51 protein-coding genes, 1 tRNA gene and 1 pseudogene (1 of these 53 only partly in view) are annotated in these 57,671 nt (G+C 56.0%); 31 read left to right on the plus strand and 22 right to left on the minus strand.

All coding sequences use genetic code 11. From position 1 onward, the window contains the following. Positions 1–360: 360 nt before the first annotated feature. On the minus strand, positions 361–1,167 hold the full coding sequence (locus LA5095_RS21835; protein WP_055118728.1) for an ATP-grasp domain-containing protein: 807 nt from the start codon (positions 1,165–1,167) through the stop codon (positions 361–363). A 265-nt stretch (positions 1,168–1,432) separates the two neighbouring features. Here LA5095_RS21835 and LA5095_RS21840 point away from each other — a divergent pair, with 265 nt between their 5' ends. After that, positions 1,433–3,283 carry a tetratricopeptide repeat protein gene (locus tag LA5095_RS21840; protein WP_055118730.1) on the plus strand — a complete coding sequence of 617 codons (1,851 nt, stop codon included), beginning with the start codon at positions 1,433–1,435 and terminating at the stop codon, positions 3,281–3,283. Positions 3,284–3,305: 22 nt separating this feature from the next. On the opposite strand, the gene LA5095_RS21845 is transcribed toward LA5095_RS21840, so the two are convergent. The 6 genes from LA5095_RS21845 to LA5095_RS21875 form a co-directional block, all read right to left on the minus strand. Then, on the minus strand, positions 3,306–4,190 hold the full coding sequence (locus LA5095_RS21845) for a class I SAM-dependent methyltransferase (RefSeq protein ID WP_055118731.1): 885 nt from the start codon (positions 4,188–4,190) through the stop codon (positions 3,306–3,308). A 36-nt stretch (positions 4,191–4,226) separates the two neighbouring features. Then, positions 4,227–5,411: an acylneuraminate cytidylyltransferase gene (locus LA5095_RS21850; protein ID WP_158510428.1), complete on the minus strand. Its 1,185-nt coding sequence runs from the start codon at positions 5,409–5,411 to the stop codon at positions 4,227–4,229. Between the two features lie 32 nt (positions 5,412–5,443). Further along, the gene (locus LA5095_RS21860) at positions 5,444–6,193 is read right to left on the minus strand and encodes a class I SAM-dependent methyltransferase (protein ID WP_055118737.1); all 750 of its coding nucleotides are present in this window, start codon (positions 6,191–6,193) and stop codon (positions 5,444–5,446) included. A gap of 75 nt (positions 6,194–6,268) precedes the next feature. Beyond that, positions 6,269–7,132, minus strand: a complete 864-nt coding sequence (locus LA5095_RS21865; protein WP_055119059.1) for an N-acetylneuraminate synthase family protein — start codon at positions 7,130–7,132, stop codon at positions 6,269–6,271. Positions 7,133–7,376: 244 nt separating this feature from the next. Continuing rightward, positions 7,377–8,189, minus strand: a complete 813-nt coding sequence (locus LA5095_RS21870) for a ferredoxin--NADP reductase (protein ID WP_029062334.1) — start codon at positions 8,187–8,189, stop codon at positions 7,377–7,379. 179 nt (positions 8,190–8,368) lie between these two features. After that, positions 8,369–9,109: a TylF/MycF/NovP-related O-methyltransferase gene (locus LA5095_RS21875; RefSeq protein ID WP_055118739.1), complete on the minus strand. Its 741-nt coding sequence runs from the start codon at positions 9,107–9,109 to the stop codon at positions 8,369–8,371. A 338-nt stretch (positions 9,110–9,447) separates the two neighbouring features. Here LA5095_RS21875 and LA5095_RS21880 point away from each other — a divergent pair, with 338 nt between their 5' ends. After that, on the plus strand, positions 9,448–10,482 hold the full coding sequence (locus LA5095_RS21880) for a GlxA family transcriptional regulator (RefSeq protein ID WP_055118741.1): 1,035 nt from the start codon (positions 9,448–9,450) through the stop codon (positions 10,480–10,482). Between the two features lie 181 nt (positions 10,483–10,663). On the opposite strand, the gene LA5095_RS21885 is transcribed toward LA5095_RS21880, so the two are convergent. Further along, a complete protein-coding gene (locus LA5095_RS21885; RefSeq protein ID WP_055118743.1) occupies positions 10,664–11,323 on the minus strand; it encodes a transglycosylase domain-containing protein in 660 nt (219 codons plus the stop codon). Between the two features lie 235 nt (positions 11,324–11,558). Here LA5095_RS21885 and LA5095_RS21890 point away from each other — a divergent pair. After that, positions 11,559–11,927: pseudogene (locus tag LA5095_RS21890) on the plus strand (IS5 family transposase); the annotation flags it as partial. Between the two features lie 23 nt (positions 11,928–11,950). On the opposite strand, the gene LA5095_RS21895 reads toward LA5095_RS21890, so the two are convergent. Next, positions 11,951–12,718, minus strand: a complete 768-nt coding sequence (locus LA5095_RS21895; protein WP_055118746.1) for a sulfite exporter TauE/SafE family protein — start codon at positions 12,716–12,718, stop codon at positions 11,951–11,953. Positions 12,719–13,146: 428 nt separating this feature from the next. Continuing rightward, the gene (locus LA5095_RS21905; protein ID WP_055118750.1) at positions 13,147–13,713 is read right to left on the minus strand and encodes a cysteine hydrolase family protein; all 567 of its coding nucleotides are present in this window, start codon (positions 13,711–13,713) and stop codon (positions 13,147–13,149) included. Between the two features lie 76 nt (positions 13,714–13,789). Between LA5095_RS21905 and LA5095_RS21910 the strand changes: the two genes are divergently transcribed. The 5 genes from LA5095_RS21910 to LA5095_RS21930 all read left to right on the plus strand — a co-directional run bounded on the left by LA5095_RS21910 (position 13,790) and on the right by LA5095_RS21930 (position 18,855). After that, complete coding sequence (locus LA5095_RS21910; protein ID WP_055118752.1) at positions 13,790–14,761, plus strand: GlxA family transcriptional regulator; 972 nt, start codon at positions 13,790–13,792, stop codon at positions 14,759–14,761. Positions 14,762–14,936: 175 nt separating this feature from the next. Further along, complete coding sequence (locus LA5095_RS21915; RefSeq protein WP_055118753.1) at positions 14,937–16,166, plus strand: winged helix-turn-helix domain-containing protein; 1,230 nt, start codon at positions 14,937–14,939, stop codon at positions 16,164–16,166. A gap of 201 nt (positions 16,167–16,367) precedes the next feature. Then, positions 16,368–17,081, plus strand: coding sequence for an SMI1/KNR4 family protein (locus LA5095_RS21920; RefSeq protein ID WP_144436149.1), 714 nt, complete (start codon positions 16,368–16,370; stop codon positions 17,079–17,081). Positions 17,082–17,247: 166 nt separating this feature from the next. After that, positions 17,248–18,014 (plus strand): IS5 family transposase gene (locus LA5095_RS32140; protein ID WP_235808854.1). Its coding sequence is split into 2 segments (ribosomal slippage): positions 17,248–17,851 and positions 17,851–18,014, totalling 768 coding nucleotides; the frame shifts between segments, so codons are not numbered across the junction. Between the two features lie 115 nt (positions 18,015–18,129). After that, the gene (locus tag LA5095_RS21930; RefSeq protein WP_055118758.1) at positions 18,130–18,855 is read left to right on the plus strand and encodes a hypothetical protein; all 726 of its coding nucleotides are present in this window, start codon (positions 18,130–18,132) and stop codon (positions 18,853–18,855) included. Between the two features lie 166 nt (positions 18,856–19,021). On the opposite strand, the gene tdh is transcribed toward LA5095_RS21930, so the two are convergent. From tdh to LA5095_RS21950, 4 genes are all read right to left on the minus strand, one after another. Beyond that, on the minus strand, positions 19,022–20,059 hold the full coding sequence (tdh, locus tag LA5095_RS21935) for an L-threonine 3-dehydrogenase (protein ID WP_055119061.1): 1,038 nt from the start codon (positions 20,057–20,059) through the stop codon (positions 19,022–19,024). Further along, the gene (locus LA5095_RS21940; RefSeq protein WP_082442813.1) at positions 20,059–21,015 is read right to left on the minus strand and encodes a PLP-dependent cysteine synthase family protein; all 957 of its coding nucleotides are present in this window, start codon (positions 21,013–21,015) and stop codon (positions 20,059–20,061) included. Before LA5095_RS21940 ends, tdh begins: the two co-directional genes overlap by 1 nt. Next, positions 21,012–22,199 (minus strand): glycine C-acetyltransferase, encoded by a 1,188-nt coding sequence (locus tag LA5095_RS21945; RefSeq protein WP_055119065.1) that lies wholly within the window; start codon positions 22,197–22,199, stop codon positions 21,012–21,014. The genes LA5095_RS21940 and LA5095_RS21945 overlap by 4 nt, the downstream gene beginning before the upstream one ends. A gap of 125 nt (positions 22,200–22,324) precedes the next feature. Further along, the gene (locus tag LA5095_RS21950; protein ID WP_029062348.1) at positions 22,325–22,885 is read right to left on the minus strand and encodes a helix-turn-helix domain-containing protein; all 561 of its coding nucleotides are present in this window, start codon (positions 22,883–22,885) and stop codon (positions 22,325–22,327) included. 516 nt (positions 22,886–23,401) lie between these two features. Between LA5095_RS21950 and LA5095_RS21955 the strand changes: the two genes are divergently transcribed. Then, positions 23,402–25,072, plus strand: coding sequence for a formate--tetrahydrofolate ligase (locus LA5095_RS21955; RefSeq protein ID WP_055118760.1), 1,671 nt, complete (start codon positions 23,402–23,404; stop codon positions 25,070–25,072). Between the two features lie 74 nt (positions 25,073–25,146). Here LA5095_RS21955 and LA5095_RS21960 read toward each other — a convergent pair whose 3' ends face one another. Beyond that, complete coding sequence (locus LA5095_RS21960) at positions 25,147–27,561, minus strand: hypothetical protein (protein ID WP_055118762.1); 2,415 nt, start codon at positions 27,559–27,561, stop codon at positions 25,147–25,149. Between the two features lie 209 nt (positions 27,562–27,770). Between LA5095_RS21960 and LA5095_RS21965 the strand changes: the two genes are divergently transcribed. The 6 genes from LA5095_RS21965 (at position 27,771) to LA5095_RS21990 (ending at position 33,605) form a co-directional block, all read left to right on the plus strand. Next, positions 27,771–28,475, plus strand: coding sequence for a corrinoid protein (locus tag LA5095_RS21965; protein ID WP_055118764.1), 705 nt, complete (start codon positions 27,771–27,773; stop codon positions 28,473–28,475). 25 nt (positions 28,476–28,500) lie between these two features. Next, entirely contained in the window at positions 28,501–29,148 is a 648-nt protein-coding gene (locus tag LA5095_RS21970; protein ID WP_055118766.1) for a DUF1638 domain-containing protein, read from the plus strand. Between the two features lie 103 nt (positions 29,149–29,251). Beyond that, a complete protein-coding gene (locus LA5095_RS21975) occupies positions 29,252–29,554 on the plus strand; it encodes a virulence factor (protein WP_055118768.1) in 303 nt (100 codons plus the stop codon). Beyond that, a complete protein-coding gene (locus tag LA5095_RS21980; RefSeq protein WP_055118770.1) occupies positions 29,547–30,437 on the plus strand; it encodes a methylenetetrahydrofolate reductase in 891 nt (296 codons plus the stop codon). Before LA5095_RS21975 ends, LA5095_RS21980 begins: the two co-directional genes overlap by 8 nt. Then, positions 30,438–31,394: a methyltetrahydrofolate cobalamin methyltransferase gene (locus tag LA5095_RS21985; protein ID WP_055118771.1), complete on the plus strand. Its 957-nt coding sequence runs from the start codon at positions 30,438–30,440 to the stop codon at positions 31,392–31,394. Positions 31,395–31,571: 177 nt separating this feature from the next. Next, positions 31,572–33,605: an ASKHA domain-containing protein gene (locus LA5095_RS21990; protein WP_055118774.1), complete on the plus strand. Its 2,034-nt coding sequence runs from the start codon at positions 31,572–31,574 to the stop codon at positions 33,603–33,605. Positions 33,606–33,672: 67 nt separating this feature from the next. Here LA5095_RS21990 and LA5095_RS21995 read toward each other — a convergent pair whose 3' ends face one another. Together LA5095_RS21995 and LA5095_RS22000 are read right to left on the minus strand one after the other, a co-directional pair. Next, positions 33,673–34,908, minus strand: coding sequence for an APC family permease (locus tag LA5095_RS21995; RefSeq protein ID WP_055118775.1), 1,236 nt, complete (start codon positions 34,906–34,908; stop codon positions 33,673–33,675). Between the two features lie 236 nt (positions 34,909–35,144). Continuing rightward, positions 35,145–35,918, minus strand: coding sequence for a DUF1194 domain-containing protein (locus LA5095_RS22000; RefSeq protein WP_235814787.1), 774 nt, complete (start codon positions 35,916–35,918; stop codon positions 35,145–35,147). Between the two features lie 213 nt (positions 35,919–36,131). Between LA5095_RS22000 and LA5095_RS22005 the strand changes: the two genes are divergently transcribed. Both LA5095_RS22005 and LA5095_RS22010 read left to right on the plus strand, forming a co-directional pair. Then, on the plus strand, positions 36,132–36,953 hold the full coding sequence (locus LA5095_RS22005; protein WP_055119066.1) for an enoyl-CoA hydratase: 822 nt from the start codon (positions 36,132–36,134) through the stop codon (positions 36,951–36,953). Positions 36,954–36,993: 40 nt separating this feature from the next. Continuing rightward, the gene (locus tag LA5095_RS22010; protein ID WP_055118779.1) at positions 36,994–37,479 is read left to right on the plus strand and encodes a DUF3052 family protein; all 486 of its coding nucleotides are present in this window, start codon (positions 36,994–36,996) and stop codon (positions 37,477–37,479) included. On the opposite strand, the gene LA5095_RS22015 is transcribed toward LA5095_RS22010, so the two are convergent. Continuing rightward, positions 37,461–38,324 (minus strand): AraC family transcriptional regulator, encoded by an 864-nt coding sequence (locus LA5095_RS22015; protein ID WP_055118781.1) that lies wholly within the window; start codon positions 38,322–38,324, stop codon positions 37,461–37,463. The genes LA5095_RS22010 and LA5095_RS22015 overlap by 19 nt on opposite strands. A 185-nt stretch (positions 38,325–38,509) precedes the next feature. Between LA5095_RS22015 and LA5095_RS22020 the strand changes: the two genes are divergently transcribed. Both LA5095_RS22020 and LA5095_RS22025 read left to right on the plus strand, forming a co-directional pair. Next, complete coding sequence (locus LA5095_RS22020; RefSeq protein WP_055118783.1) at positions 38,510–39,040, plus strand: CoA-binding protein; 531 nt, start codon at positions 38,510–38,512, stop codon at positions 39,038–39,040. A 148-nt stretch (positions 39,041–39,188) separates the two neighbouring features. Continuing rightward, positions 39,189–40,469, plus strand: coding sequence for an O-acetylhomoserine aminocarboxypropyltransferase (locus LA5095_RS22025; protein ID WP_055118785.1), 1,281 nt, complete (start codon positions 39,189–39,191; stop codon positions 40,467–40,469). Positions 40,470–40,521: 52 nt separating this feature from the next. Here the strand turns inward: LA5095_RS22025 and LA5095_RS22030 are convergent, their stop codons facing one another. After that, the gene (locus LA5095_RS22030; protein ID WP_055118788.1) at positions 40,522–41,622 is read right to left on the minus strand and encodes a COX15/CtaA family protein; all 1,101 of its coding nucleotides are present in this window, start codon (positions 41,620–41,622) and stop codon (positions 40,522–40,524) included. A gap of 148 nt (positions 41,623–41,770) precedes the next feature. Between LA5095_RS22030 and LA5095_RS22035 the strand changes: the two genes are divergently transcribed. Further along, positions 41,771–41,986 carry a DUF2842 domain-containing protein gene (locus LA5095_RS22035; RefSeq protein ID WP_055118790.1) on the plus strand — a complete coding sequence of 72 codons (216 nt, stop codon included), beginning with the start codon at positions 41,771–41,773 and terminating at the stop codon, positions 41,984–41,986. Here the strand turns inward: LA5095_RS22035 and LA5095_RS22040 are convergent. After that, positions 41,946–42,980, minus strand: coding sequence for a polysaccharide deacetylase family protein (locus tag LA5095_RS22040; RefSeq protein WP_208992812.1), 1,035 nt, complete (start codon positions 42,978–42,980; stop codon positions 41,946–41,948). The two genes, LA5095_RS22035 and LA5095_RS22040, sit on opposite strands and share 41 nt — an antisense overlap. 209 nt (positions 42,981–43,189) lie before the next feature. Between LA5095_RS22040 and LA5095_RS22045 the strand changes: the two genes are divergently transcribed. Further along, positions 43,190–44,398 (plus strand): GNAT family N-acetyltransferase, encoded by a 1,209-nt coding sequence (locus LA5095_RS22045; protein ID WP_055118793.1) that lies wholly within the window; start codon positions 43,190–43,192, stop codon positions 44,396–44,398. 66 nt (positions 44,399–44,464) lie between these two features. Here LA5095_RS22045 and LA5095_RS22050 read toward each other — a convergent pair whose 3' ends face one another. After that, positions 44,465–46,945, minus strand: coding sequence for an exopolysaccharide transport family protein (locus tag LA5095_RS22050; RefSeq protein WP_055118795.1), 2,481 nt, complete (start codon positions 46,943–46,945; stop codon positions 44,465–44,467). A gap of 196 nt (positions 46,946–47,141) precedes the next feature. Here LA5095_RS22050 and LA5095_RS22055 point away from each other — a divergent pair, with 196 nt between their 5' ends. The 8 genes from LA5095_RS22055 (at position 47,142) to LA5095_RS22090 (ending at position 55,568) form a co-directional block, all read left to right on the plus strand. Further along, positions 47,142–47,699, plus strand: coding sequence for a polysaccharide biosynthesis/export family protein (locus LA5095_RS22055; RefSeq protein WP_055118797.1), 558 nt, complete (start codon positions 47,142–47,144; stop codon positions 47,697–47,699). Positions 47,700–47,804: 105 nt separating this feature from the next. Continuing rightward, a complete protein-coding gene (locus LA5095_RS22060; protein ID WP_055118800.1) occupies positions 47,805–49,034 on the plus strand; it encodes a glycosyltransferase in 1,230 nt (409 codons plus the stop codon). Then, positions 49,034–50,641, plus strand: coding sequence for an undecaprenyl-phosphate glucose phosphotransferase (locus LA5095_RS22065; protein ID WP_055118802.1), 1,608 nt, complete (start codon positions 49,034–49,036; stop codon positions 50,639–50,641). Before LA5095_RS22060 ends, LA5095_RS22065 begins: the two co-directional genes overlap by 1 nt. Further along, complete coding sequence (locus LA5095_RS22070) at positions 50,638–51,918, plus strand: O-antigen ligase family protein (RefSeq protein ID WP_055118803.1); 1,281 nt, start codon at positions 50,638–50,640, stop codon at positions 51,916–51,918. Before LA5095_RS22065 ends, LA5095_RS22070 begins: the two co-directional genes overlap by 4 nt. 54 nt (positions 51,919–51,972) lie before the next feature. Further along, a tRNA-Pro gene (locus LA5095_RS22075) sits at positions 51,973–52,049 on the plus strand. A gap of 93 nt (positions 52,050–52,142) precedes the next feature. Continuing rightward, positions 52,143–52,820, plus strand: a complete 678-nt coding sequence (locus tag LA5095_RS22080; protein WP_144436150.1) for a VPLPA-CTERM sorting domain-containing protein — start codon at positions 52,143–52,145, stop codon at positions 52,818–52,820. 355 nt (positions 52,821–53,175) lie between these two features. Further along, positions 53,176–53,616 (plus strand): hypothetical protein, encoded by a 441-nt coding sequence (locus tag LA5095_RS22085; RefSeq protein ID WP_055118807.1) that lies wholly within the window; start codon positions 53,176–53,178, stop codon positions 53,614–53,616. A 98-nt stretch (positions 53,617–53,714) separates the two neighbouring features. After that, complete coding sequence (locus tag LA5095_RS22090) at positions 53,715–55,568, plus strand: adenylate/guanylate cyclase domain-containing protein (protein ID WP_055118809.1); 1,854 nt, start codon at positions 53,715–53,717, stop codon at positions 55,566–55,568. A gap of 799 nt (positions 55,569–56,367) precedes the next feature. On the opposite strand, the gene LA5095_RS22100 is transcribed toward LA5095_RS22090, so the two are convergent. After that, positions 56,368–56,979 carry a PEP-CTERM sorting domain-containing protein gene (locus LA5095_RS22100; RefSeq protein ID WP_055118813.1) on the minus strand — a complete coding sequence of 204 codons (612 nt, stop codon included), beginning with the start codon at positions 56,977–56,979 and terminating at the stop codon, positions 56,368–56,370. A gap of 477 nt (positions 56,980–57,456) precedes the next feature. On the opposite strand from LA5095_RS22100, the gene LA5095_RS22105 reads away from it, so the two are divergent. Next, positions 57,457–57,666 (plus strand): hypothetical protein, encoded by a 210-nt coding sequence (locus tag LA5095_RS22105; protein ID WP_055118815.1) that lies wholly within the window; start codon positions 57,457–57,459, stop codon positions 57,664–57,666. Positions 57,667–57,670: 4 nt separating this feature from the next. After that, position 57,671: a 1-nt sliver of a hypothetical protein gene (locus LA5095_RS32475; protein ID WP_144436152.1), read on the plus strand. Its footprint extends 212 nt past the window's final position; just 1 of its 213 coding nucleotides falls inside the window; its start codon straddles the right edge of the window (only 1 of its three bases is visible, at position 57,671); the stop codon falls past the right edge of the window.

Here is a 57,671-nt window from a genome sequence, read left to right on the forward strand (position 1 = left end):
CGGTCAGCCCCGACACGCCGATCCAGCATTATCCCTTTGCATTCAAGCGTCCGATCCGGTTTTCATGTGAACACACCTCACATCGGCTACGCATGATCTGCGTAATTTCAGAAGTAACTCGTTCGCTACTTTACTATTTTCGTTTTTAATTTCTAATTCGATTCAAATTTCTTCCGAATTTATCGCAAATACCAACTCTCTTCAACGATGGAAGCCTGCACAGTGCTGGAGAGCGCCAAAACCAACACTTGGAGATGCAGAAGGGTTTCCATTCACACACGAAGTTCGTTGGCTCAAATCCGGTCTTGACCTGCAACCGTCCAGCCTGGCAAGTGCGATACGCATCGGCGAAAGCCGCATTCAGTCGTCTTCCGGTGTTGCCTCGGTTTTGCCAAGCCCATCAACCGCCGAGGCAAGCTTGACCAGATTGGCTGCATAAAACCCCGCCGCGTTGATGCAGTTTGTTTCCAGCAACTTCAGTCCCTGCCCGGTTCTGCAGATGTCGAGCACATAGGCAGGTGAGTAGCCGGCATTGCGGTCGACCATTTCCTGCGCGAATTGCAACGCATCTTCATCAATCTCGTGCCGGTAGACGACCCTTGATCCTTCCTTGTAGAGCGACCAGGTGACTATCGTCCCGTTGATGGCCCATAACCGCCATTCCTTGAGAATACGGACGGGCTCGGTTAACATCAGCAACGTGTCATGGCGCAGCGAGCCGTTCGGGATTTCGTCTTCCTTCAAAGCGATTACATTTTCAGCCATGCGGAGTATTTCGTCCGTTGCCTTCACATTGCCGGGCTCTTCCTTGCTGTCATCAACCGGACGTATGAACCATGACCTTCCATCGTCAGCCAATTGCTCTGGAAAATCGCGAATTGTCAGAAAGAGCGCGTCGGCACCGTTCAGAAGAAAGGGTTGCCAGCTTTTTTCGTGAACGAACGGCCGCAACCGGAAGATGCCCGGCCTGTATCCTCTGGCCTTGGCGTATCGCCAAAGCGTATAAGACCCGAACATGACCACCGCATCCGTAATCGGGATGTCGGGCTCCGGAATGAGATCGCCGACAAAGGGCACGACCTTGTGCCATGAGTACGGAATGCCGAGCCTGTCAAGCGCTTCAGCCAGCTTGTGCGTATCTTCGAATTCCTGCAGCAGCCAATGCATTCCGTTACTCGCCTCTCAGGTAAGCGCGCAAGACGCTCAAGCCAACATCACCGGCCAATGTATTGCCCGCGGCTATTTTGGTGATCTTCCGAGCAATCATCAGAGATAACCAAACCGAGGAAGATAAAACCGATACCAATTCCGGAAATACACAAGTTTCAAAACCACTATCCCCAGACGAATTGAGGATATCAACTCCTCGGACTGCGCGCTGAATGACGGACTGATATGCTAAAAGCCGTGATTCCAACGGGACTAAGACGAGATGGCAACGCAAACGGCGCCTAATCTGCTCCGCGATAAAATGCTGAAAGGACTTTCCTATCAAAAGTCCGGCGAGATCGAAAAGGCGCAACGCTGCTACAAGCAGGTTTTGAAAAAGGTTCCCAACAACGCCGACGCATTGCATCTGCTCGGAGTAACCTACCGGCAGATGGGTTATCCGAAACGGGCGGTGGAATACATTCAAAAGGCCATCGGTGCCAATGCAAACCAGGCCCCGTTTTATGCCAATCTTGCCCGGGCGATGATGGACATCGGCACGGATCCCGAAAGTCTTCTCGCGGTGTCGAACAAGGCCCTCTCACTCAATCCGAGAGAGAAGGAAGCGCTCAACATCAAGGGAATTGCCCTGACGAAGCTGGCTCAGCCCGAGGAAGCGGAAGAGATCTTTCAGCGTCTGCTCGTCGACCATCCCGATTTCGGCGATGTCTACCGGAACTACGGTATTCTGCTGCGCCAGAACAAGGACTATTCAAAGGCACTGGTGTTCTTCCAGAAGGCCATTCAGCTTGTGCCGGACAATCCGCAAAATTACATCGAACGGTCCCGCTGCCGGCAGGAACTGAAAGACTATGATGTTTCGCAAGAGGAATTGTCCGAGGCGCTGAAACGCTTCCCGAGTAACGCAGACATCAAACACGAGGCAGCCCGGCTTCTTTTCTCGCTCTCCCAGACCCACGTGGGCGTGACCTATGCCGAAGAGGCCGTCGCAGACAATCCCAAGGACTACCACCGCCTGGTAACGCTTGCGGTTCACTATCTCATGCTCGGTCGCGGCCAGCAGGCAATCGACACGTTCCTGAAAGCCAAGAAGCTCGCTCCGGAAGGGGCAGCAGGGATCGACTGGAACCTATCTCTTTCCTATCTGTCCGTCAGCGATCTCGACAACGGCTGGGCACTTCACCGGGCACGGTTCAGCGACAAGATGTCGAGTTCGACTGCCCGCGAATTCAGCGTTCCGGAATGGGATGGCGAAGACCTTTCCGACAAGACCGTGCTGGTCTGGGGCGATCAGGGCCTGGGCGATGCGCTAAAGTGCGGCACCATGCTACCTGACCTTGTCGGGCTTGCAAAAAAAGTGATTGTCGAGCTGTCGCCCAAGGCAGTGCCATTCTACGAGCGATCTTTTCCGGAGATTGTGTTTCGGGTCAAGCTGCCGGACGATGCCGTGTTGCCCGTCGACTACGATGTTACCGCAAATATCACCGATATCGCCCGCATATTCAGACGGGACATTGAGCAGTTTCACCTCGCAAAATCACCCGTCTATGCGTTCGATCCGGTCCGTGCCCGCGACTATCTCAGCCGTCTTCCCGATGCCGATGAAAAGCCTGTCATCGGGGTTGCCTGGCGGTCCAAGAACCTTCAGAAATACCGGGCACGATACTATCTTTCTGCGCCTGACTTCGCGCCGGTCATCGAAGCGGAGGACGCGATCTACGTCAACCTTCAGTATCTGGCGGTCCAGAAGGAACTGGAATTCCTGACGGCACGCGCCAAGGGAAGTTTCGTCTCTTTCGAGGATGTGGATCTTTTCGATGACCTGTGCGCGGCGGCCGACCTGACGGCGATCTGTGATCTCGTCGTTTCAGCCAATACCAGCGTTGCCGACATGGCCGGCATTCTCGGTGTCCCCTGTGTCCGGTTCGGCCCCGTGGAGCCGCCGTTATTGCTCGGACAGGCTTCGCCACCCTGGTATCCGAGCATGAAGTATGTCCATGTCGACGAAAGCAAGCCGACGTCGGAGATCCTCCCGGAGATTGTGGGTGTCATGAAGTCCGAAATGCAAGAAGTCTATCCCCAGTCGCGCCGCGAGAGACTGAAGCTCTCCTAGCGGCGCCGCCCGAAGCCATTGATCAGGGTTTTCTTGCGACAGCAACAAGAGTATCCGTTGCGTCAATCTTCCTGAGCGCAGCTTCATAGGCAGAAGAAAGCTCCGGCGTGTCGAGCGCAGACAACACTCCCTTGTGACCACCCGGCTGGCCTTCAGCCAGCCACTTCAAATGGTTGGAAAGAGGATACCGCTGAACGCCGTCGATAACGATGTCGGTGAAGCCTGCGAATTTCAGCATACGATGGAGGCTGTCGCGCGTGTGCAGGATCAGGTGTTGGCTCCAGAGTGTGAATTTCCTGAAGGGATCCGATTTGAGCTGGGAGAGGAGGAAATCGTCGGCATGCGGCACCTCGACCACGATAATGCCACCCGATTTCAGGATTGCCGAAAGATCGGCAAGGACCTGAAGAGGATCTGGAATATGTTCCAGTACGTGAAACGCGAAGACAGCGTCCTGCGACGAGGATGCGATCGCCGCTGGATTGTCGAAACAACTGAACCCATCGGACATCAGGGTTTTGATAAAATCCGCCTGTAGTTCCACACCGCTTACCGCCAGTGTGTTTTCGGCAATATTCCTCAAAAACGCTCCTTCACCGCAACCGAATTCCGTAACCGTCTTCCCGGTGTAGAACTGGCTGTAGGCTTCGACCCGGCGGCGCGTATCCTTTTGGAGTTCGAAGTCCCGACTGCCCGCACGCCGGACGGTTTCCTGCCGATAGGCTCCGTCTTCATACGTACTGTCGCCGACATAAAATCCGTCGATATATACAACTCCGGACAAACTGTCCCGGTAGACCGGCAGTCTCTCCCGATCCCTGGTCGACGTTGCAAACGTCTCACGCGTTTCAAGGCTGGCAAGCCCCAGTCTTTCTAGCGTGTCAAAGATACCGGTTTCAGTTTCCATACGGGTATTCCTCAGAGAAACATTCCGAGCTATCGGTCAGGCTTTGGCGAGCATGCCGCGGGAGATCAGCAATTCGCTGAATTCGTGCACAACGGCAGCCCCTCCAGCACTTTCAAGCACGATCGAGGCGCAGGCCTTCACCTCCGCCGGTGCGTTGCGCGGTGCGGCGCTCAGGCTACACGCTTTCATGCAGTCGATATCTGCAATGTCTGCACCAATGAACGCCATTTCCGAAAAGCCGATGCCATGTGTCGTACTCCAGTCCGACATGATCTGAAGCTTGTCAAAGGGATGGGACTGATACTCCATGGCAAGCTTTCGCGCGCGCTGCATGGCAAGATTGTTCTCTTCACGGTCGAGCATCAAAAGACGGACATTGCGACCATGCAGGCGGTCCAGTCCAATTTCGTCGTATCGGTTGCAAATAATTGATTCCGTGCCGTCACGATTGACGAAAACCGAGTTGTCCGTGTGAACACCGTCGAAAGAGGTGACCAGCGCGCGCAGGGGTTTGATATGTTCGGGTGCAAGCTCGCCCGTGAACTGCTCGGTCCTGATGAAGGCCTCGGCCATGTCCCAGTCCTGAGAGGTATCGATCTCGATCCAGGTCGAGTCCACCGGCACCAGGATGGTCTTGCCGCAATACCGGTTGCCGGCTTCCAGAAACTCAGGCACGCGCGTGGCATAAACCGCGCCGTTTTCACGGTATCTTGCAGAAATGTCCTGACGTCGAACGCGCGGTTTGCTCGGATCGTGGTTGATGCCGACACCCTCGCCGTTTTCGCCGACTTCCCAGTAAAAGCCGTGGTCATCCACAACCGAAATAGCACTGGTCGCACCCTTGTTCAAAAGGGCTTCCACCACCTGATCGACGTGATGCGCCTGCGTGAATGGCGCCGTACACTGCAGGAAGACCAGAATGTCGGGCGGTTCGCTTTGAAGTGATGGCTCGTTCCGTAACAGGTGCATCAAAGCCGATTCAGAACTTGCGGTCGGACCAGACAATTCCAGGGGTCTCATGACGGCCCGGGCACCGTATTTGACAGCGACGTTCAATATGTCATCGGAGTCGCTGGAGACGAAGACGTCCGAGACGAACCTTGAGCCCCTTGCAGCGCGAACCGTTCTGCCCACAAGCGGTATTCCGTTCAAGGGTCTGATGTTCTTTCCGGGAAGTCCAACGGAGCCGCCCCGCGCGGGTATGGCCGCAACAATTTTCACAATTCAACTCCCGGAAACATGAAACCCGGTGGTCAGCCCGGTTTTCGTGCGTAAACGGTCACGAAAGACCCCCAAAATGCAGGTGACACTTCTGCGCTCGCCTGCACCATCGTTTCAAAGGCTGCAACCGAGGCAAACCGCGTTCCAAAAAACGGGTAGTCGACCTGCTCGATACGAAAGCCCTTGTCCCGCAACAGCCGGATCAGGGAATCATCCGTGAAAAGGCTGACATGCGTCGGGTCATGCAACAAGCGGAAACGGTCCCCAAACACTCTTGCTGCTGCACTGGCGAAATTGGGCGTGCCGCAAACAAAATCGCCGCCCGGCTTCAGGATCTCGAATATCGTGTCAACGAAAGGGACTGGCTCGTCGACATGCTCGATCACATGGTTGGCGACAACAACGTCGAAGCTGTCTGGTGAAAACGACCCCGGCTCCAAAACCCCGAGACGCAGGTCCGCATCGCAGCGCAGGCGGCCAATCTCGATTGCGAGTTCAGACGGGTCCAGGCCGAAGCAAGTATTCTTCTCTTCGATCTGCTCAATCAATTCACCCAGCCCGAAACCGATGTCCAGAACGGTACCCGGCGCTCGCGCGTTGACATAGTTGGCAATGTATCGGACATCGGCCTTGCGCATGTCTCTTTCGGATGCCGCATCTCTTACATTCCCGTCCGGGTCCTTCTTCAAGTCCCAATAGTCCTGGGGCAAGGGACGCGCCGGATAGGAGACGTAGTAGTTCTCTCCCCGATACAATTCCAGACAACGGTCGATGATCGACATGCTTGTTTTCAATCGCCCCTTGTTTCGGCTATCCGCGTTGTCCGTCAGATCATGTGCAAGGACAATGTGCCCGTCTCACGCCGCGGACAGCGTGTCATTGCGGCGCAGCTTTTCGGCGATCGGTTTTTCGTCCTCGTAGAAGCGAAGAACGCCATCGCCGCGGACAACCTCGAAACGACGAACTTTTCCAACCAATTCCGCCATTTCTGCCATTTCAAGCGATGCCTTCTGATCGGACCCCCAGTCGGAGCGGTCGAGCGTCACGTGTCTTTCGACCGAGCAGGCGCCGAGTGTTGCCGCGCAAATGCTCGGCAGGATGCCTTGTTCGTGTCCGGAGAATCCGATTTCCAGGTGTGGGAAGGCTTTTTGAAGCGTCTTGATGCCAAGAAGATTTATCTCTTCATCAAGTGTCGGGTAGGTTGACGTGCAGTGATAGAGACACGCGATTTGGCCACCGGCTTTTTCAATGATATCGACGGACCTGCGGATCATTCCCAGGTCGCTCATTCCGGTCGATACCAGCAAGGGACGTCCGGCGGCGGCACAGTATTCCAGGAACTGCCGATCGGTCACCATGGCAGAGGCGATCTTGATGTAGGGTGTCTCGTAGGCCATCAGAAAATCGACGGATGGTTCATCCCAGGGTGAGGCAAACCAGTCGATCTGAAGGTCCCGCGCCGTGCGGTCAATCGCATCATACTCGGCCCTGCCGAATTCGAGTCCGCGCTTCAGATCACCGTTGGTCGGTCCGAAGACATTTTCTCGGGCCCGGGCCAGTTCCTCGGCCGTGTAGACTATTTCGACGGTTCTCTTTTGAAACTTCACTGCATCGCAGCCAGCCTGTTTTGCCTGGCGGATCATCTCCAGTGCCTTGTCCAGGTCACCGTTATGATTGATGCCGACTTCGGCAATCATGTAGGTTCCATTTTCAGAGATCATGGCATGGCACCTTGTTGTTCGGTCCGTGTCGGATGACGGTCCGTGCCGGACTTCGAATTTCCTAACCAAACTCTTGCCACTGCAAAACAGACCTGTCCACCCGGCAGCCCACATCGGGTGCAGATGCCCTGTGCTTTCTTTGGAAAACCCCAAAATGAACGTGAAAAACGATAAAGGGCTCGCGAGTACCGCAAGCCCCCATTAATTTTCCTTGAAAAAATAATGTTTTGCCGGCGCAGGCGACTCAGCCGACGAAAGCGCGCTCGACGACGAACTCGGCAGGCTTGTTATTTGCGCCTTCCGTCAGACCCGCCTCTTCAAGCAGTGTCTTGGTGTCCTTGATCATGTCCATGGAGCCACAGATCATGCCGCGATCAATCGCCGGATCCAGCGGTGGCACGCCCAGGTCCTCGAACAGCTTACCGGATTTGATCAGATCGGTGATCCGGCCCTGACGCGGAAAGTCTTCGCGGGTGACCGAGGTATAGTGCACCAGCTTGTCCTTTGCGAATTCGCCAATCAGCGGATCGTTGATTGTTTGCTCGACCAGATCCTCGCCATATTTGAGTTCCGCGACTTCGCGGCAGCTGTGCGTCAGGATAACCTGGTCGAACTTCTCGTAAGTGTCCGGATCCCGGATCAGGCTGGCAAACGGGGCGATGCCTGTACCGGTCGAGAACATGTAAACCCGTTTCCCGGGAACAAGGGCATCATTAACCAGCGTTCCGGTCGGTTTCTTCTTCATCAGAACCGCGTCACCGGGTTGTATTTTCTGAAGATGAGACGTCAGCGGACCATCCGGGACCTTTATCGAGAAGAACTCAAGCTCCTCGTCCCAGGCCGGGCTGGCGATCGAGTAAGCCCGATACAACGGCTTTCCGTCGATCATCAGGCCGATCATCACGAATTCTCCGGAGCGGAAGCGGAAGCTCGCCGGTCGGGTCATGCGGAAGCGGAACAGGCGGTCGGTATAATGCTGGACGGCCGTCACTTCTTCCACGAAGGCGCCTGCCGGAGCGGCGGCTTCAAGGTCGGCGGGTTTGGCAAGTACGTTCATTACAGTCGATTTCCGTGGGTCATTTCGCATGAGTAGTTATGCTCCATGTACCCCACAAACTCCTTGACTTGAAGCAACTCAAATCCACAAAACCGCCGCACTGCAAAAAAATCGTTCCAAAATGAGCCTGATTATTGGTGCAACGGCAATCGTTCGCACCCACTCGTGTTCGCCGTTGTTCATTCAACCACAAAATAGCTCACCCAAGGATCATAATAGAATTTTCTCAGCGAAATATTTTCTATTGCAACCTGTTCCTTGAGCGCAATTGTCTCACCCTGCCATTTCTTGCTGTTGATTTCGTCAAGCGCGACAATTCCCCCCTTGGGCACGAGAGGCAGCAAGTGTTTCAGGGCTACCCGTGTGGGCTCATAAATGTCGAAATCGAGATAAAGGAGCGCGACAATGAGGTGCGGATTGTCTTCAACGAATTGCGGTATCGTGTCGAGTGCGTCCCCCTTGACCAGTTCCATCTTCGGAATGTGGGATACCGCGCGGTTTCCGTCCTGCAATTCGTGCCACGCGCACAGGCTCTCGTAATTCGTGTCGGCGAAATCGCTTTCCGAAACATCGCAGCTATCTTTCGACGACAAGCTTCTGAACCCCTCGAAAGTATCGAACCCTATGATTTTTCGGTTAAAGTTGTAGGGTTCCAGAATTGTGGACAGGTGATAGTAGAGAAAGAGAGAATTTGCCTTGTGAACGCCGCATTCAACGATCGCCCCCTGCACTTCCAGCACCTTCCTGAAAAGATCGATACGCGTCAGAGAGCTGGTAACGGTCTGCCTCTCCGCATAGACAAAAGGAGCTGCTGCGACATCATGAGAAGGCGTCGAGGACAGCAGCCTGTCCCGTTTCTCCGCATAGGACTTTTCGGTTTCGGACCATTTTGATCCAGTCAATTCGGTCTTGGACTTCATCCGTGCCTCCCCGCGGGACTTTTAAGCGAATCCAGACTTACCAAAGATGCGGGACCCCTCACAGTGGATCTTGAGCGAAACCCCCAGGGCAAGTGCATTCCGTCGCGCTTCCAGGTTCGGCATTCCAGCACCGGATGAGCGATCAACGAGACTTCGTGAACCTTATTTCTTTCTGATTCAACCGCTCAAAACAATGACCGGCGAACCTCTTTGAAAATGACAATTTCGAGAAGTTGCTTGATCATGATCTTTTTTATTTGACAGACAAATAGAAAAAGCAAAAATTACTGGATGCTCAACAACAAAGCATAATAATACCTTCCAATGAGGCAAAGTAAATGTCCGGACGCGCGCACGAAGAAACAGGCCAATCCATAGCATTTGTGCTCATGGACCGGTTCTCTATGAACGCATTCGCCAGCGTCATTGAACCGCTCCGCCTAGCAAATCGACTTCTTGGTCGTGAATTTTACACATGGACAACTTACTCCCTTGATGGGAATTCAGTCATCGCCAGCAACGGCTGTGATGTCCTTGTAAACAAATCTATTCGAGAACTAATCGATGCCGACATTACTCTTTTGTGTACTGGCATTGACGTAGAGCGTCTTCCACTCAACAGCGACCTCGGCAACAAACTTCGCCGCCTGAACGCCATGGGACGAACGTTCGGAGCCATCTGCACAGGCGCCTATCTGCTCGCGCGTTACAATCTTCTCGACGGCCGGCGCTGCACCATTCACTGGGAAAACCTGCGCTCGCTTCGTGAGGAATATCCTGACGTCGAGGTTACGTCCGACATATTCGCGATCGACCGCAATTGCATCACCTGCGCTGGCGGCATGGCCTCGCTCGACATGATGCTGCGCCTGATTGCGATCCAGCACGGCGCCTATCTCGCCCACGAAGTGGCGGAAGTCGCGCTTTACCAGAACATGCGCTCCGGTGAATCGGCTCAACGGCATGACATCGAGGCACGGACCGGCATTTCCAACGCCAAGATCCTGGATGCGATCCGGATCATGGACCTTCATATCGAAGATCCGCTGAGCTGCCAGCAGCTCGCCATGACCGTCAACCTGTCCCCGCGCCAGCTGGAGCGCCTGTTCCGCAGGCATTTCAACTGCACACCGGGTCAATATTACCTGCGCCTGCGCCTTGAAACGGCCCGCGACCTCTTGCGCCGGACCAGCCGTCCGGTCCTTGATGTCGCACTCGCCTGCGGGTTCGCCTCCACCTCGCATTTCACCAAGTGTTACAGGGAGCGTTTCCTGTGCACGCCGACGGAAGAGCGACAGTCCTATCAATGGGCGAATACAAGGACGACATCCGGCGTCGGCACGGCCACACCGATGCGGCTGGTGGCGAAATAAACTAGCAATCACAGATCAATCCGGAAAACGCCGCAACCATGCGGCGTTTTTTTATTCCGGTCGTCCCCCAGGGAGGGTATTCATAAATGATTGGAAGTGGATGACCGCTTTCGGGAGAGTGCGCCGTCGCCGTCCAATCGACTGCCTAGGGCGCCATAGAGGGACGTATCTATCCTACGACCTACGACCTACAACCTTCAAGCCATACGTCTGAATTGTCGTTGGCGGCGCACTCTCCCGAAACAAGGCGGCGAATACGATCCGTCCGATCTTGAAGTGCTTCGTCGTCGGTGCCGAGGTTGTAGCGGCCCGGTGAGATTAGGACTGCAAGCAAGGATAGATACTCATCATCCGCTATTGTGTCGGGCGCGGCGCCGTAAACCGCTTCGCTCATACGATGGAACCCTGTGACCCAGCCATCCGGCCCGCGACCCATTTCAAGCGTATCGAGCCAAAGCGCCATGATCTGCTCTTTGCTCAATCGCGTCTCCAGACCGAGTGCGTAACCGGTCTGTCGGATCTTGCCGATCCCGGGTGTAAAATTCTCAAATCCAACCCGCTTGGCAAGCGATTGCGTCACGGTCGTAATACCGGCACCCGCCGTTGTCATATCCACGCCGCTGTGTTGCTCAAAGGCCGGATCTTGGACCACCAGAAGTTGACGGTAACGCTCTTGACCGAGCGATGAGCCGCCCAAATTTTCAGCGAGAAGGCTGTCGGCTCTTGCGGCAAGTTCTTCTGAAGCTGCGCGCGCATCAAAATAGCCATAGGCTCCGTATCCCAGCACCCCCGCGAAAAGCAGCAACACTGCAGCAGCGGTGATCTTAAAAATTCTTCTCATAAAAACATGACCCTAGAGCCGTTCGCAGTGCTTCAGTTTTTCCACCTGAATTGGGGCGGCGCGATGACGCAGCTCTCGATATCACCGTCTAAGTTGGGCTCGAAACGTTCGGTCGATCTTGCGGATTAGGTCAGCGTATCGGGAGCAAAGCAGACTTTGAAATTTGGCATATCGGCGTGATTCAAGCTCCGAAAAGGAATGTGAGAGTGACTGCACCGAACCCCCTCGCGCCATGATCCATGCTGTTGTCGATGCCAAGGGCCTGCCACTCCGATCGGCACTCAGCATCGGGAAAGAGCACGACAGTCTACTCGCAGGAGATCTGCTGACAGAACTTCGTCACAATGGGTTGCTGCCTGCCGACAGAGCGTACGACCTTGATGCAATCAGGCAACTTGCTCGAGAGCTTGGTGCCTGGCCAAACATCCCGCCGAAACGAAATTGCAAAGACCCAATCTGCTTCTGCCCGCATCTCTATCGAGACCGCAATCACGTGGAGCGATTCTTCAATCACATCAGGCATTGCAGACGGATAGTCGCGCGATACGACAAGCTGGCGGCGAACTTCCTTGCCTTCATCAAGCTTGCGGCAATCTGCTTATAGCTGAAATTTTATGGGTCCACGTCCTAGAACAATCGCCAGAGCCCAAGCGGGACCAGATAGACACCGAGCCCGAAAATCGCGATCAGAATCAATCGCCGAAATGCCGTTTCCGAAACCTGGCGCCGGATCCGCTGTCCGAACCAGACTCCCGACAATGCCGGCACGATCAGGACAACGGATGCCAATGCCTCGCGGCCACTCATCAGACCGAAGCCACCGAGTGAAACACCAAGTGCAGTTGTCGAAAGCAGAAACAGAAGCCCCATCGCCTGAATGAGCTCATCCCTGCGTAGTCCGAGCGCCTGCAGATACATGACACCCGGCACGGTGAATGCTCCGGTAAGGCCGGAGAAAACACCGTTCAGCAGGCCCGCAACAATCCCGACCGGCATGATGTTCTTCTCCTTGAGCGAGAGAGACAGCCCGGCAAGCATCGGGACGGCGTAGGCAACCATGAGCAAACCCAGGATCAGGTCGGCCGCCCCTTCCGGAACCTGGGTCAGAACGAAGGTTCCGACACCAAGCGCCAGGACGGCAGTTGTCAAAAACGGCCAGAGGCGTGTCACAAGCGGTCGAAGATATCCGCCGGAAAGGCCTTGCCAGGCATTGGTCAGAAAAGCGGGCCACAACACAAGCACCATAGCCTTTTCGACACCCACGAAAACGGTCATCAATCCGAGACCGATGGCAGGCAATCCGAAACCGACAAGCCCCTTGACAAACCCCGCGATGACGAACGCGATGCAGGCGATGGCCAGCAAAAATGGATCCAACCCCAGAATTTCTGTCAAACCCGCATTCCGTTTCTCAATCTTGTGTCATGTTGTTCGAGCCCGTGTTTTCAAATACCGTTCTAAGTGCCCTTAACTGGCTTGAAACAGTTCCGACATCCGGTCCAAGCACCAGTCGCAAGAAACGCAAGCATGCCCAACTCTGCTGCAAACTCCGTTTTTCCTGCCGAAATCCGGCACGATCCAGCATTGATTTCAATGCCCTGAAACCGAACGTCTGCCGGCGTGAGGGAGAAAAATGCTGGTATCGCGCTTTCATCCCACACTGCCTTGAACGACCACGGCATGCACTGTCCGTACCGCGACGTTACATGATCTCCGTAGCGGCGGAGCCGTGATCTTGCAACAGCCGGGTTCCCGGGATCCGGGTTCACCGGTGTTGACAGCCGCATGCGTCCAGGGTGCTGATGCCGAGATGTGCCTGCTGGTCAGTTCTGCGCTTCGGCGAGGCATTCCGAGGCGAGCAGAACATTTGCATAGCTGGCAGCCAGAGGCGCCATGATGGATGCGTGAACCATGTGAGACGGCACGCTGACACCATTGTGCTCAACATTGGCGGCAGCGCAGGCGTCATGTGCGACCATGACGGCGAAACCCAGATCGACTGCAGCGCGGACTGTGGCGTCAACACACATCTGGCTCATTGCACCACACATTATGACCCGCTCGATCTGCTCCCGACGCAAGCAATCTTCCAGGTCTGTGCCAACAAAACTGTTTGGCCTGGTTTTTTCAATGACCGTTTCCGAGATGGACGGTTTCACGCTGTCATGAAGATCCGCACCAGGGGTACCCGGGCGGAAAAAAGGAGCCGCGTCGGACGTCATGACATGTTTGACATGAATCACCGTCGTGCCGTTGCTCCGGGCGGTGGAGAGCAACCTTGCCGCTCTTGCAGCTGCCTCGTCCATGTCCGGAAGCGGCATTCTACTATTCTCAATGCTTGGAAAGTAGTCGTTTTGGATATCAATCAAGAGCAGGGCAGATCTGGTCATTTTGTCCTCGTTTCGTCAGTGCGTCCACAACGAGCCATGTTTACGGCGCTTCGCAGCACAGGTACGATTGGCGGATATGACAAAAGAAGTGCGAAATACGCCAACCGTTGCGATCATTGCCTATGAAGGTGCCCAACAGTCCGCCCTGTTCGGATTGGGCGAGATGTTCGATGTGGCGAACCGGCTGGTTGAAAAAGATGCAGAACAAAAGATCAGCCACAAGGTTCTGCCTGCCTCGCTGATCATTGACACCGACAGTGCAGATGCCATCATTTTGCCACCCAACCTGACGGGTGTTCGAGGAGACACAGATCGGCATCTGCACAATTGGATCCAAAAACAACATCTTGCAGGAACGATCGTTTGTTCGGCCTGTGCAGGCAGTTTCTGGCTGGGGCATGCAGGAATTTTGGACGGCAGGCAGGCAACAACCCATTGGGCGCTCGAAACCGAGTTCAGATCGGCTTTCCCGAAAGTGCAACTCCGTGCGGAGCATATCCTGCTGGATGACCACGACATCGTAACCGCGGGAGGTGTCATGGCCTGGATTGACCTTGGAGTTCACCTGATCGGTCGCTGGCTGGGTCCAACTGTCGTTTCGCGCACCTGCCGCCAGATGCTTATCGATCCGACAGGACGGGAACAGCGCAATTATCGGTCCTTTCGCCCGACCACGGCCAGAGACCAGACAATTCGCAGCTTGCAGCTTTGGATGGAACGAAATGCGGACCGCGATCTGTCCGTTCGTGCGCTGGCCCTTGAAACCGGGCTTTCCGAACGGTCGTTGCACCGCAAGTTTTCCTCCGAAACAGGATATTCGATAAATCGGTATGTGCAGGAACTCAGGGTGGAAAAGGCAAAGGGATTTCTGGAACTAACAACACTGTCGGTCAGCGAAATATGCTGGAAGGTCGGCTACACTGATGTTTCTGCTTTCAATCGCCTGTTCAGGTCAATTTCGGGATTGAGTGCAGGCGCGTATCGAAAACGATTCAGGATTGATCCGCTCCAACGAAAACTTGGCATACACCCAGTAAAAAACGGCTGACGACGAAACCAGCACTGAAATCCTGAGCAGCCCGGTGACCCGCCTGGAAGTTTTCGTGTGAGGAATTGTTGGTACCCGGCGGATAACAACACGACAGCCCTGGCCTCCGAAAAAAAATTTCGGCCATATCTCTAACCAGATTTCCCTGCCCCAGTGATGCTGCTAGTCTTTCGTCATGCCAGATTCCACGCTTCCGCGAGTGTCCAACTCGAAAGCCCGCCGCCTCTTTCTTCACAAACACGGACTTTGCACGCACCCGAAAGGGAGCGGCAAGGGAGAGGATTTGTCGGATGTCATCAACCAGCTTGGCTTCATTCAGGTCGACAGCATCAATACCGTCGCCCGCGCGCATCACATGATCCTCGCGGCCAGACGCCCAGCCTACAAGCAAAAGAACCTGAAAAGGCTTCTTGAGCGTGAACGACGGTTGTTCGAACACTGGACGCATGATGCCTCTATCATTCCGACCAGTTTTTTCCCCCACTGGCAATTGCGGTTCCAACGGGACAGGGAACGCCTCGTCAACCGCTGGCGGGATTGGCACCAGAATGAATTCGAGGAGAAACTTGACGACGTCCTCAAGAGGATCAGCGATAACGGACCGGTGACATCTGCAACTGTCGGAGAAGATGAAAAACGCAGTTCCGGTGGCTGGTGGGAATGGCATCCGTCCAAGACGGCACTGGAGTTTCTCTGGCGTACGGGAGAATTGTCGGTTTGCCGCCGTAACGGCTTTCAGAAGGTATACGACCTGACCGAACGGGTGATCCCGGAAGCGCACAGGTCTCACCGCCCTGCTCCGGAGGAAACAATTGACTGGGCAGCGCGTTCCGCGCTCGAGCGGCTTGGTTTTGCGACATCTGGCGAAATTGCCGCGTTTTGGGATCTGATCACACCCCGGGAAGCAAAAACCTGGTGTCAGGATGCATTGCATGACGGGCAGCTCGTCGAAGCCGAGATCGTGTGTGACGAGGGTTCATTCCGGCGCGTCTTCATGTTTGCAGATACGCTTGGCGATCTTGACGACACACCCGACCCACCGTCCAGGGTTCGTATCCTGTCGCCTTTCGATCCGGCCTTGCGGGATCGCAAGCGCGCCGAAAGGTTGTTCGGTTTCTCGTACCGGATCGAGATCTTTGTTCCCGAACCCAAGCGGCAGTACGGTTACTATGTGTTTCCCGTGATGGAAGGAGACCGGCTTGTCGGCCGCATCGACATGAAATCATTCCGGGACGATGGCTGTCTTCAGGTTCGTGCCTTCTGGCCGGAACGCGGCGTTCGAACCAGCAAGGGACGCCTCGCCCGATTGGAAGCGGAACTCAACCGAATGGCCAGGTTCAGCGACTGCTCGAAGATCAGCTTTGACAAAGACTGGCTGCGCCAAAGCACGCACTCGCCGGCGTAGAAGAGTTCGCACTTGTGTTTAGGGCGTGTACTCATAAACGGGTGAGCGCCGATGGCCGCTTTCGGCGGCACCTCCAAAGGAGATCAACAGAGCACGTGGGTCAGCATTGCGGACGAAGCAGCCGTTGGAGGCAACTGGATTGTCACTGTTGGCCAAGGCTAGTATCCAAGGCCCAGACAGGAGCTATAGTCGGTGGCGCCCTTGAAAGACGAAAAAGTGGCGAAGGTAATCCAAGACCTCGCGCAAGAAATACGCAGTAGATGGGACAGGCTGGGCTATCTAGAAACGGATAATGGTGCATTCGCTACCGGCCATATTCCAAATGTGGCCCCACACGCATATCTGTGTCGATTTTATGCGGGTCTTTCGGATGCTGGGCTTGATGATGCTGAGGCAGAGAGTGAACGATACTTGCCGCAACCCTATCGGGATTTTCTTAGGTCGTTCAACGGCGGGAGCATTATGGGCATCTCGTTGAACGGTGCAACTGGTGGGCAGAACGTCTGGGCTGCTGAAGGTATCGGCCAGCCGATAAGTATCAGATATCAGAATGTTTTCTACACTCGACCAGAGTTCATTCCTGAAAGCCACTTTGGCTTAGGTGCCATGAATGGCCCTCGATACTCGCAAGGCCATCTGTATCTCACGAGCGTTGGCGAAGTTGAACTGATCAATAGTGACCACGATTTGGTCGCTATGAGGTGGCCGTCGTTAACAGAGTTTCTCAATCAAGAAATTGCGAGACAACTGTCGCGGTACGATAACGAAGGCCAGGAAACTGGCGAAGTCACAAGATTGCCAGGAAATACAGATAATTGGGAAGCATTGGGCAAAGAAACATCAGATAGAAGAAAGAAAGAAAATACAGTTTTGCACAAGACCCTCAGCAAGCTCAGCGCATTTTGTAAGAAGTAGTCGCCGACGGTCCTGAATCTGAGTTCGCCCTGCTGAGACACACGGCAATGAGACATAAAGGGCTTTAGGTGGTCGTTCGACCTAGCGGACCTCGCCGCAGTGTTTGAGGGCAAGGTAGACATTGACGTTTGGTGTCCCGGCGTGATTCAAGCTCCGAAAATGAGCCTTGAACAGGAGACACGCCTTCACCGACGCCGAATGGCGGTTGATAGCACCAATCCTTCGTTGCAAATCGCAAGGCGTCCCGCGTGTAGATGACAGGCGCACCCTGAACGGCATTTCCTGGATATCGAGATCGGGAACACCGTGGCGTGATCTGCCTGAGCGCTACGGTCCCTACACCACCTGCTGCAATCGCTTCGTGCGATGGTGTTCCGCGTGCGTTTTGATCCGTTTCCTGCCTGCCATCTCGCATCGGGACGATGCCGAGGTGCAAATTGTCGACAACACGATAATCCGAGCACATCAGCACGCAAGTTGCATCCAGAATAGCACCAGCGAAAGCTTTGGATGTTCGCGCAGAGGGCCGACGACCAAAATCCACGAGGTAGTCGATGCGAACGGACTGCCGCTCCAAGTCATGATTACCGGCGGTCAGCAGCATGACAGTCTGATGGCACGTGCTCTACTTGAAGGCCTACCGAGCAGCGGAATGGTTCTCGCTGACAAGGCTCACGACGCGACCGAGATAAGAACAATCACGAGTTTGCGTGGAGGCTGGGCGAACATCCCACCGCGCCGGAACCGGCGCGGTCCGATCTGTTTCAATCCCACCTCTACAATCATCGAAACCACGTTGAACGGTTTTACAACCGGATGAAGCAATGTTGGCGCATCGCTACGCGATATGAGAAACACGCAGCCAACTTCCTTGCCTTCGTCGAGCTCGCTGCCACCCGACTTTGGCTACGCGTTAATGAGTCCGCGGCCTAGGCAGCTCTGACATCGTGTGCCCGTCCAGCACCAACCAGGTGCACACCCAGGGGCATGCTTAATCAAATCAACACCAATTCGGAGCAGATTAAATTCCTGAAACCGGAGATTGGCAATGCCGCCTGCAGCCAAAAAGACCGCAATCCAATGGCCTAAACTCAGCGGCCCCCACATCTGCATGGGCGCAGGACAGCAGGCCCTTGATCTGGCGCGCAAGGGCCTCTTGAGCGCCGCGGAGATGAGAGGCGAAAGTCTCAGCCAAGCCGAGATAGCGACGGTCTTCGAATTCATCGCCGCTTCGCAGAACCTCTTCGACATTTATCGTTCGAATTACGAAGCATGTGGTCAGGTACACAAGAAACAACCCTTTGTCGGCGCGAACAAAGACTTCTTTGCAATGTCCGTCTTGCGCTTCCTCTGTTTCGACATCGTCAGGAAGGTTTTCGACAGACAGATCGCGCGAACGGACGATAATTGGGAAATCGAATTTCTGCACGCGTTCAGCCTGTATATCTGTCAAACGAGCAATGCAGGTTTTGTCGAGGATCTTTCTTCCGCCTATCGCATGCTTGCGAAGGAACACGGCAATTCAATCACGGCAGTCACGATTGCAAATGACAGGACCATTCGTGAGATTGTTGCCCGCGCAGCCGATGATTTTCCCTCCGATCATACCGACTTCGTGAACTTCTCGAATGCTGTCAACAAAGCGCTTTCCGACAGGTACAACAATTACGGCCCCTCTCCGATCAAGGTGTCGGAACCGCTTGTCGAAAAGTTCTTTTCTCAGCTCTGGTCGGATTCCAAACGAAATTACTTCCGCCAGATTGCACTGGGCTGACATCGGACTGACTGACGCGTCGCTGTCCGCGTCTCGTGAACCGGTAATATCGGTTCCACGAGGACGAACCTCCGAGGGTTTCCGTCAAAGCGGCCCAAAAGATATCACGTGGAAGTTTCGCTGCCGGCTGCATCAATCATGCCGCAATACCGGGCAACTTTCTTTCTCAGGTCCAGCTCAGGACAACCTTTCCCGCCTCACCAGATTTCATTGCGGCAAAACCGGCTTCAAAATCGTCGACGGCGAAGCGATGGGTGATCACGTTGCGTACATCCAGTCCATTTTGCAGCATCGCAATCATCTTGTACCAGGTCTCGAAGATCTCGCGCCCGTACACCCCCTTGATCGTGATCGCCTTGAAGACAATCCGTGACCAGTCAACGGGCGATTTTCCAGGCGGAATGCCCAACAACGCAATGCGACCGCCCATGACAAGGTTTTCGACCATCTGATCGAGCGCAGCCTGACTTCCGGACATTTCCAGCCCGACGTCGAAGCCTTCCCGCATTCCGAGTTTCTGTTCGATTCCCTTCAGATCTTCCCTGGCCACGTTTACCGGCACAACATCGACCACCTTTGCGGCCAGGTCCAGCCGCGCCTGGTTGATGTCGGTGATCACAACGTTGCGCGCGCCAACGTGACGGGCAACGGCAGCCGCCATGATGCCGATCGGCCCAGCTCCGGTGACCAGAACATCCTCACCGACAAGATCAAAACTCAGAGCCGTGTGAACCGCGTTTCCGAGCGGGTCGAGGATTGCTCCGATTTCATCGTCGATTTCATCTGGCAATGGAACCACGTTGAAGGCAGGCAGACACAGATACTCGGCAAATGCCCCCTGCTCGTTCACACCGATCCCGCGCGTTTCCGGATCGAGATGGAACTTGCCGGCGCGTGACTGGCGGGACTGCTTGCCGATCAGGTGACCTTCTCCCGAACAACGCTGCCCGATCTCGAATTCCGTGACGTTCCTTCCAAGTTCCACGATCTCGCCGGCAAATTCATGACCGGTGATCAGGGGGACAGGCACAGTCCTCGCAGCCCAGTCATCCCAATTCCAGATATGGATGTCGGTTCCGCAGATACCGGTCTTGTGGATCTTGATCAGAACTTCGTCCGGTCCGATCTCCGGCACCGGTGCCCGGGTCATCCAGAGCCCTTCGCGCGGCTCTAACTTGCTGAGGGCCTTCATCTGGTTGCTCATCATTCGGTCTCCCACAGATCGGTGGAAAGGTATTTCAATCCGCTGTCGCAGATGACGATGGCGACACACCCGCCCTTTTCCGGGCCTTTCAGAAGCTGAACGGCGCCGGCAAGATTTGCTCCGGCAGAGTAGCCCCCGAAGATGCCTTCCATGCGTGCCAGCAGACGGACATGTTTGCGCGCATCCTCGCCGGATACTGACAAATAGCCCGCGAGCGGAACATCGCGCAGGTGGTCGAGGTCATTCATGGCATAACCGCCTCCCTGGATAGGGTGCTCGGGTGATGTGACCGGCGAACCTGACAGGGCTTCCGCACCGGCCGGTTCCACTGCATAGGAATTCACTCCCTTTTGCGCCAGGAAGCGGGTCACACCCGCCAGGGTGCCACCGGATCCGGCAAAATCACAAAACGCGGTCACCGTCCCTTCCGACTGTGCCCAGATCTCCGGGCCAGTTCCGGTCTCATGCGCTTCCGGGTTGCCGAAATGACCGAACTGATCGGCCCTGAAGGCGTTGCGTTCGGCGGTTATCTCTTTTGCAACCTCATCTACCAACGCCAGATCCGCACCGGAAACTTCACCCGGACGGCTGTTTTCCGACTGTGGAACGATGACGACTTCAGCCCCGAGAGCTCGCATCATCTTCGCGCGCTCGCTTGAGTTTCCCGCGCTCATGACGGCAACGAACGGATGTCCCAGCACGCCGCAGACAATAGCCAACCCGGTTCCCATGTTGCCGGACGTCAGTTCGACCACTGTCTGCCCGGGGCGCAGCGACCCGTTTTCGCGCGCCGCCGTCACGATCGACCGGGCCGCCCTGTCCTTCTTGGAAAAGCCGGGCAGCAGGTAGTCCAGCTTCGCGATTATCCGCCCGTCCAGATCCAGCGCCCGGCCGATCCTGGAGAGTTCAACCATCGGGGTCTGGCCGATGGTTTCAATGACCGAACCAAAAATCACGCCAGGACCCCGGTCGCCTTGCCCGCCTTTGCGAATGCCTCCAGAGCGCGATCCAGATCGTTTCTTGTCAGAGAAGCGTTCATCTGGGTTCGAATTCGCGCCTGCCCACGGGGAACCACCGGAAAAAAGAAACCGGAAACATAGACCCCTTCTTCGAACAAGGCCGCTGCCATTGCCTGTGCCAGCTTCGCTTCGCCAAGCATGACCGGAATGATCGGATGCTCGCCGGGGAGAAGGTCAAAACCGAGAGTTTCCAACCCTTTGCGCCAGTAGTTCGCATTTTCGAAAAGGTTGCGGCGAAGATCGTCACCCTCTTCGACCAGACGAATTGCTTCCAGCCCGCTCATGACGACGGCCGGCGGGAGTGAATTGGAAAAGAGGTAGGGGCGCGCACGCTGGCGAAGAAGATCGACAACAGGCTGAGGGCCGGCAATGTAGCCTCCGATACCACCGCCAAGCGCCTTGCCGAGCGTGCCGGTCAGAATATCGACATCAACACCAAAATGTGCCGGTGTCCCCTCACCCTTTGGTCCCATGAAGCCGGTCGCATGGCAGTCGTCAACCATGACCAGGGCGTCGTACTTCTGAGCAAGCGCCGTTACTTCCGGCAATTTCGCCAGGTATCCGTCCATGGAAAAAACGCCGTCGGTGGCAATCATGATGTGACGGGCCCCGTCCTCGCGCGCCTCTTTCAGTTTCGCTTCCAGATCCGTCATATCGGAATTTTGATATCGGAAGCGTCTGGCCTTGCACAAGCGGATGCCGTCAATGATCGAGGCATGATTTAGCGCGTCCGATATGATCGCGTCTTCCGGCCCCAGAAGCGGTTCGAACAAGCCTCCATTGGCATCGAAACAAGCAGCGAAAAGAATGGAGTCTTCCTTGCCCAGAAACTGTGCCAGACGCTGTTCCAGCTGACGGTGAATGTCCTGGGTGCCACAGATGAAGCGCACTGACGCCATACCGTAACCCTTGGGTTCCAGCGCCTTGCGCGCCGCTTCTTCAAGCGCCGGATGGTCCGCTAGCCCAAGATAGTTGTTGGCGCACAGGTTGATGACCTCACGCCCGCCAACGGTAATCACCCCCCCTTGCGGTGAGGAGATCAGGCGTTCTTTCTTGTAGAGCCCTTCAGCCTCGATTTCCTTCAAGGTTTCGGCGATATGAGACAGAAAGGCATCAGACACGACAGGACTCCGGCAAAATGGAAATTTCATCCATTATACCGGATTTTTTTTCAAATAAAAGACGCTTCTTCCATTATGTCGGAATTCGCACCGCGCGCAGTTCGGATAGTTGCAGGAGTGGCGTCCTAGACGTTCACAACCAACAGGATCGCCCGTGCGGGCCCGCTGACGGCTTCGATGCAATGCGGCACATCGGCGGCGTATCGGGCCGTGTCACCCTTGTCGATGATGCCCTTGGCAACCCCCGAGGTCACTTCAAGACGCCCTTCCTCGGCAATCAGTTGCTCCCGGGTCCCACGCTCGTGCGGCTTGCTGTCCAGTCTGCCACCCTTGGCAAAGATGAGCTCGTAGACCTCCAGCTTTCCGGTGTCCTGTGGCGGCGAGAGTATTCGAATCTTGCATCCGTCGCCGGCACGGTCCAGCGCCGGGGTCTGGTGGTCGTGCAAGATCTCGACCCTGTCTTCCGCAGCTTCTTCCCCCAACAACCCGGCGAAGTCGACATCCAGCGCCCTTGTCAGGTTGAGCAATGTTGCAACGGTTGGATTCGACTCGCCGCGTTCGATCTGACTGACCATCGAGCGGGAAACGCCGGAGAGTTTCTCAACCGCTTCCAGTGACAGGCCTTGCGCACGCCGGGCGTTTTTCAGGCGTTCGGGAAGACGGGATAAGATGTCTGAATCTGTCATGCCGGAATAAGCCCGCGCCTTTGCAAATGAGGTCGAAATGGTGGAGGTGAATTGCCTGGATTCGAGACGCAAGCTCGCAGGAAAGTGTTCGATTTTCAAGTGCGGGCAGCATTGTAGCAGGGCAAATTCATCCCATCGCAAAGCGGCGTCAACGCGGCTTTGATTTGCGACATCAAGCCGCTAGAGCGAACGCCGAACCCGCTTTTTGCGTTTTTAAGAGCCGATATTCGACGTGTCTGACACCACTTCAATCTCATTAATGAAGGTATGGCCATGGGCCCACTTCGCCGAATTTCACAATGTGCCGTTTTTTAAATGCCTGTTTCAGGACAGAAACCTGCTGATTCCACAACTGGTTCGCCGCACCACTCGGCATCGTCGTTTCCGGAGTGCATCCTGTCGCATTCGGAACACATGCTGCAGTGCGCTCTCACATAGCGTGCCGTCAGTCGCCGGCGGGTACGTTACCTTGCCGGCCCAAGCCAGTTTTCAAGGACACGCCGCGGAGAAAAACCAATGGCAAGCGATATCGAAATTGCCCGTGCAGCCAAGATGAAACCGATCCAGGAGATCGGTGACCGGCTGAACATACCCGATGAATCCCTCCTGCCCTACGGCCGGACAAAAGCAAAGATTTCGGCGGAGTTCATCGAGGGCCTAGTTGGGCGCGAAAACGGCAAATTGATCCTCGTCACCGCGATCAATCCGACACCTGCCGGCGAAGGCAAGACCACGACGACTGTGGGTCTCGGCGACGGTCTCAACAAGATTGGCAAGAACGCCATGATCTGCCTGCGCGAACCGTCCCTGGGACCGTGCTTCGGCATGAAAGGCGGCGCAGCCGGCGGTGGCTATGCGCAGGTCGTCCCCATGGAAGACATCAACCTGCATTTCACGGGTGATTTCCATGCCATCACATCTGCACACAACCTCCTCTCCGCCCTGATCGAGAATCACATCTACTGGGGCAACGAACTCGGCATCGATCAGCGCCGCGTTGTCTGGCGCCGCGTGCTCGACATGAACGACCGTGCGCTGCGTTCGATCGTCTGCTCGCTCGGTGGTGTCGCCAACGGCTTCCCGCGTGAGGGCGGTTTCGACATCACGGTTGCTTCCGAGATCATGGCAATCCTCTGCCTGGCAACAGATCTGGAAGACCTGCAGACACGTCTTGGTGACATTATCGTCGCCTACCGCCGCGACCGCTCGCCGATCCGCGCACGTGACCTGGAAGCCGACGGTGCAATGACAGTGCTTTTGAAGGAAGCGCTGCAGCCGAACCTGGTCCAGACGCTGGAAAACAATCCGGCCTTTATCCACGGTGGTCCGTTCGCCAACATCGCCCATGGCTGCAACTCGGTCGTTGCGACCCAGTCAGCCCTCAAACTTGCAGACTACGTGGTCACGGAAGCCGGTTTCGGCGCTGACCTCGGTGCCGAGAAGTTCTTTGACATCAAGTGCCGCAAGGCCGGCCTTTCACCTGATGCAGTCGTGATCGTCGCCACGATCAAGGCACTGAAGATGAACGGTGGTATCGCCAAGGAAGATCTTGGAACGGAGAACGTCGATGCAGTCGCCAAGGGCTGTGCCAACCTTGGCCGCCATATCGAGAACGTCAAGCAGTTCGGCGTTCCGGCGGTCGTTGCCATCAACCACTTCACTGCAGACACGGAAGCTGAAGTCCAGGCCGTCAAGGACTACTGCGCCGATCTCGGCGTCGATGCGATCCTGGCAACGCACTGGGCCAACGGCTCTGCAGGCACGGAAGAGCTGGCGGTAAGGGTTGCAGAACTTGCTGAAAGCGGTGCGGCCCAGTTTGCTCCGCTTTACGAGGACGGACTTTCCCTGTTTGAAAAGATCGAGACCGTGGCAAAACGGATCTACCGGGCGGACGAGGTTCTTGCGGACAAGTCAGTGCGGGATCAGCTCAAGCGCTGGGAAGCCGATGGCTTCGGCGATTTGCCGGTGTGCATGGCCAAGACGCAATATTCATTCTCCACCGATCCGCAGCTTCGCGGCGCACCGACCGGCCACAGCCTGCCGGTCCGCGAAGTTCGGTTGTCGGCAGGCGCCGGTTTCATTGTCGCGATCTGCGGTGAAATCATGACCATGCCCGGTCTTCCGCGCGTGCCGTCAGCGAACCATATCCGGCTGGATGACAACGGCCAGATCGAAGGCCTGTTCTAATCTGTCTAGACCAGAGCAGTTGATTCGGGCGGGTCAATCGACCCGCCCTTTTCTATTGTGAAGATGATGGGCGGCTAGCACACTTTCATGATTGCCCGAAGCTGTTTTGTAAGGCCGAGTGCTGAAAAACTCACCACGGCCTTCGTCCCGAAGTCTGTTTCGTAAGTGATTTCAAAGCCGTTCGCACTCATCATGCCATCGATAAGGTTTGAGTAGTTCTTGTTGTAATTGTCTATTCTCAGACCGTCTTCGCCGACCAGCACGGTTCGTCCAAAAGCTTCCATCATCAAGTAAGTTCGACCTCTCACGCGCAATTGGGCAATTGTGTCCCGCTTCCAATTCCTGAGACGCACACTGATGTTGACCGAATTCCGTTTCCAGTCTGACCCGCGTATCAGAGCGACACCTGCGGGTGATGCACTGCCTGTGAAACCATCCTCGTGAATGGAGAAGGTCGATATTTCACACATGTCGTCGCTCCGGCTCTTCCAGAGACTCCAGTCTTTCGAGGCCGGTCGCTCTTCCGCATCAAAGTAGAGTTTCTGTGGCCGACGCGGTTCGCGAACGACCTGCAGTGGAATTGTCTTCGCCTTTTCGAACAACTCGGAATTCACGTAACCGTTGGCGGTCAAACCAAATCTGCCCTGAATCCGCTTCAAGATTGCGGTGATTGGATTGCTTATGCCGTATTCCTGTTGGCCGAGTTCCCTGAAAAACCCGAGCACCGCGGAGCGTTCCGATTTTTCAAAAAACTCTTCCTGTTGCTCGCTTGGCAGCATTGGCGCCTTGCGGTTCAGGAGTTCGTCGGCCTGTTCGGATGTCAGAAATCCCGTCGGTGCAAAGCCGTTCCGTTCCTGATAGCTGCGCACAACCTCGATCAGGTTCATCCGATACGAAAAGTCCGTGATCATTTCCGGTGACTTAGCCAGCCCGAGATGATAGAGGGCCCGATAGATTTTCTTTTTTTTGTCCAGCGAATATTCCAGCTTCTCCCAAGCGCTGCGCGCGGAAGGCTGCATTTGCGGTGTCTTCTTCTTCGCCAGCAAACCCACGCTCTTTTTCCTGAGCTGGTCCTGCGGGGGTCGATTTCCCAGATCAGCCATCAAGCCAGCAATCTGCCTGTGGGTCAGGTAGCCGGTGGGATTTTTGTCCGCAATGGACTGCTGGTATTTTCGAATACGCTTTACAAGCTCCGGATGCGTCAAATCTGTATTGACGGCCTCGTCCAGGAAAATTCCCCTCTTGTTGAGTGCATTGTAGATCAACGTCAGTTCACGTTCGGAATAGTCGTCGTACCGCCATGACATAACGGGATTGGACCATCTTTTTTTGGCTTGCTTTGTGTCTGCCGGAACAGGTTTGATTTCATGCGCCAGAAGCAGTTCGATCTGAGGTCCGGTGAGAAATCCGGTCGTCGGGAACCTGGACGCATATTGATATCGACGCACCGCTCGGATCAAATCTTCATTGAAGGTGAAATCGACAAGAGGGGCGGCGTGCCACAGGTAACCCAGATCAACCAAGGCGTGGAAAAGAAACTTCTTCTTTTCATCGGGGACCGCGAGTGCAATCCAGATCTGCTTGGGCGTCGGCAAGAGCCATCCGTGCAGTATGCCGTCTGCCTGCCTGCTCGTCAGGTAGCCTGTTTGTTCAGCCCCAACGCTGGACTGAAAGCGTCGCACAGCATCCTTGTTGTGTCCGTCCGACAAACTGTTCGACAACCTGTCGCCCTTCAGAAGTCCGTGGGCGTGGAGAATGTCGAACACATCCTGCTTGTCGGAATCGGAATACCCCGCTGCGCTCCACTCGTTCAGGGGAAACAACAATCGGTCCGGCCCACACGCCCTGTGTTCCCAGAGGTAGGGTTTTCCAGCGTCTGCCTGCAAGTTATCCACCTGGTCTTTGGTGAGGTAGCCTGTGGCGTTCGCTCCATTTTCTTCCTGAAATTCGGTGACGGCGGCGACTACGGCCTCGTCGGTGAGAAAATCTGGAAATGCGGTCCGTCTGGCAGTATGTCCAAGTGCATAAAGCGCCCGGTATAGAACCCGATGATCTTCACAACCCAGGTTCAGGTTCTCGAAAGCCGATTTGGCATTGTTGCCTGCCATGTAAGCACTCTGGCTCGATCGTCCTGCAGCACTGCGCAGCACCTCGACCTGGTCGCTGGTTAAAAACCCCGTCGCCGCGGCTCCGATTGTCCTTTGAAACTCTGCAACTGCCTGGATTGTGCCTTTTCGCAATAGAAAATCCGGTATTTCAAGATCTTCGTTCGCATAGTCGAGCTCCCGCAAGGCGCGATAGACCTCTTGCTTTTCTTCCAGACCCAGCCCGAAGCTGGAAAAGGCCTGGCGCGCCCGCCCAACTTCTTTTGCTTCAATCTGTTGAGCTTCGATCGGTTCTGTTTCCGGCGTATTCACCTCGGCGTGAACATGGAGTTCCGAATACCCAAAGAGAAAAAATACGAGCATTGCCAGATACGTCGATCTCATTCCTTAAATCCGATTTTGATACAAGACACGCTGAACACAACTCTTAATAGTGAAGTTTCCGGCAATCAACAAAGCTGTTCAACTCACGATCAACTCTTCGGCTGTCGCGTAAGCGACTAGCCGTGTCGCATTGGAGATATCGGCGAATCTGCCTTAAGGCATAACATTTTAGGTAGATTAGAGTTACTTGCGCCCAGTTGGAGCTGCCCATGTCCGATGAAGAAGATATCGATCTCGCGTCTCTCTCCGACGACGAGCTTGTCGAGCAGATGCATGACGACCTATATGACGGCCTTCAGGACGAGATCCTCGAAGCCGTGAACATTCTCCTTGAGCGCGGCTGGGTGCCTTATGACGTCCTGACCAAGGCACTCGTTGAAGGCATGCGGATCGTAGGCGTCGATTTCCGGGACGGTATCCTGTTCGTACCGGAAGTTCTGCTGTCGGCCAATGCGATGAAGGCCGGAATGAGCATCCTGCGCCCGTTGCTTGCTGAAACCGGTGCACCGAAAGTCGGCAAGATGGTCATCGGAACGGTGAAGGGCGATATTCATGATATCGGCAAGAACCTCGTCTCCATGATGATGGAAGGCGCCGGCTTCGAAGTCATCGATATCGGCATCAACAACCCGGTCGAGAATTACCTGGCCGCGCTCGAAGAGCACCAGCCGGAAATCCTGGGCATGTCCGCCCTTCTGACCACCACCATGCCTTACATGAAAGTCGTGATCGACGAGATGAAGGCGAAAGGCATCCGTGACGACTACATCGTGCTTGTCGGCGGTGCACCGCTGAACGAGGAATTCGGTGAAGCTGTGGGAGCGGACGGGTATTGCCGCGATGCAGCCGTCGCGGTGGAAATGGCAAAAGACCTGATCGCCCGCCGTCACAACCAACTCGCCTCCAAAGGCTGAGACGGTGTTTGAAGGGGCTGCCGACATGCATTCCGGCGAGCCTCTTTTTCCGTTCGAGACAGATCAGGACGCAAACAACAAGATCGGCCGCGTCCTGATCATCGCTTGCGGTGCGCTCGCACGCGAGATTGTCGCCATTCGTGATCTGAATGGCCTCGACCATATCGACCTCACCTGCCTGCCGGCCAAGCTGCACAACACACCGGACAAGATACCCGACGAGGTCCGTCGCGCTATTTTGCTGAACCAGGACGTTTATTCCGAAATCCTCATCGGCTACGGCGACTGTGGAACCGGTGGCCTTCTTGACAAGGTGCTGGAGGAAACCGGCGCCAAACGCATCGAAGGAGCGCACTGCTACGCGTTCTTTTCCGGCCTGGAAGAATTCGAAAAAATTTCAGAGGAAGAACTCGGCACATTTTATCTGACCGATTTCCTTGCACGCCACTTCCAGACAATGGTCATCGAACCGCTCGGTCTCGACTGGCATCCGCATCTCAGGGACATGTATTTCGCCCACTACAAGCGGCTCGTCTATCTCGCACAGACGGACAATCCGAAACTTGAAACAGCTGCCCGCGAGGCCGCCGAGAGGCTCCAGCTGGAATTTGAAATCCGCCGAACAGGATACGGGATGCTTTCGACCTTTCTCGGCGGCACGAACGAACCTTGATACGGCTTATTGGACAGGTCGGTTTTCAGCACGCTCATGCCGCTATCAGGCGACCTGAAAATAGTGACTTCCGGCAAACATGCTCTCAGAGGAAAGAGAGAAAATGGCGCAGAAAATTTTCGTTTTTTGGCGTGATATCCCGGCGCAGATCCTGGTGAAAAAGGGACGCAAGTCGGCGCGCCGAGAATTGCCTGCCATGTTCATGGAGGCGATTGATGCCTGTGCCATGCGCGTCGGAGCCAAGGACAGCGAAGCTTACATGGCCGAATGGCGCCGAAGCGATCCCGTCGAGGTCTCTGACGACCTGGAGACGGAGGCGGAAACGGCATTGAGCGAATTGCTCGCCGCCTATCCGAAAGACCGATTGAAAACCCTTCTTGCAAGTGGAGGCACCGAGAATGACTGAGCAGCGCCTGTTGGCCAATGGGCGCCTCGCCGCCTCCACCGAGATGTCACCGAAACAGGTGGTCGAAAAATCCGAGGTTCTGGTGAACATTCCCACCGGCACACAGGTTTATGTGACCGACCTGGGCAACGCTTCGGAAGACATGATTGTCCAGGCGACGCGCACGCTGACGGACCGCAATCTCATTGCCGTGCCGCACATGGCCGCGCGTCGCTATCCGTCTCTCGAGGCTTTCGAACGCAGGATCACACGCCTGACACAGGAAGGTGGTGCGACCGAAGTACTGGCGATTGCCGGCGAAGCTGAAAAAGCCGGTCCGCTGACCTCGTCGGTTGCCCTGCTTGAGACCGGTCTGTTCGACAAACTCGGCATCCGGAAAATTGCGGTCGCAGGTCATCCTGAAGGCGCTCCCGACATCAAGCCGGATGCAATCAGGTCCTTCTTGATGCGCAAACACGAACTGGCTGCCGAAAGCGATGCGGACTTCCGGATCGTGACGCAGTTCGGCTTCGACCCGCACCGCGTCAGCCTCTGGCTGGACGAGCTGCGTGATTGGGGAAATGCCTTCCCCGTTCACATTGGCGTCGCAGGGCCGGCCAAGATGACGACACTTCTGAAATACGCCGCGTTTGCGGGTGTCGAAAACTCTCTGAACTTTCTGAAGAAACGCGGTGGTGCGGTGGTCTCCATGCTGGCCGGGTACGATCCGAACACAATGGTGGAGCCACTGGAGACACGTGTCACCAGCCAACCGGGAGCACAGCTCGAGCAGATCCACGTCTATCCTTTTGGTGGGATCCAGAAAACCGCGGACTGGCTGCACGGCCGCGGGAGCTGGTCCTTTCAACCCTCATCATCCCTGACTGCCAACGAGAGCGCCTAAATGACACGCACAGTCGTCGCATCCGCCACAAAGGAAATCATCATCGGTTTCGACCAACCGTTCTGCGTAATCGGCGAGCGGATCAATCCGACCGGACGCAAGAAACTGGCGGCCGAGATGGTTGAGGGCAACTTCGAAACGGTGAAGGCCGATGCCCTGGCACAGGTCGCCGCCGGCGCCACAATGCTTGACATCAACGCGGGAGTGACCGCTGTCAACCCGAACGAAACCGAGCCCCCGCTTCTGGTTAAAACCCTTGAGATAGTTCAAGGACTTACAGACATTCCTTTGTCTATCGATTCATCCGTAACCGAAGCCATCAAGGCCGGTCTTGAAACGGCCAAGGGCCGCCCGCTGGTAAATTCGGTGACAGGTGAGGAAGAAAAGCTCGAGGCAATCCTGCCGCTGATCAAGAAATACGATGTTCCCGTGGTTGCCATTTCGAACGACGAAACGGGTATTTCGGAAGATCCGGATGTCCGCTTCGCGGTAGCCAAGAAGATCGTGGAGCGTGCCGCCGATTTCGGCATCCCTGCGCACGATATTGTCGTCGACCCGCTCGTCATGCCGATCGGTGCCATGGGAACGGCTGGACTCCAGGTCTTCAAGCTGTTGCGTCGTCTACGCGACGAGTTGAAGGTCAACACGACTTGCGGCCTGTCCAACGTTTCCTTCGGCCTGCCGCACCGGCACGGCATCAACGCCGGCTTCATCCCGATGGTAATCGGTGCCGGCATGACGTCAGCAATCATGAACCCGTGCCGCCCACAGGAAATGGAAGCGGTTCGTGCCGCCAACGTGCTGAACGGGACTGACCCGAACTGCCAGGAATGGATCATGACATACCGGGATCACAAGCCGGCCGCCGCAGGTGCAACGGCAGCACCGGCGGAAGGTGGTGCCTCTTCCGGTGGACGCCGGAGAGGAGGCCGTGCAGCGCGGCTTTCTGCAGGCTGAAGGGTTCGATACAAATCGGGACGGTTTCACTGTCCTGCCTGAAACGGCTGAAACGCCTCAATCCCCTTCCCCTTTTTCCGGGGAGGGGTTTTGTACTCAGTGACCACGATATGCAGGAGATGTCCGAGACGGACGTTTTGAACTGCCGGATGTCCCAGACAGATATTTGAAGCGCTCATGACCGAAGACAGCAAAACAGCAAAAGTCGTTTTCCAGCCAAGTGGCCGGCGAGGTACATTTACTGTCGGAACTCCGCTTCTGGATGCGGCCCGGTCCCTGGGTGTCTATGTCGAATCCGTCTGTGGCGGGCGCGGTATTTGCGGTCGCTGCCAGGTGGCCGTCTCGGAAGGCACTTTTGCCAAGGAGAACCTGACAAGCGTCGCCGATAACCTTGAAGGTGCGACAGAGGCGGAAACACGTTACGCGACCCTGCGCAATCTGCCTGCCGACCGGCGCCTGTCCTGCCAGGCAAGGATTCTGGGCGACCTGGTCATCGACATCCCGACGGATGCTCAGACAAATCGCCAGGTGGTGCGCAAACGCGCCGAGGCCAAGCATATCGACGCTGACAGCGCCGTTACGCTCGTGACGGTCTCGATCGTCGAACCAGACATGGAAACGCCGCGCGGGGATATCGACCGTCTGCGGGAAGCGATTGCAGCAGAAACCGGAATTGGCGATCTGACAGTTGATCCGCTGCTGTTGCCCCGAGTGCAAACTATCTTGCGGTCCGGGAAATGGACCGTTACTGCGGCAGTTTATGTCGATGCGTCCATTCAACCGACTGTCACCGCACTGTGGCCGGGGAAAAAAAACGCCGTTTACGGCCTTGCCGTCGATATCGGTTCGACAACCATCGCTGCCCATCTGTGCAACCTCAGGAATGGCCGCACCGTCTCGTCAGCCGGAACTTCCAATCCGCAGATCCGGTTCGGTGAAGACCTGATGTCACGGGTGTCCTATGTGCAGATGAACCCCTCCAAGCTTCCCGATCTGACCAAAGCGGTGCGTGATGCCATCAATTCGCTGATCGGCAAGCTTGTCGGAGATGTCGGCGCCGAACGGTCAGATGTTCTGGACGCAACGTTTGTCGGCAACCCGGTGATGCACCATCTCTTTCTCGGCATCGATCCGGTTGAGCTTGGTGGCGCCCCGTTTGCCCTGGCTGCGTCCGACGCAATGGTGTTGCCTGCCCGCGACCTCGATCTGGAACTCAATCCAGGTGCGCGCGTCTACATGTTGCCGTGTATTGCCGGTCATGTCGGTGCGGATGCCGCTGCCGCAACGCTCTCTGAAAGCCCTTACAGCCACGACGAGATCACGCTGCTTGTCGACGTCGGTACGAATGCCGAGATCGTTCTCGGAAACAAGGACCGGTTGCTGGCAGCCTCCTCACCGACCGGTCCGGCATTTGAAGGAGCCGAAATCTCATCGGGTCAACGCGCCGCTCCCGGTGCGATTGAACGCCTTCGCATCGACAAGGAAACACTTGAACCCCGTTTCAAGGTGATCGGCGTTGACGAATGGTCGGACGAGGAAGGATTTTCGGAAAAAATAGACAGTGTCGGTGTCACAGGCATCTGCGGCTCGGGCATTATCGAAGCTGTCGCAGAGATGTATCTTGCCGGACTGATCACCGAGAATGGTGTCATCGATGGGGCCATGGCCGAGCGGACACAGCGCATCAGGTCCAATGGACGTACCTTTTCCTATGTCATCGCAGACGAGAACATCGAGATTTCGATCCTGCAGACGGATATCCGTGCCATCCAGCTGGCGAAAGGTGCGCTCTACGCCGGTGTGAAACTCCTTCAGGACAAGCTCGGCACTTACGCGCTGGAGCGAATTCGCCTTGCAGGTGCATTCGGCAGCTATATCGATCCTAAATACGCGATGATCCTCGGCCTCATTCCCGATTGCCCGCTCGAAGGCGTTTCCGGGGTTGGCAATGCAGCCGGAACGGGAGCGCGCATGGCATTGTTGAACCGGGGATACAGGCGCGAAATCGAACAAACGGTTCGTGACATCGAGAAGATCGAGACTGCCCTGGAACCGAAATTCCAGGAACATTTCGTCAATGCCATGGCGCTGCCGAACAAGGTTGACCAATTCCCGAACCTCAGGTCCGCAATCGAATTGCCCGAGCGCAAGGAACAGCCAACCACCGATGCCTCAGGGGGTGAGCGACGCCGTCGGCGTCGCAGGGGATAGGCAACTGTACCCGGCTCGAATGAGGTGACCCTTTGCGTGCGTCTTGTGAACTGACGGTCTCCGAAACTCAGTGCCCGCCCGCCAACCCGGCACCGAGCTGAAATGCGGCGATGCTCACGCAAAGAACGGCACCAGCCAGCCCCCACCAGCGGCGGCGATAAAGAACCCCCGTGCCGTCCCGCCTGCCGAGCAGAAACAGAGACAGGTTCACAAGCGCGAAAACGCCCAGTGTGACCAGACTTGTTGTTGCCGCAAGACGGACGAGCGGGAATGCCAGCGCCAGCACAAGAATGACGCTCGCGACAAGCATCGTGGCTCTGGCAGGTGTCTGTCTCAGCGGATCAACGATCGAAAGCCACCTTGGAGCCAAGCCTTCGTTGGCCATTCCGTAAAGAACACGACTTGCCATGACGATCTGGACGAGAATGCCGTTGATCATGGCAATCGATGCAGCGGCAGCGACAGGTTTGCCTGACAATCCGGAAACCGACTCGAAAAGCTGGGCCAGGGGTGCAGCCGACGAAACGATTGCCTGTCGATCCGCCGCCAGTGCCGCGATGACGGCCAGCAGGACATAGATGACAAGCGTAATGCCCAAAGTCAGGTAAATCGACCGGGGAACCGTCTGTTCCGGCTGAACTGTTTCCTCGCACATGTTGATAATGTCTTCGAAACCGATGAAAGCAAAAAACGCCAGCACACCGCTGGACAAAACACCGGTCAGGATCGCAGCGTTCATGCTCGGGGTCATCGTTGCAACGACGTTGCCAAGGTCACCGAACAGCGGAAGACCGAAGAAAACCACGACAAGCAACGTTCCCAGTTCGAGCACGGTTACTGCCGCGGCAAAGAACACGCTTTCACGGACACCGTACCAGGCGATCGCGGACAAAGCCCCGATTACCAGCACAACAAGCAATGGTTGGGGTACCGGCAGTAATTCCCGAAGATAACCGGCAAAAGCGATGGAAATAACCGCGCTGGAAACAATTCCGGTAACGACAACGCCGTAACCGGCCAGGCGCGCAAAGAAGCTACCCAGGCCCTGATTGACGAAAACGGCTTCTCCGCCTGCGCGCGGATATCGCTGGATCAATGCTGCATATGAAACGCCGGTGACCCCGGCTATCAGTCCTGCGAGCAGGAACGCAAGCGGGGCGCGATCTCCTGCGAGCGCCAGCACTTCACCAATGAGCGCAAAGATGCCTGCACCTATCGTGACGCCGACACCGTAAAACGCCAGCCACGGCAAGGTGATGGTGCGTTTCAGATGCTGACGAGATTTTCTGGTTTCATCTGCCATCCATCCATTCTGCGTGAGCTTCTCGCGACAGCCAATAGGGCGATACACGTACCTGGATGTTCACGAGGTCCCAAAAGCCTGTGCCCGCGAACTGAATCGGGCAACCAGTTTCCTGCTACCGGAATTTGTCAGTCTTCGGCTGATGTCGTGACCGATCGCTTTTCCGTTTCAACCAACAATCGAGAAAAGCATTGTTTGCCACTTTCTGACGTCGTTTTGCGCGCAGTCACAAGTCTTCAGGGATCCCAGAAGAACTGTTCGCGCAGTTGCTGCCAGATTTTCTCGCCAACGAGACAATCGTATGGTTCTTCCAGCGTAAACTGAACAGGCTGCACCAAAGGTTTGTCCGGGACATAGCCGCCGATCTCCAGAATGAGCTTCCGCCTGACCGCATCCGGAAACTGCGCCCATTCCGTGACCGGAATGACAAAACTTGCCGGGCCACCGGTCACGCAGCGATGGTAATAGACGTCAAGATCCGGAATGTTGAACTGTGATCCCGGACCACCGGTCGTCATCAGCGGCAGTCCGTTGATCGTTATGCCGCTTTCCACCGCAACATCACGGGCAAGCGTTACGGGAGACCCGTGATTGTTCGGGCCATCGCCGGATATATCAATGACATGGCGGTCCGCTTCGTATGGCACCTCCTCCAGCAACTCGGCCGCATGCTTGATTGCGCCTGAAATGGAGGTTCGGCGCTGACTGTAGGATTCCTGCTTCAGAATACGGTCGGCAAAGTCCCGGGCATCTTCCGGCCCTTCGATCAGGGACCAATCGACAGTTACCCTGACGTAGTTGTCGTTGGCCCATTCAAACATCATCAAGGCGATTTTACCGTGCGCACCGAGTTCGATTGCCCGCACGACATCAGAACTGGCAACCGCGGCGGCGTAGCCCCGACGCTGGATCCTGAGTTCTTCCGGCGACATCGATCGAGAGACATCGACGGCAAGAACAAGCGCGACGTCGACCTTTTCCTGTGCAGATGCGAGTGTCTGTGTCGCCACAAAAGCAACTAGCGCGCACATAAAAGACAGCTGATGAAGTGGCCTCCACATGCGGGAAGGATACCCGAATACACAAAAACCGGAAGCGTGCCGGTTTCCAGGGGCGATAAACCATCTGTGAGGACGGAAGCCGACGTCGTTCAACAGCCCCTTTCGCAGAAACGACCGGTTCAGTTATAAGACCACTGCAAACAGATTTTTCAGGAAATGGACATGTCCGAAACAGTTGCCAACGATCAAGTCGAAAAACCGATGCTCGGAACACTCCTCCACGGAGGTGTCTACCGGATCGTCATGCAGAGGCCGGAACGGATGAACGCGCTGTCGAGCGAAATGATGTCGGCGCTTTCTGGAGAGCTCTCCAGGGCCGCAGAAGACCCTGCGGTCCGGGTTATTCTCATTGGCTCGGAAGGCAAGGTGTTCTGCGCAGGCCATGACCTGAAGGAACTGACCGCAGCACGCGCTGAAAGCGACGGAGGCAAGGCGACTTACGAGCGGATCATGCGTCAATGCTCAGATCTGATGCAGCAGATCGTTCGTCTGCCGAAGCCGGTGATCGCGGTCGTGACCGGGGTCGCAACGGCGGCCGGCTGCCAGCTTGTTGCGTCCTGCGACCTAGCCATCGCAACCGACACGGCGACCTTCTGCACGCCAGGTGTCAATATCGGGCTCTTCTGCTCAACACCCATGGTTGCCCTTTCACGCAATGTCGCACCGAAGCAGGCGATGGAAATGCTTCTCACAGGCGAAAGTATCGATGCTTCCACTGCCAAGGAATTCGGCCTGATCAACAGGATCGTACCTGCGGACTACCTTGACCAGGTCGTCCAGAAATACGCCGAGGTGATCGCCTCCAAATCCGCTCGAACGCTGAAAATCGGTAAAGAGGCCTTCTATCGCCAACTCGAGATGCCGTTGTCGGATGCCTATGATTTTGCCGCCCAGACAATGGTCGACAACATGTTGGCGCGGGACGCAGAGGAAGGCATTTCCGCGTTCCTGCAAAAGCGCAAACCGGAATGGACGGATAGTTGACCAACTTTCTCCGTTTCACTTCCATTCACGAATATCTTGAATGACACAGACCGGATATTCAGGCCGTCCCCTGTCGAGAAAACTGGGTTTGAAACCGGGCATGACCTGCTGGCGGGCCGAAATGCCGGAGGACATTGCCGATTTACTGAACGCGCAGGAACCAGGACAACTTGTCATGGCGTCCCCTACCCCGATGCTTGATTGCGCACATGTTTTCGTTCGCGAAAAAGACGTGCTTTCTCTCCATCTTGCTGACCTCAGAGATCTGCTTGCGCCCGATGGCATGATCTGGGTTTCCTGGCCCAAAAAGTCCAGCAAGATGCCGACAACCGTCACAGAAGACGTGATCCGTGACATTTGCCTGCCGATGGGGCTTGTCGATGTAAAAGTTTGCGCGGTCGATACAGTCTGGTCCGGGCTCAAGCTCGTGATCCGCAAGGAAAAGCGCGCGGAGCAGAAGGAGAAGCTGGCCGTCCAGGCCAGCCGCTCAGCCGGGAACCAGTCAGGTCAGAGCAACGGCAGATAAATTTCGGAAACCGTTTCGTGCTCCGGGACATTCGGGAAGAACTTCAGGCGTTTTACGAACAGCGGGAAGTCGCGCAACTGTTCCCCACGTTGCGGGAGCCAGTCCCGATAGAGGAACCTGATCGCGTTTTCCGCAAAGTCGAGTGATCCCATATGCGGCAGGACGGCACACCGTCCTCCGGGGATTGTGGATGATCTGATGCCATAACCGTTTTCGGGGACCGGACCGGCGACTTCGCAGCAAAACCCGAAGCGGTAGTCGCGGGGAGCCACCGCTTTCGGGTCATCATACAGAATGTTGAACGTTGCATGTTTCGCCGGTGGCAGGTTGTTCTCCCTGCGCCAGGAAATGAAGCGCTGGACGGATCTCGAAAGTCCCGACTGCGGTCCCCTGTGCTCAAGTATGGCGATCCGGGTCTCCGGGAAATCCCGGACGTTGACGTTGTCAGGATCAGGTGTATCTGTCGGCATGAACCGGCCTTTCAACTTTGTAAGTGGATTGAAGGTTTCGTGCCAGATGTCCCAATTTGGATTTGCCCTGAAGTCAGACGGAGCTTGTCCGAACGCGCGTTTGAAGGCCCTGGAAAAGCTTTCAAGGTTCTCATATCCAGCGTCATAGGCGATGTCGGTGACCGGTTCCTCCGGTCTGTAGACAAGTTGGTTCCCTGCACGTTTCATGAGCAAATGACGTCGATATTCGGCGACACTCATGCCCAGGAAAGCCGAAAACTGACGCTGGAAATGAAATCGTGAAAATGCGGCTGCCTCGGCAAGCCTTGTGATGTTCAAGGGCCGATCCAGGGAATGATCAATTTCATCGAGCACTCTTCCAAATCTTCGCTGCATGTCGCACTTCACTGTTCTCGTTCCATTCGAACTCATCTGGCAGGCTCCTGCCTAGAATGCCCGCACGTCTTCCGCCTGACCGTGAATGCTCTTTCGAAACTGTGACTGGATAGCGCATCTGAAAGGCTTGCAGGCCGGACCCGTTTCGCATTGGATAGCGCGGCACTGACGAGGGTCCTCATTTCATGAATCACGACGACTATTCCGACGCCTACATCAAGGGCATCCTGGACGAGGTGAATACGGTTGCCATGATCGGTGCAAGCGCCAACACCGTGCGCCCATCGTATTTTGTACTGAAGTACCTCTTGTCAAAGGGATACGACGTCTGGCCGATCAATCCGGGTCAGGCCGGGAAGGAAATCCTGGGGCAAACCGCCTATGGATCGCTCGATGCCCTTCCGGACACCCCGGACATGGTCGACATATTCCGAAATTCCGAAGCTGCCGCCCAGATCATCGACCAGATCCTGGAAGGCGGTAAGCTGCCGAAGGTGATCTGGATGCAACTCACCGTCCGCCATGATGAGGCTGCTCGGCGTGCGGAAGACGCCGGAATCAAGGTTGTCATGAACCGTTGCCCGAAGATTGAATATGGCAGGCTTTCAGGCGAAATCGGCTGGGCAGGTGTCAATTCCAAAACACTTTCGTCGAAACGTCCTACGCTCAAATCCGGTTTTCAGCATCGCGGTCTGACCGGTAAAACGAGAGGGTAAGAGAGCTGACCCCGGTCGTGACAGCCGACATTTCACTTAACCCGTTGACATCGATATTCTAATGAGCGCGGCCAAATAGAAAAATCCTGCTTTGACCTCGCCCCTGCCTTCGGTCAAACTGCCCGCAATTCCAACAGGGAGGTGATTTATGAGCGATAATATTCCCGGGTTTTCCACGCTGGCCATTCATGCAGGCGCAGCACCCGATCCGTCCACGGGCGCGCGCGCCACACCAATTTACCAGACCACATCCTTTGTCTTCGACGATGTCGACCATGCGGCCTCCCTGTTCGGTCTGCAGGCCTTCGGTAACATCTACACGCGAATCACCAATCCGACGACCGCCGTTCTGGAAGAACGCGTCGCGGCTCTGGAGGGCGGCACCGCAGCTCTCGCGACGGCGTCCGGGCACTCTGCCCAGCTTCTTTGCTTCCACACCATGATGAAGCCCGGCGACAACATCGTCGCGGCAAACAAGCTTTACGGCGGCTCCATCAACCAGCTCAATCACTCCTTCAAGAGCTTTGGCTGGAGCGTGAAATGGGCCGATCCGGACGATCTCAACACGTTCGAAGCCGCGATAGACGACAATACCAAGGCGATCTTTATCGAGAGCCTCGCCAATCCCGGCGGTATCGTCATGGATATCGAAGCAATCTCCAGGCTCGCCAAGGCCAAGGGCATTCCGCTGGTCGTCGACAACACGATGGCAACACCCTATCTGTGCCGGCCGATCGAACACGGCGCCGATATCGTTCTTCATTCGCTGACCAAATTCATGGGGGGGCACGGCAACTCCATGGGCGGCATCATCGTCGACGGCGGAAGCTTCGACTGGTCGGCAGGTGGCAGGTATCCTCTCCTGTCCGAGCCGCGCCCGGAGTATCAGGGCATCGTCTTGCATGAGACTTTCGGCAATTTCGCATTTGCGATCGCCTGCCGGGTTCTGGGCCTGCGCGATCTCGGCCCTGCCATTTCGCCGTTCAATTCCTTCATGATCCTGACGGGTATCGAAACACTGCCGCTCCGCATGCAGCGGCACTCGGATAACGCCAAGAAGGTAGCCCTTCACCTTTCGGGACACGACAAGGTCAAATGGGTGTCGTACGCGGCACTGCCGGAAGACAGGCACCATGCCCTTCAGCAGAAATACATGCCAAAGGGCGCCGGTGCGGTGTTCACATTCGGCGTTGAAGGCGGCTATGACGCAGGCGTTGCGCTGGTGTCGAAGGTGGAACTGTTCTCGCATCTCGCCAATATCGGCGACACGCGCAGCCTTATCATTCACCCGGCCTCGACGACGCACCGCCAGCTCACCGACGAGCAGAAAACCGCGGCCGGTGCGGGACCGGACGTTGTCCGGCTTTCTGTCGGGCTCGAAGAAGTGGAAGACATCATTGCCGATCTTGATCAGGCGCTGTCCGGCTGATCACGCGTGCGCCATGAAAACGAATGCCCGCCACAGGCGGGCATTTTTTTGCCTAGCCCCGGATCGGGAAGGCGCCCTTCAGCACGGCAAGGTGATCGACGGCCGCAGCCAGGACAATGACCGCGAAACCCTGGTGAACCAACGCGACAGACAGCGGAACGTGCCAGACCAGGGTCAGGACGCCGAATACCGCCTGAAGGAAAATGAAGGCGCCGATGTGAGCTCCGGCACGCCGGAGTTCCCTGCGCTGGCTCGCCTTGAATGTTGCCCACGTCAGCCATAGCCCGAGGGCGACCAGCAGATAGGCCGTTATCCTGTGCTGAAACTGGACCGTCAGGACGTTTTCGAAGAAGTTCAGCCAGACGGGTTTCATCATCAGAAGACCACCTGGAACGAGTTGACCGTCCATCAAGGGCCAGGTGTTGAACGTCAGCCCGGCGTTGAGGCCAGCGACCAGTCCGCCCAGGAATATCTGAACAAAGACGACACCCAGAACCAGTTTGCTGAGCACACCCAGGCGGGTTTGTTCGCCCGGCACCGGATCTTTCAGGGGAGATAATCGACGTGCCAGCCAGAAAAGATAGGCGAAGATTATCAGCGCAAGCGTCAGATGCACCGCAAGGCGATACTGGCTGACATCGACACGATCGACCAGTCCGGAAGCTACCATCCACCAGCCGACAAATCCCTGCAGCCCCCCCAGCGCGAGCGCCGTCAGGAGACGTGGTTTCAGCCAGGGTTCGACACGCCCCGCCGCCCAGAAGACAACCATCGGAACAAAAAAGGCAACGCCGATAAAGCGCCCCAGAAGCCTGTGCCCCCACTCCCACCAGAATATGAATTTGAATTCATCAAGGCTCATACCCTTGTTGATGAGCTGGTATTCGGGGATCTGCCGGTACTTTTCGAGCTCTTCTTCCCATTCCACTTCGCTGAGAGGCGGGATCACTCCATGGATTGGCTTCCATTCGGTAATCGAGAGGCCGGATTCCGTTAGGCGGGTCGCGCCGCCGACAACGACCATTACGAGGATCAGCAGACAGACGAAATAGAGCCACCAGCGGATCATGGCCCTGCTGCGCCTGATCCGTTCCAGTTTCGCCGGCAGGATCTGTGTGTCCCCTGCCCTTGCACTGTCTGCAAATGCGTTCATGAAGCCATTCCGGTTATACCCGCAGTCGATTTGACCTTTGGTCTGCGGAGATATAGGTGCAGGAACAACACGGCAAGCGGTCTGAGACATTTTGTGTCAATCGGTGTCCCGTGCCGCGTTGGTCACTAAAAAACGGAAACTCGCTGCGATGGTTCCCTCGTTTCGCAAATTCATTGGAATGGTGCTTCTGGTCGTCTTCGTTGTCGTCTACGCGTTCACGGCAATGGTGATCGGTGACCTGACCCTGCAACAGTCATCAAATCTGGTGCGGTTTGCCTATTTCGCGATCGCGGGACTGCTTTGGGTCATCCCCGCTGGTGCAATTATCTGGTGGATGGAAAAAAGCGGGAAAAACCGGACCTGACACCAAATCCGGAGGCTGCCCATCGAGCTGCCCGGTAGAGCGCAAAAGGCGCGCCAGTCAGATATTGATCGACGATCGCCGGATCCTGAAACCGGCCGTTCAGCGAGACCCGAGGAAGCATCATCGGGTCTCGAGCGTTGACCGATTGCAAAACGCCGGGAAGCGTCGTAACCGATGAAGAAAAGCCGATATCACGAAGAATGTCGGCATCGCGCAGGCTGACCGCATGAGACTTGCCATAGGGATAAGCGAAGTGCTTTTGCCGGCGCCCCAGTTCCTTCTCCAGAAGTTTCATGCCCTTGGTGACGTCGGCACGTGCAGATGAACTGTCTAGTCTCGCCAGGGCGTAATGACTGTGGGTATGTGCCCCGATGGTTACCAGCGGATCGGATGCCAACTCGCGCACTTCATCCCAGTTCATCATCTGTGCATCTGCCAGCGCAGCCAGATCAACACCGTATTTTTCCGACAATGCCCTGACGATTTTTCTTTGATCCAGTTCGCCAACTTCCAGTGTCAGATAGTCAACGATGCGCTCGAAACAGGTATTCTTTTCGGCAGTGGTGCTGCAGGAAATACCGTTTTGTTCGCCAGCCTGCGTGAACACGACTTCTTCGTTTTCCGCAATAATCTCCTCAAGTGCAAGCCACCAGAGTTCTGTTGTCCGTTCAACCAGGCCAGTCGTCACGAAAACCGTGAATGGAGCCTGCAACTCCTTCAAGATGGGATAAGCAACTTCAAGATTGTCCCGGTAACCGTCGTCGAACGTAAGCACCGCGTATCGATGATGCCCGTATCCCGATTTCAGAAGATCAACCGCCTCGTCCAGAGAAATGATCTCATAGCCATTGGCACGGATGCGCTCGACAGCCAGGCGCAGGAACTCGGGCGTGATTTCCAGATGCGCATTGGGCTGAAAGTCGCCGGTTCGCGCCGGACGCACATGGTGCATCATGAACACCGCGCCGCATCCCTGGGTCAGAGGCGCCATCATGCGTCCGATCCCGGATCCCTTCAGAACCCTGAATGCACGCGAAACTGCTTTCTGACGTATGCCCATTCGGCCGCAATGCCCACTCATAAACTATGCACCAGTAAGGCACGTATTCTTTAACAATTGTTGCTAAGTCTATCGGGACAAAAACATCTCGGCCAGCACAACCATGAGCTTTTGTCGATGATCGTTTAAAATGGATTACCCGAATGTCACCGACAGCCGCAACCGCTTTGAAACCAGCACCGGACACCGAACCGACGCCAGATGCGGCATCGCTCGACTTCTCGATCCACTCAGATTTGCAGGAAGTGGCAGCGGAGTGGCGAGAGCTCATTTCCTCTGGTTTCGGCAACCCGTATCAGTCTCCTGAATGGCTCGACGCATGGATCAAAACGCTGGGTGCCGAACGCCATGTCGAGCCTGTCGTCGTGGTCGGGCGGTTCGGGGACAAACCGGTCGTGGTTTTGCCCTTTGGCCTGGAACGGGCAGCAGGAACGACATCGCTTTCCTTCCTCGGACATGAACATGGCAATCAGAACACCGGCATCTGGGATCCGCGGTTTTATGCGGAGGTCCCGGACGAGCAGATTGCCGCGTTGCTGAAAGATGTCTGCCACAGACACCAAGCAGACATGCTGGTCTTGCAGAATGTTCCTGAAGACTGGAAAGGACGGAAACACCCTCTCGTCCTTGCAGTGGCAACACCCAGTCCAAGCCCCATTTTCGTGCGCAACCTGTCGGCGGACTTCGACACGCTCTTCCGGGACACACACAGCAAATCCTCGCGAAAGAACCTCCTCAGAAAACAAAGGCATCTGCAGTCGGTCGACGGCTACAGGGTGATCAAGGCCGAGAGCGAACAGGATTTGAGACGTGCGCTTGATGCGTTTCTGGAACAGCGTTCCACGCGGGCGCGGGAAGCAGGCATCCCAAATGTCTTTTCGTCCCGGACCGCGCGGCGCTTTCTCGAAATGGTTCTCGGACTGGAAGCCGGTAATGAAACGTCAGCGCCACTGGATCTCTGGTTTCTGGAAGCTGATGGTAAAATTCGCTCCACCTATCTGTGCGCACGACATGGCGGAACTGTTTACGCCTATAGCAACAGTGTCGCTCACGACGAGCTGTTGGCGAACAGTCCGGGTCTGGTCCTGATCAAGGAGATCATCGAGCAGGCCTGTGCTGACGAGGGAATTTCCGTTCTCGACCTCGGACTTGGTGAGGAACGCTATAAAACAGCCTGGGCCGAACCGGTTCTTCTCAGGGACAGCCGCCTTGCAATGTCATTCAGGGGAAGCATCAGGAAAAACGCTGAAACGCTTCGTCTTCAGGCAAAGACCGCTGTCAGGAATTCCAAGGTCCTGTGGCCGCTGGTCAAACGGTTACGCAAATGGACATCGTCGGTCAGTCAATCCTGACCATGTCGCGGTGTCCTGACCCGGATCGATTTCAGGCTCCACAATCTCCGAAATGCATATAGCGGATCAGGCCGCGTGACCATCGCCGTTTCGGCGCGGATCCGGGCTCGTTTCACCGGCAATCAACACCTCGACGTGGGCCCCGGTATTGTGCGCAAGAAGATTGGCTGCACTTTGAAGTTCATGACTGTGGTCCGGTGCACTTGCGGCAATGAACACGCGGTCGGCAAAACTCAGCATCCTCGCGCTGGCAAGCGAACCGTCGATTGCTCCCAGATCGACCACGACCGCGTCGTATGTCGATCTGATGGCATCAAGCGCAAGCTTGAAACGATCTGAATTGACCATGCTGTCCGTTATCTCGTACCTGCCGGCCTCGATGATATGGGCCTTGGACACAGCATCCTTGTAAACGACCTTCGCAAAGGGCATGCGCCCAGACACCACGTCAGAAAATCCTTCGGCAGCCCGGTCATTGGATTGATCCGGGAACACTTCCACAACCAGCGACGTCCGCCCGTTTTTCGCAGCCTTGCGAACGAGATCGAATGCCAGATCATGAGACAGTGCTTCGTCGTCGACACTCAGAACAACTATACGACCCTTCACGTCTATGTCGCGCGAGAACGCTGCCTTGTAGCTTTTCTTGCCGGAAACGCTCGCCAGCCGCTCCCGTGAAAGCTCCGGTTTCCTTTCCCGTTTTTCACCGCGTTCGATGTCCGGTTCAGGCTCTGGCTTGACGCCATTCTTGTTTTTTTTGCCACGCAGGCTGTCAATCCAATCGGGAGCAACGTCCTGGTCATAGCCCCTGTCTGAACTCTTCCGTCCGGGTATGCCGGCCTGACGTTCTTGATCGTCTCTTGCAGGCAGTTCCTCAAAATCCGGTTCCGGCCGGATTTCTTCGATTGTTGACAAATCTTCCACTGGCGCTTCGAACGTTCCACCAGGGCTCCGGACATTTGGCCCAAAGCCATAGTTTGCAGAAGACAGGCCATAACCTTGGTTCCAGCCCAGCGGTTCCCGCGATGTGACACCTCCGCTGACTGCTTGTGGGCCAGTAGCACTGCCGGGAAAGGCCTCTGACCGGCTTTCATCGGGTTTTCTGCCTTTCACCGGCGCGGTGCCACCACGGTCTGCGTTGACGTGATAAAGTGCCTCGCCGGACAGGAATGCGCGCATAAGGACAAAGGCACATCCGAGAATGAAAGTCGCAAGAGCTGCGATGATCGTGCTCGGGATGATTTTGGGAGAATAGGGCTCCAAAGGAACGCTCGCCCGGGAAATTATCCTCGCATCAGCAGGCAGAACCTGAGCTCGCAGACGCGAATCCGCTTCCTGAAAGCTCAACATGAGCTGATCAAGCTGGGCGGCCTTTGCATTTGCTTCGCGCTCCAGTTCGCTCAATCGGGCCTGATCTGCATTGCTTCTGGCCGCAGCAACCTTCAGCTCGTCAAGTCGCGCTTCCAGGGCAAGTGCCTGCTGATTGGCAACCTTCGCGTCGCTCTCCAGTCCCTGCAAGATCTTGCTGGCTTCTGACCGGATCTGGCGGTCGTAGTCCGCCAACTGCGATTGCAGCGACCGCAATTGCGGATGGTTCGGCAACAAGGTGATCGACAATTCTGCAATATTCGACTGGATCTCGACCTGGCGCTCCCGAAGCCGCTGAATCAGCGTGGAATTGAGAACGTCACTGGCTGTTTCCAGCGACCCGCCCGAATTCAACAGTTCCCGCAGCAGAGCCGCCTTGGCCTGCGACTCCGCTTTCGACGCCTGCGCCGCCGAATAGTCACTGCTTGTTTCGGCAAGCTGCTGCTGGCTCAAAGGAATGTTGTCCGCGCCAATCAGGAGATCCGCACGTGCGCGAAAATCTGCCACCGCCTGCCTTGCAGCCTGGACTTCCTTGCGCAATTCGGCAATCTGCGGCTCGAGCGCGGCCGACGCCAGTTCCGTCGATTGCCGCTTGGCGCTTGATTGCAGCGAAAGGTATTCATCCACGATCGTGTTGGCGACTTTCGCAGCCAGAACAGGATTTTGTGCGGAATAACCTACGGAAATCACGCGTGATCCATCGACCTGGAAGATATCCAGATTTTCGTAAAAATGCTTGAGAACCCGCTCTTCCACGCTGTTGCCAGCCGCGTTGCTTTTCAAGCCGATGCTTGTCAGCAGGTTTCCGATCAAGGAACCATTGCCGTTTGCATCGAATTCGGGAATTGCGGCCAGATCCAGTTTCTTGGCGACGCGGCGCGCCAGATCTGCGGACATCAGCAACTGAACCTGGCTGGCAACGCCCTCCTGGTCGAGCACCGCCCTTTCCTCTTCGATTCCACGTGACGCACCGGAAAAGGTGTTGTCGGTGATTTCGATCTGAACGCTTGCTTCACTCTTGTATTTAGGAGCAACGAATTGCAGCCCCAGGAAAACGGCAGCGGCAACAATCAGAGTGAGCGGCAGCAGCCAGCCCAGCGAACGGCCAATGGTCCGAAGCAGCCCGCCAAGGTCCAATGCCATGTCATCTTCGGGATATGTCTGCCGCTCTGCATTCATTGCGTTTAATCTCCACGTTCCGGCAAACTATGTCGAATTAGGGTAAGCGATCGGTTAAACCACGCGCAATTGCATGTTCTCTTGCGTTAATAATTTCCCCAGCGGTCTCCGACACACCGTATCGACAGGAAAAGTCTCTTCACCCTCAATTAACCATAACACGCGATGCTGTCCGGGAATTGTAGGAGAGTCGACGATGCGAAGGAGAGCGCTTCTTGTCCTGGGCTTGTGCCTGGGCCTTGCTGCGTGCAGTGGATACAGACAGCCCCCAACAGCGTTTCATGAAACGCTGACGGAACCATATCGTCTGGATTCGAGCGATCGGCTGCGCATCATTGTGTTTGGCCAGGAAGACCTTTCCAACACCTATGTTGTTGATCAAGCAGGTTATATTTCCTTTCCATTGATTGGCAGCGTTGCCGCCAGAGGCCAGACACAACAGGGTCTGGCCGCCGAGATTGGTGCCAAATTACGGCAAGGATATATCCGCAATCCGGATGTCTCGGTGGAAGTTGATACCTACCGGCCGATCTTCATCATGGGCGAGGTGCAAAGTGCGGGCCAATACAACTATGTTGCCGGCATGACCGTCCAGAACGCAATCGCCACCGCCGGCGGTTTCAGCTCCAGGGCACAGCAATCCAGCGTCGACATCACCCGCCAGATTAATGGTGAAATTCTAAACGGCCGTGTTCCCATTTCGGACCCGATCCGGCCCGGTGACACGATTTACGTCCGGGAACGCTACTTCTAGAGATCCGCAAATTAACGTAGGACTCATCTCCGTTTGTTAGGGTGCAGCCTCAATGCCTCACGGGTTCAACAAGAAACCCGGGGGTAAAAACAGGGAAATTGCACCATGACAACGACCCCCTTGCGGATCGTGCATTGTGTCCGTTCGCCTATCGGTGGCATTTTTCGCCATATTCGCGATCTGGCGACCGCGCAGTCGGAAGCAGGACACAATGTCGGAGTGATCTGCGACAGCAGTACGGGCAGTGAATACGACAACAGGCTTGTTGAGGAACTGAGGCCACACCTTTCTCTTGGTCTGGCACGCTTTCCAATGCAACGTCAGCTGACCTTTCAGGATTTGTCCGCGACACTGGCACTTTACCGTCATGTCCGCGACCTCAAGCCGGATGTCCTGCACGGGCACGGAGCCAAGGGGGGCGCGTATGCCCGCCTGATCGGCACAACGTTGAGATTGCGCGGAAACAAGGTCTCGCGGGTCTATTGTCCGCATGGTGGCAGCCTGCATTATGACCCCAACCGTTTCGAAGGCCGCGTCTACCACCTGCTGGAGGGGATTCTCGGTCGCCTGACGGACGGGATCGTTTTCGTGTCCGACTATGAGGCAGCCGCCTATGAAAGCAAGGTCGGACGCCCCAAAGCCCAAACGCGCATGGTCTATAACGGCTTGACCCCGGAGGAGTTCAACCCGCTCGAGGTGGGCACGGACGCCGCCGACTTTCTCTATATCGGCATGCTGCGCGATCTGAAGGGACCGGACCTCTTTATCGAGGCGCTTTACAATATCCGTCTGAAGACCGGCACCGCCCCGAGCGCGCATATTGTCGGTGAAGGGCCGGACGAAGCCAGATATCACAAGATGGTCGCCTCTCTCGGCCTAGAAAAAGCGATCTCCTTTCACGGCGCCCTTCCCGCCCGCGAAGCATTCAAACTCGCCAAAACCGTCGTCGTTCCCTCGCGGGCAGAAGCGATGCCCTACATTATTCTGGAAACCGTCGCAGCCCAGCGTCCGCTCATCGCAACCCGCGTCGGCGGCGTACCGGAAATCTTCGGCCGATATGCCGATCGCCTGATCGAACCAGGTCATATCGGCAAGCTCACGGTTGCCATGGAGACTGCACTTACTGCTCCGGAAAGAATGAGTTCGGATGCCAGAGAGCTGCGCAGTTGTCTGGCGGAAACATTCTCGGTCGAGCTCATGAGCGATCGCATCACGACGCTTTACCAGGAGCTAAGGGGTCTCGCACCTGGAGAACCCTCCACTGCGGGAGCAAACAAGGCCACCAGCTCCCGTCCGCGAACCCAGTCCGTTTACGCCAGATCGAGCAACCGATAATGAACACCCCAGCTTTCAAGTCTGCAGAGATCGCCGAGCAACACCCGGTTGACGATCAGCAGCCCGATCTGCGGCAGAACCTGGAAAGACAGTTCAGGCACAGCGTCGATGATGCCATCGGGCCACAGAATTTCCACACGTTGCCGTCGGCCAGCAGCGGTCTGTCTGCCGGAGCGCTACAGCTGGCTCAAAGCCTGGGTGGCAAAGGCGTATCGGTTCCTGTCCTGACGGGTTTCGTGCGATTGGCAGATATTCTTTTGATCGTTGCAGGCGCAGCGCTTGCGACGGTCAGCGGGGGTGAACCTTTCGCCGCCGGCTGGGCTCATGTCTTTTCGACATGCGCAGCAGTTCTGGTCACGCTTGCATTCTTCCAGGCCGCCGATGTCTACCAGGTCACGGTGATGCGCCAGGGGCTGTCACAGCTGGGCCGTGTGGCTGCCGGCTGGACACTGGTGTTTGCCATGTTCGCACTTCTGCGCTCGACGACCGGGATCGGTACCGGACTTTCGGATGCCTGGATCGGCTCCTGGTTCGCGCTGGGACTTGCGGGTCTGTGCCTGTCACGATTTGCGGTTTATTCGCTCGTCCGAAACTGGATGAATACCGGCCGCCTGGAACGGCGGGCCATCATCGTCGGCGGCGGGACCGCTGCTGCGGAACTCATTCACGAGCTGGAAGCACAACCGGACAACGACATCCGCATCTGCGGGATATTCGACGACCGGTCCAACGACCGCTCTCCACCTGTGGTCGCCGGCTATCCAAAACTTGGAAACATTAGCGCACTGGTCGAATTCGCACGGCTTGCCCGCATCGACATGCTGATCGTCTGCATTCCTCTTCGCGCCGAGAAAAGGGTGCTGGAACTTCTGAAGAAACTGTGGATCCTGCCCGTCGACATCCGGCTTTCCGCCCATACCGACAAGGTAAGATTCCGCAATCGCGGTGCCTCCCTCATCGGAACCGTTCCGTTCGTTGATGTCGTTGAAAAACCGATAGCCGACTGGGACATGGTCGCGAAACGGATCTTTGATCTGGTTTTCGCTTCGCTCGCGATCGTCACGCTGTTTCCCGTGATGATCGCCGCCGCGATCGCAATCAAGCTCGACAGCAAGGGACCGGTCCTCTTCCGGCAGAAACGATACGGCTTCAACAACGAAATCATCGACGTCCTGAAGTTCCGGTCGATGTACACGGACATGTCGGATCCCGACGCCAAGCAGGTCGTCACCAAGGGTGATCCGCGCGTGACAAAAGTGGGCCGGTTCATCCGCAAGACTTCCATCGATGAATTGCCGCAACTCTTCAACGTCCTGGCCGGGAGCCTTTCGCTGGTCGGGCCCCGCCCTCATGCGGTCAACGCCCACACGGACAACGCGACCTGGGACGATGTGGTCGATGGCTATTTCGCGCGTCACAAGGTCAAGCCGGGTGTCACGGGGTGGGCGCAGATCAACGGCTGGAGAGGCGAAGTCGACACTCCGGAAAAGATCCAGAAACGTGTGGAATGCGATGTCTACTACATCGAGAACTGGTCCATCCTGTTCGATCTCAGGATCCTGTTCCTGACGCCCTTCCGCCTCCTCAACACGGAAAATGCCTATTGAGTGTCGCCGGCGGACATCCTGGCGATGTGCTGCGCGCACATGCGCCGATCGGTCTGTCGGTCAAAAGTCTTGGCAACGGCGCGCTCTGGCTGGCGGCCTTTCTCTCCGGATTCGTGATCGAGGAGCCGGCTCCCTATGAACTCTACATGGCGCTTCTGTGTGTGGTCTGGCTGGCCTGCGGCCTGAGGCTTCGCCGGGAATTCGGGCCGCTGATCATCTGCCTGATGCTGTTTGTCACCGGCGGCCTTGCCTCCGTTCCACTGGCCAACGAGTTTGGCGAGGCGGCCATGTATATCGCGGTGACCGGATTTCTTGCCATCACCTCGATATTCTATGCAGCGATCCTGGCAGACGATCCCGGACGATTCCGCATCATTCAGAACGGCTACACGATCAGTGCGGTCTTTGTCTCCGCCATCGGAATTGCGGGGTATTTTCACCTTTTTCCGGGTGCAGAATATTTCACGCTTTACGACAGGGCCCGCGGCACGTTCCAGGATCCGAATGTCTTCGGACCGTTTCTGGTTCTGCCTGCCCTGCTGCTGATCCAGACCTTGCTGCGAAATTCTGTCCTGAAAAACCTTCACCTTCTTTTGCCTCTGACGGTCCTGTTGCTCGGAATTTTTCTGAGCTTTTCCAGAGGTGCCTGGGGGGTGCTCTTTGCCGGCGTGCTTGTCGTTTATTTCCTTGCCCTGGTGACGGAGCAAAGCAACCGGCGCCGGACGCGTCTGGTAATGCTGGGGATTGCCGGCGTGCTGGCCGTGTTCGCACTGCTGGCAGCGGCGCTGTCAATCGACACGGTCGCGGCGATGTTCGAGCAGCGCGCGCGCCTGGTTCAGGACTACGACAGTTCGCGCCTTGGCCGTTTCGCACGCTATGCGCTCGGCTTTCAGCTCGTCATGGAACACCCGCTCGGGCTCGGACCACTTGGCTTTCGCAACTACTTCCCCGAAGATACCCACAACGTTTATCTCAAGGGGTTCACGACCTACGGCTGGTTGGGCGGAACCGCCTATATCGCGCTGGCGCTCTGGACAATCTGCGCGATGGTTCCACTTCTGTTCAAGTCCCGTCCGTGGACCGCCTTCACACAGAGCGTTTTTGCCGTTCTTGTCGCTCACCTGATCCTGTCTGCCATCATCGACACGGACCGCTGGCGTCACATGTACATGCTCTACGGTCTTGCCTGGGGGATGATTGCCACCGACAGGATCGAACGACGACGCTTTCGCCTTTCCGGGATCAATTATCAAAAAGGACGGGCAAGTGCCGATTGAGCACTCAACAAGCCGCTTGCGCTCTCAAGACGAACAAGCTAGGTAGGACCCGTTCGGGCAGTAGCGCAGCCTGGTAGCGCACTTCACTGGGGGTGAAGGGGTCGTCGGTTCAAATCCGGCCTGCCCGACCACGAATTCTGCAGTCTTGATCCTGCAAGTTTCTCCTTGACACGTTTGGCATGTTAAAAATATCAATCCCTGATTGAAGAACAGGGGCAATGCAAATGCGTTTACAGGGACTAGTTATTGGTGCTGCACTTTCCATCATGGCTTTTGGAGCACAGGCGGCGCCGGTCACTTACCAGTTCACGGCTGAAATATTCAGCGTTACCGATGACATTGGTCTTTTCGACGCCGTCAAAACCAGAGATGTCGTGACCGGTCAATTTGCGATCGATCCATCTGATACAGCCAGCGCCATTTTTTCAGATTCAAGTCTCTACTTTTCTCCAAATGCATTTGTCTTGGCGACTGTTGAGGGCATCACGATGTCAAAGAAAGGAAGCTTGATACAGGTAACTAACGATTCCCCTGTCTCTTACGATAGTTTTGATCTGTCTGGTTCCGGTGCTGGAGATGCCGGCACAGGATTGGGGTACCGCTACTCGTCCGTAGGCGTATATTTCACGAATGCAACAAACACCGAAACGTTCACATCATTATCCATTCCCGCGCACTTGTCCCTTTCGGATTTTGAAGGTCACAGAGACTTTGCGGGTTTTTCCTTTAGCGGCTTCTTGTCAGAGACAGATTTCGACAAGAGGGACGGCTTTACAGCCCACATAACTTCGCTTGAACGCGTCGCTCCCGTCCCGCTCCCTGCCGGACTGCCGCTGCTGGCCGCAGGTGTCGGGCTATTCGGCCTGGTTGGATGGCGCCGACAACGGGTATCCGGGAGTTAACGCGCCTAGATGAAGACCCTGGAACCCGCTCATCGTTTTTTCACGAAGAGTGTGTTTTGACAGCACCAGTCTGCTCGTCAAACGCAATTTTTCATTTATGCCGCGCATATGGAACCCGTGATTACAGAGTTTCGCGGGTGAAAATCCAATTTCGACACCAACAACAAATATCGGCTAAACGCCAACGCCTGCCCTGCCAACCGCAATATTTTGGGGCGCCAGGGTATTCTCGGTCATTGATGACAATGATGCAGACCACATCGCAGGCAACGACTATTTCGTGCAGCGCATTGTTGGAAGGATGTAAGGTGTTGTTGCGGTACTTCGACCGCGATCTGAACAAAGCCGCGAGATCTTGAAGACACTCGTTTCGATCAGCGATCTTACTCTCTCACCCCTGCCCGGCGACCAGCCGTGCTCGGCAATAAGCCGTTGCGGAACGTCCTGGACGATCCCTGGCATTGTTCTCGAGGGAGCCTGGTCATTTGGAAGCGAGGTTCTGGTGTGTACGACGGAAGACATTCCTTATGAAGAGGCCCTGCATTTCTGTCTTCTTGGCGCAGACGGCAAGATTCTGGATCAAATACGGCTGGGCGGCATCTATCAGACAGGTATGTTCGCCCTTCTGAAGACCGGATCCGCAACGATCAGATTTCGGTTTTTCAACCATGCAGCCCATGAGCTTACCGTGAGCGAACAACCTGTCTGGCGGATGCCATTCTTCGGCGACCCCAAGGGGGTCGGTCGCTCCGTCGGCTTTTCAAAACGTCTTTTGGTAGATCGCTCCGAAACCTGAGCCCGCCGTTTCCGCGGTTGCCAAAAACCACTCATGCCAATAGGTTCTTCTTTGCGCACAATAATTTAGCGCGCGCCGCGGGGCGATGTTTGGTGGCGATGAAAGTAAAATCCAGATTTCCGATCACAATCAGCCTGTTCACCGTGACGTTGAGCGTGGCCCTGGCCCTTGCTGCGACAATCATATCCTATACCCATTTTGCCAACCGGACCGCAGCCCTGACGGCTGGGCGCGAGCTTATGGAACGGTCCGCCGAGGTCGTCCGCCTGCGTACCGGGTCGCTGATCGCACCGATCGACGCCATCGCACAATACTCCGGAGACTGGCTGGACGTGACTGCCGTTCCAAAAGCCAGCGGCCACCCCGCCCGCAAGCGTCTGATCTCGTTCCTGTCCGCCATGCCGCAGATTGCGAATATCTATATCGGTTACGATGACGGCAGCAACTACCTGATCGGCGCGGCCCGCACGCGGTCCGAAGACCAGCTGAAAGAAAAAGGCGCACCGCAGGAAACGTCCGTTCTTGAACAGATAATACTGCGCGGTAACAGAAAGAGACCCATCCGCATCGAGCGATTTCTGGACGAATACGGCGACACGCTGTCGTCAAATTCCAGTTACGAAATTTCATATGATCCAAGGGAACGGCCCTGGTACCAACTGGCGCTCGAAAGCCCGCACGTGGCGCGCACCGACGTTTATATTTTCGCAGGCTCCAAGGAGGCCGGTTTCACGGTGAGCAAGCGGCACGCAAATGGTGTCGTGGGTGTCGACATCACGCTTGCCGACATCGACCTGTTTCTCGATTCCGAACCCCAGGCGGAGGCAGGAGTGCTTGCGATCATCAACGAGGACGGCACACTTCTGGCAAACTCGTCAATCGGCGACGGCAGCATGTCGGGAGATGACCGAAAGGCGGCCCTGTCAGCGCTTCGCAAGCAGGCTCTCAACCCCGACCACGACAAGGTCAGGACGATCGATGTGAACGGTCATCCCTGGATCACACACCTGTCTGCCATCGAACTCGGTGCCGGTACGCAGGAAAATCTGGCGATCGCCCTTCCCCTCCGGGAAGTTGTCGGCGACATCACCCGCGCGTCTCAGCGTACAATCGCAGTGTCCGTCTTCATTGCGCTTTGCAGCATCCCGCTGGTCTGGCTCGTCTCCCGGTCGCTGTCACGTCCGCTCAAGGTTCTTGCTGCGGGCACGCAGCGGATCCGGAACTTCGATCTCGATCAGCCTTTTCCGCGATCCTCGATCATTGACGAAATCTTCAAGCTGGAAACCGCGCTGGATCAGATGCGCACGTCGCTTCAGACTTTCGGCAGATATGTGCCGAACGCCCTGGTCCATCAGATGATCGAGCGCCAGGAAACGCCGGAGCCAGGCGGCGAAAGGCGTGACATCACGGTTCTGTTCATGGATCTGGAGAACTTCACCGCCATGTCTTCCCGGCTTCAGCCAGAGGAAGTCATGAACCGCATGTCCCGATACTTTGAAATTGTCACGCAGACCCTCCTGGCGCATGACGCAACCATCGACAAGTATATAGGCGATGCCGTCATGGCGTTCTGGAACGCGCCGAACAGCGTCGAAGACCACCCGGCAAAGGCGTGCCGGGCGGCTCTTGCCGTTATCGAGGCCTGCAAGGCCGAAACAGACTCATGGTCCGGCGAAGGACTGCCGCAGGTGCGAACCCGAATTGGTTTGCACACAGGAGATGCCATTGTTGGCAATGTCGGCAGCTCGGACCGATTGAACTACACAGCGCTTGGCGACACGGTCAACCTTGCTTCCAGGCTTGAGGCACACAACCGGCAAACCAAAACCAGCATCCTGATCAGCCCGGATCTCGCCAGACTCGTTGAAGGAGCCTTTTCCATCAGGTCGGTCGGTGAAGCGAAGATCAAGGGTTACGACAAAGCTGTGAGCGTCTTCGAACTCAGATCATGAAGTCAGCAGCCGGACCGTCACTCCGAAAACAATGCCTTCAGACAGAAAATCTTTTTGCTTTTCTTCAGATTTTTGTTCGCGTCCCGAGATGAACGATACAGCTTCCGCCGAAGCCAAGGAAGCTGGGGGTGGTTATGCGCCAACCCGTCTTTAACAAGCAGGTAATGTGCGATGTACCGGTTCATGTGTTTCCTTCCGAGAAGAAAGACAATGCACAGAGCGCAGCTTTTCAACAATTTCAGGATTTGAAGGCAAAGACCATGTTTTCGAGCCCAGCCAAGTGCCCGGAAAGGCAAAAAAAGAAAGCCTCGCAAATCCGGTTTCAATAGATTTGCGAGGCCAGTCAGGTTGCAAAGGCTACGCAACCATGCGCCTCCATAACGTAGGGGAACACAGCTGTAAATGACGGCGATGAGCATTCCGGTACGGAAGGAAAAAGTATGCGAACAAACCACATCCAACCGCTCGTGCCAGGGTTCTTTTTTCCAGTCAAACCCGAGTGTTTTCAGTAGACACGAGACGGCGCTTCACTTGAGCTTCACGATGCAAGTATCTGTGCACAAGTGTCTTTCAGGTCGATTTCGACGCAATTAATTGGCCCCTTTGCATGGGTTTCGGACTATCGCGCGAAATATAGCACCTCATGCAACCTTGAGAAAAAATCAACTTTCGCCGCTCAGATCCGCCAATCGGTGAAAACGGTCTGCAGCATCTCCATAAACGGCAAATCCAACACAAACGAAAACCCGCCCGCAACGTTGGCAGCGGACGGGCTCAAAACCAGGTTCAGAGTGTTGCGTCAGGCTTCTTCGCGTCGGCGCCATCCAAAGAAGCCGAGGACCGCGAGACCCGCGCCCAACAGCGGGAGCGCCGCAGGAACAGGCACCGGTGTCACACGAACGGCGTCGAGGTCAAACCCGCCGGTCGACCTGCCCCGCGTCGGAGACGTATCCAGAATACGGACGGTATTGAATGTCCCTGCAAGTCCGATCGGAACCATGCCGCCGCCCTGAGCAGCCGCGTTGGAAATGCTACCGATAGAAGTGAAATCAATGCCATCACCTACGAATACTTCCACCGATTCCGGCCAGCTCGAAACAGTTCCGAAAGTGACTTCGAACAATTTGACGCTCGTGTCGAACACCGCGCCGAAAGTAAGATCGATGTAGCTACCGAAACCGATTTCGAAAAAACTATCGTCGGCAGCGCCGAGCGCGTTCAAGGCATTGCCGCGATTGTTTGAAGTACCGCGCGCCGCATTCTTGTCGTAGGTGATCGTCGTGGCATAGCCATCAGCGAAGCCACCTGTGCCAACTGTTTCCCAATCAGGAGTGACGGGCGCAGCTGATACAGCCAACGTGCTCACAAGGAACAATGTGGCCGTCAGGGTGGAGCGTGCATATCCAAACATCAAATTTCTCAATCTTTATCGTAACTTAATTGAAGCAGTTGTCCGCATTGCTGGTAGCGTGTTCGTTGCAATTGTGTCAATAGCGTTCATGCATTCTTAACCGTGACTGACAGCCTTTCCAATGTTCTGGTTAATACAGGAAGACCTTGCCGATTGTCAGGAACGACGACGGACAACCAGGGCTGAGGCCCACATCGTCCGCCAGTTGGAACCCAGGCAGTGTTCGTGTCCGGGTGTCGTCACCGCCGTTCAAATTCCATCAGCTTCGCCAGGACATGCAGCTACTCCAAGCTGTGACTTGAAATTTTTCAAGCTTGCACCACAATATGGAAACGGTGTTTCAACAGGCAGCTTCCCGCACGGGCATTTGCAGTGACCGCCTTGAAAACAATTGTTAGTTTTCCTGATGCATTAATTGCCGCGACCATAAGCTACGTGCAATCGGCGCGGCGAGACTGTAACTGGACCGGGAAACATATGTCACCGATAGAAGACCTGCGTGATGAACTGATCGGGAAATATGCGCGCATAGCGAACACGGTGCAGGCATATTTCAGCGACGACGACCTGCTGATCGACCTGCGCAAGCAGCTCGATACGCTGTTGAAAAGCAGAAACGAGACGCTTTCGATGGAAGTATACACGCTCGTCGTTTTGCGCGCCTTTCGAACACTCCGGGGGGCGTGAAGGTT

Source organism: Roseibium album (genome assembly GCF_001404515.1).
GTDB classification, from domain to species: domain Bacteria; phylum Pseudomonadota; class Alphaproteobacteria; order Rhizobiales; family Stappiaceae; genus Roseibium; species Roseibium album.

Coding starts and splice junctions, on each gene's coding strand:
- LA5095_RS21955 (WP_055118760.1), top strand. CDS start 23,402: ATGGCAAGCGATATCGAAATTGCCCGTGCAGCCAAGATGAAACCGATC.
- LA5095_RS22055 (WP_055118797.1), top strand. CDS start 47,142: ATGCGAAGGAGAGCGCTTCTTGTCCTGGGCTTGTGCCTGGGCCTTGCT.
- LA5095_RS22005 (WP_055119066.1), top strand. CDS start 36,132: ATGTCCGAAACAGTTGCCAACGATCAAGTCGAAAAACCGATGCTCGGA.
- LA5095_RS22060 (WP_055118800.1), top strand. CDS start 47,805: ATGACAACGACCCCCTTGCGGATCGTGCATTGTGTCCGTTCGCCTATC.
- LA5095_RS22105 (WP_055118815.1), top strand. CDS start 57,457: ATGTCACCGATAGAAGACCTGCGTGATGAACTGATCGGGAAATATGCG.
- LA5095_RS22030 (WP_055118788.1), bottom strand. CDS start 41,622: ATGAACGCATTTGCAGACAGTGCAAGGGCAGGGGACACACAGATCCTG.
- tdh (WP_055119061.1), bottom strand. CDS start 20,059: ATGAGCAACCAGATGAAGGCCCTCAGCAAGTTAGAGCCGCGCGAAGGG.
- LA5095_RS21845 (WP_055118731.1), bottom strand. CDS start 4,190: ATGGAAACTGAAACCGGTATCTTTGACACGCTAGAAAGACTGGGGCTT.
- LA5095_RS21995 (WP_055118775.1), bottom strand. CDS start 34,908: ATGGCAGATGAAACCAGAAAATCTCGTCAGCATCTGAAACGCACCATC.
- LA5095_RS22035 (WP_055118790.1), top strand. CDS start 41,771: ATGGTTCCCTCGTTTCGCAAATTCATTGGAATGGTGCTTCTGGTCGTC.
- LA5095_RS21910 (WP_055118752.1), top strand. CDS start 13,790: ATGACAAAAGAAGTGCGAAATACGCCAACCGTTGCGATCATTGCCTAT.
- LA5095_RS21880 (WP_055118741.1), top strand. CDS start 9,448: ATGTCCGGACGCGCGCACGAAGAAACAGGCCAATCCATAGCATTTGTG.
- LA5095_RS22040 (WP_208992812.1), bottom strand. CDS start 42,980: ATGATGGCGCCTCTGACCCAGGGATGCGGCGCGGTGTTCATGATGCAC.
- LA5095_RS22020 (WP_055118783.1), top strand. CDS start 38,510: ATGAATCACGACGACTATTCCGACGCCTACATCAAGGGCATCCTGGAC.
- LA5095_RS21870 (WP_029062334.1), bottom strand. CDS start 8,189: ATGAACGTACTTGCCAAACCCGCCGACCTTGAAGCCGCCGCTCCGGCA.
- LA5095_RS22100 (WP_055118813.1), bottom strand. CDS start 56,979: ATGTTTGGATATGCACGCTCCACCCTGACGGCCACATTGTTCCTTGTG.
- LA5095_RS22045 (WP_055118793.1), top strand. CDS start 43,190: ATGTCACCGACAGCCGCAACCGCTTTGAAACCAGCACCGGACACCGAA.
- LA5095_RS21915 (WP_055118753.1), top strand. CDS start 14,937: ATGCCAGATTCCACGCTTCCGCGAGTGTCCAACTCGAAAGCCCGCCGC.
- LA5095_RS22065 (WP_055118802.1), top strand. CDS start 49,034: ATGAACACCCCAGCTTTCAAGTCTGCAGAGATCGCCGAGCAACACCCG.
- LA5095_RS21840 (WP_055118730.1), top strand. CDS start 1,433: ATGGCAACGCAAACGGCGCCTAATCTGCTCCGCGATAAAATGCTGAAA.
- LA5095_RS21875 (WP_055118739.1), bottom strand. CDS start 9,109: ATGAAGTCCAAGACCGAATTGACTGGATCAAAATGGTCCGAAACCGAA.
- LA5095_RS21990 (WP_055118774.1), top strand. CDS start 31,572: ATGACCGAAGACAGCAAAACAGCAAAAGTCGTTTTCCAGCCAAGTGGC.
- LA5095_RS22050 (WP_055118795.1), bottom strand. CDS start 46,945: ATGAATGCAGAGCGGCAGACATATCCCGAAGATGACATGGCATTGGAC.
- LA5095_RS21860 (WP_055118737.1), bottom strand. CDS start 6,193: ATGTCGATCATCGACCGTTGTCTGGAATTGTATCGGGGAGAGAACTAC.
- LA5095_RS21970 (WP_055118766.1), top strand. CDS start 28,501: ATGCATTCCGGCGAGCCTCTTTTTCCGTTCGAGACAGATCAGGACGCA.
- LA5095_RS21905 (WP_055118750.1), bottom strand. CDS start 13,713: ATGACCAGATCTGCCCTGCTCTTGATTGATATCCAAAACGACTACTTT.
- LA5095_RS21985 (WP_055118771.1), top strand. CDS start 30,438: ATGACACGCACAGTCGTCGCATCCGCCACAAAGGAAATCATCATCGGT.
- LA5095_RS21930 (WP_055118758.1), top strand. CDS start 18,130: ATGCCGCCTGCAGCCAAAAAGACCGCAATCCAATGGCCTAAACTCAGC.
- LA5095_RS21865 (WP_055119059.1), bottom strand. CDS start 7,132: ATGATCTCTGAAAATGGAACCTACATGATTGCCGAAGTCGGCATCAAT.
- LA5095_RS22025 (WP_055118785.1), top strand. CDS start 39,189: ATGAGCGATAATATTCCCGGGTTTTCCACGCTGGCCATTCATGCAGGC.
- LA5095_RS21980 (WP_055118770.1), top strand. CDS start 29,547: ATGACTGAGCAGCGCCTGTTGGCCAATGGGCGCCTCGCCGCCTCCACC.
- LA5095_RS22080 (WP_144436150.1), top strand. CDS start 52,143: ATGCGTTTACAGGGACTAGTTATTGGTGCTGCACTTTCCATCATGGCT.
- LA5095_RS21835 (WP_055118728.1), bottom strand. CDS start 1,167: ATGCATTGGCTGCTGCAGGAATTCGAAGATACGCACAAGCTGGCTGAA.
- LA5095_RS21885 (WP_055118743.1), bottom strand. CDS start 11,323: ATGAGAAGAATTTTTAAGATCACCGCTGCTGCAGTGTTGCTGCTTTTC.
- LA5095_RS22015 (WP_055118781.1), bottom strand. CDS start 38,324: ATGCAGCGAAGATTTGGAAGAGTGCTCGATGAAATTGATCATTCCCTG.
- LA5095_RS22010 (WP_055118779.1), top strand. CDS start 36,994: ATGACACAGACCGGATATTCAGGCCGTCCCCTGTCGAGAAAACTGGGT.
- LA5095_RS21950 (WP_029062348.1), bottom strand. CDS start 22,885: ATGACAGATTCAGACATCTTATCCCGTCTTCCCGAACGCCTGAAAAAC.
- LA5095_RS21975 (WP_055118768.1), top strand. CDS start 29,252: ATGGCGCAGAAAATTTTCGTTTTTTGGCGTGATATCCCGGCGCAGATC.
- LA5095_RS21960 (WP_055118762.1), bottom strand. CDS start 27,561: ATGAGATCGACGTATCTGGCAATGCTCGTATTTTTTCTCTTTGGGTAT.
- LA5095_RS22090 (WP_055118809.1), top strand. CDS start 53,715: ATGAAAGTAAAATCCAGATTTCCGATCACAATCAGCCTGTTCACCGTG.
- LA5095_RS21965 (WP_055118764.1), top strand. CDS start 27,771: ATGTCCGATGAAGAAGATATCGATCTCGCGTCTCTCTCCGACGACGAG.